The 55,015-nt window shown below is 66.0% G+C and carries 59 protein-coding genes and 1 pseudogene (1 of these 60 cut by a window edge); 21 read left to right on the top strand and 39 right to left on the bottom strand.

Features of this window, described 5'->3' with window-relative positions:
- Positions 1-195: 195 nt before the first annotated feature.
- Positions 196-633: a hypothetical protein gene (locus FVD38_RS08180; RefSeq protein ID WP_147934361.1), complete on the bottom strand. Its 438-nt coding sequence runs from the start codon at positions 631-633 to the stop codon at positions 196-198.
- A gap of 97 nt (positions 634-730) precedes the next feature.
- Complete coding sequence (locus tag FVD38_RS08185; RefSeq protein WP_147934362.1) at positions 731-1,846, bottom strand: NADH:flavin oxidoreductase; 1,116 nt, start codon at positions 1,844-1,846, stop codon at positions 731-733.
- Positions 1,847-1,961: 115 nt separating this feature from the next.
- On the opposite strand from FVD38_RS08185, the gene FVD38_RS08190 reads away from it, so the two are divergent.
- Complete coding sequence (locus FVD38_RS08190; RefSeq protein ID WP_147934363.1) at positions 1,962-2,846, top strand: LysR family transcriptional regulator; 885 nt, start codon at positions 1,962-1,964, stop codon at positions 2,844-2,846.
- A gap of 1 nt (position 2,847) precedes the next feature.
- On the opposite strand, the gene FVD38_RS27135 is transcribed toward FVD38_RS08190, so the two are convergent.
- The 4 genes from FVD38_RS27135 to flgA form a co-directional block, all read right to left on the bottom strand.
- Entirely contained in the window at positions 2,848-4,083 is a 1,236-nt protein-coding gene (locus FVD38_RS27135; protein WP_147934364.1) for a GGDEF domain-containing protein, read from the bottom strand.
- A 226-nt stretch (positions 4,084-4,309) separates the two neighbouring features.
- On the bottom strand, positions 4,310-4,780 hold the full coding sequence (locus FVD38_RS08200; protein ID WP_147934365.1) for a flagella synthesis protein FlgN: 471 nt from the start codon (positions 4,778-4,780) through the stop codon (positions 4,310-4,312).
- A 3-nt stretch (positions 4,781-4,783) separates the two neighbouring features.
- Complete coding sequence (flgM, locus tag FVD38_RS08205; protein WP_147934366.1) at positions 4,784-5,098, bottom strand: flagellar biosynthesis anti-sigma factor FlgM; 315 nt, start codon at positions 5,096-5,098, stop codon at positions 4,784-4,786.
- 117 nt (positions 5,099-5,215) lie between these two features.
- Positions 5,216-5,917 (bottom strand): flagellar basal body P-ring formation chaperone FlgA, encoded by a 702-nt coding sequence (gene flgA / locus FVD38_RS08210; protein ID WP_147934367.1) that lies wholly within the window; start codon positions 5,915-5,917, stop codon positions 5,216-5,218.
- A gap of 166 nt (positions 5,918-6,083) precedes the next feature.
- Between flgA and flgB the strand changes: the two genes are divergently transcribed.
- The 11 genes from flgB to flgL all read left to right on the top strand — a co-directional run bounded on the left by flgB (position 6,084) and on the right by flgL (position 17,022).
- On the top strand, positions 6,084-6,500 hold the full coding sequence (gene flgB / locus FVD38_RS08215) for a flagellar basal body rod protein FlgB (RefSeq protein ID WP_147934368.1): 417 nt from the start codon (positions 6,084-6,086) through the stop codon (positions 6,498-6,500).
- 14 nt (positions 6,501-6,514) lie between these two features.
- Positions 6,515-6,916, top strand: coding sequence for a flagellar basal body rod protein FlgC (gene flgC, locus FVD38_RS08220; RefSeq protein ID WP_147934369.1), 402 nt, complete (start codon positions 6,515-6,517; stop codon positions 6,914-6,916).
- A gap of 13 nt (positions 6,917-6,929) precedes the next feature.
- A complete protein-coding gene (locus FVD38_RS08225; RefSeq protein ID WP_147934370.1) occupies positions 6,930-7,646 on the top strand; it encodes a flagellar hook assembly protein FlgD in 717 nt (238 codons plus the stop codon).
- 41 nt (positions 7,647-7,687) lie between these two features.
- The gene (locus FVD38_RS08230) at positions 7,688-9,238 is read left to right on the top strand and encodes a flagellar hook protein FlgE (RefSeq protein WP_147934371.1); all 1,551 of its coding nucleotides are present in this window, start codon (positions 7,688-7,690) and stop codon (positions 9,236-9,238) included.
- A gap of 65 nt (positions 9,239-9,303) precedes the next feature.
- Entirely contained in the window at positions 9,304-10,044 is a 741-nt protein-coding gene (gene flgF, locus FVD38_RS08235; RefSeq protein ID WP_123067759.1) for a flagellar basal-body rod protein FlgF, read from the top strand.
- A 64-nt stretch (positions 10,045-10,108) separates the two neighbouring features.
- The gene (gene flgG, locus FVD38_RS08240) at positions 10,109-10,891 is read left to right on the top strand and encodes a flagellar basal-body rod protein FlgG (RefSeq protein ID WP_147934372.1); all 783 of its coding nucleotides are present in this window, start codon (positions 10,109-10,111) and stop codon (positions 10,889-10,891) included.
- Between the two features lie 10 nt (positions 10,892-10,901).
- Positions 10,902-11,555 (top strand): flagellar basal body L-ring protein FlgH, encoded by a 654-nt coding sequence (locus tag FVD38_RS08245; protein ID WP_147934373.1) that lies wholly within the window; start codon positions 10,902-10,904, stop codon positions 11,553-11,555.
- 15 nt (positions 11,556-11,570) lie between these two features.
- Positions 11,571-12,683 (top strand): flagellar basal body P-ring protein FlgI, encoded by a 1,113-nt coding sequence (locus tag FVD38_RS08250; RefSeq protein ID WP_147934374.1) that lies wholly within the window; start codon positions 11,571-11,573, stop codon positions 12,681-12,683.
- Positions 12,684-12,699: 16 nt separating this feature from the next.
- Entirely contained in the window at positions 12,700-13,677 is a 978-nt protein-coding gene (gene flgJ / locus FVD38_RS08255; RefSeq protein ID WP_147934375.1) for a flagellar assembly peptidoglycan hydrolase FlgJ, read from the top strand.
- Positions 13,678-13,768: 91 nt separating this feature from the next.
- On the top strand, positions 13,769-15,766 hold the full coding sequence (gene flgK / locus FVD38_RS08260) for a flagellar hook-associated protein FlgK (RefSeq protein WP_147934376.1): 1,998 nt from the start codon (positions 13,769-13,771) through the stop codon (positions 15,764-15,766).
- A gap of 26 nt (positions 15,767-15,792) precedes the next feature.
- Positions 15,793-17,022, top strand: a complete 1,230-nt coding sequence (gene flgL / locus FVD38_RS08265; protein ID WP_147934377.1) for a flagellar hook-associated protein FlgL — start codon at positions 15,793-15,795, stop codon at positions 17,020-17,022.
- Here the strand turns inward: flgL and FVD38_RS08270 are convergent, their stop codons facing one another.
- On the bottom strand, positions 17,023-19,050 hold the full coding sequence (locus FVD38_RS08270; protein ID WP_229493512.1) for an AsmA family protein: 2,028 nt from the start codon (positions 19,048-19,050) through the stop codon (positions 17,023-17,025).
- 196 nt (positions 19,051-19,246) lie between these two features.
- On the opposite strand from FVD38_RS08270, the gene FVD38_RS08275 reads away from it, so the two are divergent.
- Together FVD38_RS08275 and FVD38_RS08280 are read left to right on the top strand one after the other, a co-directional pair.
- Positions 19,247-20,128 carry a CPBP family intramembrane glutamic endopeptidase gene (locus FVD38_RS08275; RefSeq protein ID WP_147934379.1) on the top strand — a complete coding sequence of 294 codons (882 nt, stop codon included), beginning with the start codon at positions 19,247-19,249 and terminating at the stop codon, positions 20,126-20,128.
- A gap of 55 nt (positions 20,129-20,183) precedes the next feature.
- On the top strand, positions 20,184-20,669 hold the full coding sequence (locus FVD38_RS08280) for a GNAT family N-acetyltransferase (protein ID WP_147934380.1): 486 nt from the start codon (positions 20,184-20,186) through the stop codon (positions 20,667-20,669).
- Here FVD38_RS08280 and FVD38_RS08285 read toward each other — a convergent pair.
- The 14 genes from FVD38_RS08285 to fliF all read right to left on the bottom strand — a co-directional run bounded on the left by FVD38_RS08285 (position 20,666) and on the right by fliF (position 33,303).
- Positions 20,666-21,589: an alpha/beta hydrolase gene (locus tag FVD38_RS08285; RefSeq protein ID WP_147934381.1), complete on the bottom strand. Its 924-nt coding sequence runs from the start codon at positions 21,587-21,589 to the stop codon at positions 20,666-20,668. The genes FVD38_RS08280 and FVD38_RS08285 overlap by 4 nt on opposite strands.
- Before the next feature lie 50 nt (positions 21,590-21,639).
- The gene (gene fliR, locus FVD38_RS08290; protein WP_147934382.1) at positions 21,640-22,485 is read right to left on the bottom strand and encodes a flagellar biosynthetic protein FliR; all 846 of its coding nucleotides are present in this window, start codon (positions 22,483-22,485) and stop codon (positions 21,640-21,642) included.
- A gap of 9 nt (positions 22,486-22,494) precedes the next feature.
- Positions 22,495-22,764 (bottom strand): flagellar biosynthesis protein FliQ, encoded by a 270-nt coding sequence (gene fliQ / locus FVD38_RS08295; RefSeq protein ID WP_005665867.1) that lies wholly within the window; start codon positions 22,762-22,764, stop codon positions 22,495-22,497.
- Positions 22,765-22,774: 10 nt separating this feature from the next.
- On the bottom strand, positions 22,775-23,512 hold the full coding sequence (gene fliP / locus FVD38_RS08300; RefSeq protein ID WP_147934383.1) for a flagellar type III secretion system pore protein FliP: 738 nt from the start codon (positions 23,510-23,512) through the stop codon (positions 22,775-22,777).
- Positions 23,502-24,215 (bottom strand): flagellar biosynthetic protein FliO, encoded by a 714-nt coding sequence (fliO, locus tag FVD38_RS26805; protein WP_229493514.1) that lies wholly within the window; start codon positions 24,213-24,215, stop codon positions 23,502-23,504. Before fliO ends, fliP begins: the two co-directional genes overlap by 11 nt.
- Positions 24,216-24,268: 53 nt before the next feature.
- Positions 24,269-24,709, bottom strand: a complete 441-nt coding sequence (gene fliN / locus FVD38_RS08310; protein ID WP_123067746.1) for a flagellar motor switch protein FliN — start codon at positions 24,707-24,709, stop codon at positions 24,269-24,271.
- 65 nt (positions 24,710-24,774) lie between these two features.
- A complete protein-coding gene (fliM, locus tag FVD38_RS08315; protein ID WP_147934384.1) occupies positions 24,775-25,758 on the bottom strand; it encodes a flagellar motor switch protein FliM in 984 nt (327 codons plus the stop codon).
- A 12-nt stretch (positions 25,759-25,770) separates the two neighbouring features.
- Complete coding sequence (fliL, locus tag FVD38_RS08320) at positions 25,771-26,292, bottom strand: flagellar basal body-associated protein FliL (RefSeq protein WP_147934385.1); 522 nt, start codon at positions 26,290-26,292, stop codon at positions 25,771-25,773.
- A gap of 348 nt (positions 26,293-26,640) precedes the next feature.
- Complete coding sequence (locus tag FVD38_RS08325; protein WP_147934386.1) at positions 26,641-27,963, bottom strand: flagellar hook-length control protein FliK; 1,323 nt, start codon at positions 27,961-27,963, stop codon at positions 26,641-26,643.
- A 7-nt stretch (positions 27,964-27,970) separates the two neighbouring features.
- Positions 27,971-28,414, bottom strand: a complete 444-nt coding sequence (fliJ, locus tag FVD38_RS08330; protein ID WP_123070708.1) for a flagellar export protein FliJ — start codon at positions 28,412-28,414, stop codon at positions 27,971-27,973.
- A gap of 36 nt (positions 28,415-28,450) precedes the next feature.
- Complete coding sequence (fliI, locus tag FVD38_RS08335; RefSeq protein WP_370660631.1) at positions 28,451-29,890, bottom strand: flagellar protein export ATPase FliI; 1,440 nt, start codon at positions 29,888-29,890, stop codon at positions 28,451-28,453.
- Positions 29,875-30,606, bottom strand: coding sequence for a flagellar assembly protein FliH (fliH, locus tag FVD38_RS08340; protein WP_147934388.1), 732 nt, complete (start codon positions 30,604-30,606; stop codon positions 29,875-29,877). Before fliH ends, fliI begins: the two co-directional genes overlap by 16 nt.
- Positions 30,606-31,610 (bottom strand): flagellar motor switch protein FliG, encoded by a 1,005-nt coding sequence (gene fliG / locus FVD38_RS08345; RefSeq protein ID WP_147934389.1) that lies wholly within the window; start codon positions 31,608-31,610, stop codon positions 30,606-30,608. The genes fliH and fliG overlap by 1 nt, the downstream gene beginning before the upstream one ends.
- Entirely contained in the window at positions 31,603-33,303 is a 1,701-nt protein-coding gene (gene fliF / locus FVD38_RS08350) for a flagellar basal-body MS-ring/collar protein FliF (protein WP_147934390.1), read from the bottom strand. Before fliF ends, fliG begins: the two co-directional genes overlap by 8 nt.
- A gap of 189 nt (positions 33,304-33,492) precedes the next feature.
- Here fliF and fliE point away from each other — a divergent pair, with 189 nt between their 5' ends.
- Positions 33,493-33,870, top strand: coding sequence for a flagellar hook-basal body complex protein FliE (fliE, locus tag FVD38_RS08355; protein ID WP_147934391.1), 378 nt, complete (start codon positions 33,493-33,495; stop codon positions 33,868-33,870).
- 110 nt (positions 33,871-33,980) lie between these two features.
- Here the strand turns inward: fliE and sugE are convergent, their stop codons facing one another.
- Positions 33,981-34,301 (bottom strand): quaternary ammonium compound efflux SMR transporter SugE, encoded by a 321-nt coding sequence (gene sugE / locus FVD38_RS08360; RefSeq protein ID WP_147934392.1) that lies wholly within the window; start codon positions 34,299-34,301, stop codon positions 33,981-33,983.
- A 106-nt stretch (positions 34,302-34,407) separates the two neighbouring features.
- Here sugE and FVD38_RS08365 point away from each other — a divergent pair, with 106 nt between their 5' ends.
- A complete protein-coding gene (locus tag FVD38_RS08365) occupies positions 34,408-35,310 on the top strand; it encodes a LysR family transcriptional regulator (protein WP_147934393.1) in 903 nt (300 codons plus the stop codon).
- Positions 35,311-35,446: 136 nt separating this feature from the next.
- Positions 35,447-35,866 carry a hemerythrin domain-containing protein gene (locus FVD38_RS08370; protein WP_123070716.1) on the top strand — a complete coding sequence of 140 codons (420 nt, stop codon included), beginning with the start codon at positions 35,447-35,449 and terminating at the stop codon, positions 35,864-35,866.
- A 27-nt stretch (positions 35,867-35,893) separates the two neighbouring features.
- Here FVD38_RS08370 and FVD38_RS08375 read toward each other — a convergent pair whose 3' ends face one another.
- Positions 35,894-36,343 (bottom strand): RrF2 family transcriptional regulator, encoded by a 450-nt coding sequence (locus FVD38_RS08375; protein WP_147934394.1) that lies wholly within the window; start codon positions 36,341-36,343, stop codon positions 35,894-35,896.
- Positions 36,344-36,491: 148 nt separating this feature from the next.
- On the opposite strand from FVD38_RS08375, the gene FVD38_RS08380 reads away from it, so the two are divergent.
- Positions 36,492-37,118, top strand: coding sequence for a response regulator transcription factor (locus FVD38_RS08380; protein ID WP_123070717.1), 627 nt, complete (start codon positions 36,492-36,494; stop codon positions 37,116-37,118).
- A 171-nt stretch (positions 37,119-37,289) separates the two neighbouring features.
- On the opposite strand, the gene FVD38_RS08385 is transcribed toward FVD38_RS08380, so the two are convergent.
- From FVD38_RS08385 to pdxR, 6 genes are all read right to left on the bottom strand, one after another.
- On the bottom strand, positions 37,290-37,847 hold the full coding sequence (locus FVD38_RS08385; protein WP_147934395.1) for a hypothetical protein: 558 nt from the start codon (positions 37,845-37,847) through the stop codon (positions 37,290-37,292).
- Between the two features lie 3 nt (positions 37,848-37,850).
- Positions 37,851-38,504 carry an SCO family protein gene (locus FVD38_RS08390; protein WP_187271519.1) on the bottom strand — a complete coding sequence of 218 codons (654 nt, stop codon included), beginning with the start codon at positions 38,502-38,504 and terminating at the stop codon, positions 37,851-37,853.
- A complete protein-coding gene (locus FVD38_RS08395) occupies positions 38,482-39,087 on the bottom strand; it encodes a c-type cytochrome (RefSeq protein WP_147934495.1) in 606 nt (201 codons plus the stop codon). The genes FVD38_RS08390 and FVD38_RS08395 overlap by 23 nt, the downstream gene beginning before the upstream one ends.
- Before the next feature lie 8 nt (positions 39,088-39,095).
- Positions 39,096-39,698 carry a cbb3-type cytochrome c oxidase subunit II gene (locus tag FVD38_RS08400; protein WP_147934397.1) on the bottom strand — a complete coding sequence of 201 codons (603 nt, stop codon included), beginning with the start codon at positions 39,696-39,698 and terminating at the stop codon, positions 39,096-39,098.
- A 10-nt stretch (positions 39,699-39,708) separates the two neighbouring features.
- Positions 39,709-41,367, bottom strand: a complete 1,659-nt coding sequence (locus FVD38_RS08405) for a cbb3-type cytochrome c oxidase subunit I (protein ID WP_147934398.1) — start codon at positions 41,365-41,367, stop codon at positions 39,709-39,711.
- A 140-nt stretch (positions 41,368-41,507) separates the two neighbouring features.
- Complete coding sequence (pdxR, locus tag FVD38_RS08410) at positions 41,508-42,944, bottom strand: MocR-like pyridoxine biosynthesis transcription factor PdxR (RefSeq protein ID WP_147934399.1); 1,437 nt, start codon at positions 42,942-42,944, stop codon at positions 41,508-41,510.
- A gap of 241 nt (positions 42,945-43,185) precedes the next feature.
- Between pdxR and FVD38_RS08415 the strand changes: the two genes are divergently transcribed.
- Both FVD38_RS08415 and FVD38_RS26810 read left to right on the top strand, forming a co-directional pair.
- Positions 43,186-43,746, top strand: coding sequence for an EF-hand domain-containing protein (locus tag FVD38_RS08415; protein ID WP_147934400.1), 561 nt, complete (start codon positions 43,186-43,188; stop codon positions 43,744-43,746).
- 188 nt (positions 43,747-43,934) lie between these two features.
- A pseudogene (locus FVD38_RS26810) lies at positions 43,935-44,063 on the top strand (winged helix-turn-helix domain-containing protein); the annotation flags it as partial.
- 96 nt (positions 44,064-44,159) lie between these two features.
- Here the strand turns inward: FVD38_RS26810 and FVD38_RS08425 are convergent.
- Positions 44,160-45,674 carry an HD domain-containing phosphohydrolase gene (locus FVD38_RS08425; protein WP_147934401.1) on the bottom strand — a complete coding sequence of 505 codons (1,515 nt, stop codon included), beginning with the start codon at positions 45,672-45,674 and terminating at the stop codon, positions 44,160-44,162.
- Between the two features lie 10 nt (positions 45,675-45,684).
- Positions 45,685-46,143, bottom strand: coding sequence for a carboxymuconolactone decarboxylase family protein (locus FVD38_RS08430; protein WP_147934402.1), 459 nt, complete (start codon positions 46,141-46,143; stop codon positions 45,685-45,687).
- Positions 46,144-46,388: 245 nt separating this feature from the next.
- Here FVD38_RS08430 and FVD38_RS08435 point away from each other — a divergent pair, with 245 nt between their 5' ends.
- Entirely contained in the window at positions 46,389-47,201 is an 813-nt protein-coding gene (locus FVD38_RS08435) for an SDR family NAD(P)-dependent oxidoreductase (protein WP_147934403.1), read from the top strand.
- A gap of 4 nt (positions 47,202-47,205) precedes the next feature.
- On the opposite strand, the gene FVD38_RS08440 is transcribed toward FVD38_RS08435, so the two are convergent.
- The 8 genes from FVD38_RS08440 to FVD38_RS08475 all read right to left on the bottom strand — a co-directional run.
- Positions 47,206-47,955: a flagellar brake protein gene (locus FVD38_RS08440; RefSeq protein WP_147934404.1), complete on the bottom strand. Its 750-nt coding sequence runs from the start codon at positions 47,953-47,955 to the stop codon at positions 47,206-47,208.
- On the bottom strand, positions 47,948-48,307 hold the full coding sequence (locus FVD38_RS08445) for an EscU/YscU/HrcU family type III secretion system export apparatus switch protein (RefSeq protein WP_147934405.1): 360 nt from the start codon (positions 48,305-48,307) through the stop codon (positions 47,948-47,950). Before FVD38_RS08445 ends, FVD38_RS08440 begins: the two co-directional genes overlap by 8 nt.
- Positions 48,300-49,442, bottom strand: coding sequence for a flagellar hook-length control protein FliK (gene fliK / locus FVD38_RS08450; RefSeq protein ID WP_147934406.1), 1,143 nt, complete (start codon positions 49,440-49,442; stop codon positions 48,300-48,302). Before fliK ends, FVD38_RS08445 begins: the two co-directional genes overlap by 8 nt.
- Before the next feature lie 15 nt (positions 49,443-49,457).
- Positions 49,458-49,796 carry a flagellar protein FliT gene (locus FVD38_RS08455; RefSeq protein WP_370660632.1) on the bottom strand — a complete coding sequence of 113 codons (339 nt, stop codon included), beginning with the start codon at positions 49,794-49,796 and terminating at the stop codon, positions 49,458-49,460.
- A gap of 5 nt (positions 49,797-49,801) precedes the next feature.
- Positions 49,802-50,254, bottom strand: a complete 453-nt coding sequence (fliS, locus tag FVD38_RS08460; RefSeq protein WP_147934408.1) for a flagellar export chaperone FliS — start codon at positions 50,252-50,254, stop codon at positions 49,802-49,804.
- A 56-nt stretch (positions 50,255-50,310) separates the two neighbouring features.
- On the bottom strand, positions 50,311-52,938 hold the full coding sequence (fliD, locus tag FVD38_RS08465; protein WP_229493516.1) for a flagellar filament capping protein FliD: 2,628 nt from the start codon (positions 52,936-52,938) through the stop codon (positions 50,311-50,313).
- A gap of 179 nt (positions 52,939-53,117) precedes the next feature.
- A complete protein-coding gene (locus FVD38_RS08470) occupies positions 53,118-53,465 on the bottom strand; it encodes a flagellar protein FlaG (protein ID WP_147934409.1) in 348 nt (115 codons plus the stop codon).
- A gap of 84 nt (positions 53,466-53,549) precedes the next feature.
- Positions 53,550-55,015: the 3' portion of a flagellin N-terminal helical domain-containing protein gene (locus FVD38_RS08475; RefSeq protein WP_147934410.1), read on the bottom strand. Its footprint extends 136 nt past the window's final position; 1,466 of the gene's 1,602 nt are visible here — the last part of the coding sequence; the start codon falls outside the window, past its right edge; the stop codon is at positions 53,550-53,552.

A 55,015-nucleotide genomic window follows, 5' to 3' on the forward strand; every position in this document is an offset into this window, starting at 1 on the left:
GTATACGCCGGTAAACCAGTCCCTGCAACCCTTCCAGCAATTTCCCCTCAAATTATCCCGGACAGCAGTGCGCGAAGGCGGGAACCTAAGTCCGTTGCGCAGTGGAGCTGTTCAAATACTTCCTCAGCGCGAGCAAGCTTAGGTTCCCGCCTGCGCGGGAACGACGTGCAGAGGCAGCGATTGAGCCTACCGCCCCTACCTTAGCCCATCCCCCGGTGACCCCGAACTCTCGGCCCCATCCGCCAGCCGCTCGCTGATCTTGTCATCGCTGGTCCGCCCCACGTAATCCTGCGCCGCGCGGTCAAAATGGGTGCCGGGCGAGCCGCCGGTTGCCGCCCCGCCGATCGCCGACTGGCTGTTCTGCCCATCTTCCGCCTTGCCCAGCACGCCGCCGGGAATCGGCCCCGACGCATTGCCATGGCTGCTCTGCGCCGCGCCCGCCGGGCCGACATTGCTTTCAGGCGAGGCCTTGGCGAAGTTGCTGTTGACGCCGGACTGCTGGTTGCCCGAGCCGATGCTCGACGTGCCGTCCTGGTCGTCGGTCACGAAGCCCGCATAGGAATCGGCGCGGCTCTGGCGCAGGCCCTGGTCCGGATTGTCTTGCTGGGTGTCCTTCGGTTTCTTATCTTCCATGATGCTCTCCTTGGCACAGCTGAGAAAATAATCATCTGGGTCCACTGGCCATCGTTCCCAATAGGAGGGCAGAGCGCCCGCGCGTAGGACTTTCCGTTCAATCGGTCGCAGCCAATGCCAGCTCACTTTCCTTGATGTCGGCGATCGGTCCCAGGATGCCGCTGTCGAAGACGCGCGGCGCCAGTCCACGCTGCCATAACTCCGGCATATCGGGGTTGGCCAGGGCGCCGCGCCCCAGCGCCAGCACATCGGCGCCGGCGGCGCGCACTTGGCTGGCGCGTCGCGCGTCATGCAAGCCGCCATTGGCGATGATGGACACGCCCGGTGCATGCTTGCGCGCCAGCGCGACCAGGCTGTCGCCGCCATCGGTGAAGGCCGGTTGCCATGCCTCGAACTCGGTAACGTGGATGAAGTCAGCGCCGGCCCGCGCCAGTGCGCCGAAGATCGCCTGCGCGTCATGCTCGCCGCTGGGCCATTTATTGGTGAAATCGTTCACCTTGCCTTGCGAGATCCGGATGCCGACCGGCACTTGTTCGCCCACGGCCGCCTTGACCGCCGTCAGCACCTCGACCAGCAGGCTGACACGTTGCTCGACCGGCCCGCCCCAGCGGTCGGCGCGCAGATTGGTGTGCGCGGTCAGGAACTGGTCCAGCAGATATCCGTTGGCGCCGTGGATCTCGATGCCGTCGAAGCCGGCAATGCCTACCGCGCGCACGGCGCTGTCGACGAAGCCCTGCACGACCTGCGCGATCTCTTCCTCGCCGATCTCGTGAGGCACGGCATACTCGCCCTTGCCATAGTAAAAGGTCATCTGCTGGCCCTTCGGCTGGACGGCCGACGGCGCCACGCCGTGGCTGCGGAAGTGATTGCCCTGGCTTAGCGCGCCGGCATGCATCAGCTGGGCGAAGGCGAGGGCGCCCTGTTCGTGCAGCGCCGCCGTGATCGGCGCCCAGCCGCGCGCCTGTTCGTCGTCGGCCAGGCCGGGCTGGTTCAGGTAGCCCTGCGAAAACGCCCCGTCGGTGTACAGGCCTTCGGTGATCACGAGGCCGAAGCCGCCGCGGGCGAAGCGCAGATAGTAGTCATGCATGGCCTGGGTCGGGGCGCCTTCCGGCGTCGCGGAAACGCGGGTCATCGGCGCCACCGCCAGCCGGTTGCGCAGCTTGGCGCCTTTTATATCGGTTGCGGATAAAATCTGGTTCAGGGAATCGTTCATGCCGGTCCTCGCTCGGTTGATGTCGCTGGGCGACGATGAAGCCATGGTAAGTGAGGGCCGGTGGACGATAAAGACGGGCTGGCGTGCAACCGCTTTAACGTATTTGGTTATAAACATGCAGATTTCGGATGTGCGCATCTTTCTTGCGGTGGCGGCCGGCGGCACCCTGTCGGCGGCCGCGCGCCGGCTCGATATCGGGCCGATGCAGGCCTCGCGCCGTATCGCCGCGCTCGAAGCCGAGCTTGGCGTGCGGCTGTTTCACCGCACCACGCGGTCGCTGGCGCTGACCGCCGAGGGCGAGGCCTTTGCGCCGTATGCGGCCACCCTGGCCGAGGCCGAGGAAAGCGCGCGCGGCGCGCTGCGGCCCAGCGGGGCCCGCGCCTCTGGCCTGCTGCGCCTGACGGCGCCCAGCGTGTTCGGCCAGGCCATCGTGCTGCCGCTGCTGCCGTCCCTGCTCGAGCGCCATCCCGACCTACGCGTCGACCTCGACCTGTCCGACCGGGTGCAGGACATCGTCGGCCAGGGCCTCGACCTGGCGCTGCGGGTGGCCACCCTGGGCGATTCGGAACTGGTGGCGCGGCGCCTGGCCGCCAATCCGCGCCTGCTGTGCGCGGCGCCGCGCTACCTGCGCGCGCACGGCACGCCCGCCACCCTGGCCGATCTCGAACGCCACCAGTGCATCGGCCTGCACGCGGTGGCGCGCTGGCCCTTCGTGGTGGGTGCAAGCCTGCAGCGCAGGCGGGTCGATGCCCGCGTGCTCACCAGCAGCGTCGATGCCGCGCGCACCGCCGCCGTGCAGGGGCTGGGCCTGGCGATGTTGACCTTCTGGGATGTGCATGAACACCTGCGTGCGGGCAGCCTGGTGCGCGTCGAACTGGAGGATGCGGCGATGGAAGAGCTGTCGGTGTGGGCCGTGACGCCGACCCGGCGCTACGTGCCGGAACGGGTCAAGGTGTTCCTCGATGCGCTGGAGGACGAGCTGGTCCGCCTGGGCGGCTGAATCAGCCAGCCTGGCGCGGGCGCACCGGCTGCAGCTGCGGCGCCAGTGCGATCACCTTGTCGCGGCCGGCCGACTTGGCGGCGTACAGCGCGGCGTCGGCGCGCGCCAGGGTCGCCTTGAACGGCTCGTCGGCCTGGGTCGCCGTCACGCCGATGCTCAGGGTCAGCGGCGGTTGTCCGGCATGGCGCTGCAGGGCGGCGGCCAGCTGGCGCAGCTCGGCCTGCAGCTTGTCGCCGACCGTGCAGGCCTGGGCCAGGGTGGTGTCCGGCAGCAGCACCGCGAACTCGTCGCCGCCCAGGCGCGCCATGCAGTCGACCGCGCGCAGCGAGGCGCGGGCGCGTTCGGCCACCAGTTGCAGGGCGACGTCGCCGGCTTCGTGGCCGCCGCTGTCGTTGATCGCCTTGAAATGGTCGAGGTCGATCAGCATCAGGGCCAGCGGCTGGCCGTTGCGCCGGCTGCGCGCCAGCTCGCGCTCGGCGATGTCGAAGAAGGCCTTGCGCGACCAGGCGCCGGTCAGGTGGTCGTGGTTGGCGATGTACTCGGCCTGGTGCAGGATGTAGCGGTGCATGGTCAACAGGCCGCCGAGGGTCAGGGCCGGCAGCGCCAGCGCGGCGGCGGTCAGGATCGCCAGGCTGGCGATGCTCGGCTGCAGCAGCGAGCCGGGCGGTTCGGTCGCCAGCAGCAGCCAGGCCATGCGCACCGCGTGGCCCGTTACAATCAGGCCGCACATGAGCAGCACGAAGCGCTGCACCTTGTCGAGGGTGGCCGGCGCCTGCCGCGCCGGCGGTCCGCCCAAGGGCTGCGCCAGGCTGGCGCCGCGGCGCACCAGCACGCTGCGCGCGATGTCGGCGCAGACGGCGGCCTGGAACAGCGACGCCACGGCGCTGCGCGCGGCGAAGGAATCGATACGGTAATGGAATAGCGCGATCAGCAGGCCGACGGCGCCGACCAGCAGGGCCAATGGCTTGATGCGGGCCGGCAGGCCGGCCAGCTGGCGGTAGCCGGCCGCCAGCGCCGCGCCGGCGCCGGCATAGGCCATATTCGCCACTTCATAGGCCAGCAGCGGCGGCAGTTCACGGCCGAAGGCGTACAGCAGGTTGCCGGCCAGGCCCAGCACGGTGGACGCCAGCATCGCGCGCATGCCCCGCACGTTCTCCGATCCGGCCGCCAGCAGGGCCAGGAAGACGAGAAAGCAGAGCAGGGCGGCGATCAGGAAGATCTGCTGGGTGGCGAGCATGGGAAACAGCCTATGGATCGGGCCGCTCAGATAGCAAAAGAATTTTCACAGTTAGCGGCAGCACGTCGTTCCCGCGCAGGCGGGAACCTAAGTTTTTGCGTTACCAGGACGCCGGCAAGCTTAGGTTCCCGCCTGCGCGGGAACGACGCTTTACTGTTCGTTGCCGCAGCATAAGCGATTATTATGCCGCCAATGTTTTGCCAGCAGGAATGTTTATTGTGACTCTTCAGCCGACCACATACCGCTTCGACACCCCCAGCCCAACAGTCTGGCCGCTGGCGCCGTAGATCGCGCCGGTCGGCGCATTGGTCGGGGTGCGCAGGGCGTTGAGCACGCCCTGGTTGTGCGCCAGTTGCTTGCTGATCAACATGCCGTTGACGCGGTTGAGTTCCTTGGCTTCGCGGGCCACGTGCAGCATGCGTTGCCATTGTTCCCGCACTTCGCCATCGTCGCTGGCGGACAGCCATGGCTCCATGCCCGCTTCCGATCCTTCGCATCCGGCTGCCTGCAGCGCCGCGTGGCGCTGTTGCGACAGGCTCGACAGGCTGGCCAGCAGGGCGTTCTTCTGCGTGGTCAGGCTGGACAGCTCGTCGGCGTCGAGCGCGACCAGGGATTGCTGTTCCTGTTTCATCAATGCCACGAGGGCATCGAGGTGCTGGTGTTCTGCGGCAATAGTCTGGATCGGGCTCGGAGTCATGGTTTAGCGTTGTCTTGAATGGAGCAAGTCACGTACGGTTTCTAGCAAGCCGTCCGCCACTTTCTCGGAGTTGACTTGGAACTGGCCATCGGCGATGGCCATCTTGATGCGTTCGACCTTCTTCGCGTCGAACACCTGCGCGCCGCCGCCCACCGCATTGGCCATGGCCTGGCCTTGCGAGGACAGCCGCACGCTGTCGGTCTGCGCCTGGGTCGTCGGCGCCGTCGTTGCGGCCTTGTCGGCGCCACGCGCGGTATTCGTCTGCGTGGCCGCCGGCTGGAGGCCAGGGTTGCCCTTGAGCGTATCGTTGATTTTCACAGCATCATCCTTCTCGGTTCGAAGCTACAAGCTCCGGGATCTGCTTGTTGTAACGGCTGCGCCTTTACAAACTTTAGCGATCAATCACGAAATAGACGCGTCAAAATCACAATTTCTTTACAGCACTATCTCCACCATCCCGCCGTTGCGCGCCAGGCCGCTGACGACGGTGCCGGACTGGGTGCGCACCTGCACCACCTGGCCGTCGCTGGCGTTGTTGATCGCCTTGGCTTCGCTCGATACCGAGAAGTTCGAACCGCGCGATACCAGTCGTACCGCCTGGCCCTGCTTGATCACCTGCTGGCTGCGCAGGGTGTCGGTGCGCAGCGCGGTGCCGGCCGGCAGCGAGATGGTCGGGGTGCGGCCGATCGCCTGCGCCACATCGGTGATGATGCCGTTCGGCATGGCGGCGATGTCGGCCTTCACCAGCACCAGCTGGCTCGCATCGAGCGGCTGGCCCTGGGCCAGCGGCACGGCCGCGGCGACGTAGTCGGCCACCACGCTCACCTGCGCCTGCAGGTAGAGCGACCAGGCCGGGGCGCTGCAGCGCACGCCCACCGTGGTCTTGCCCCAGGGACGGGCGCCCGGTTGCAGGAAGGCTTCCGGCGCCGGGCAGGCTGGCAGGGAGAGGCGTGGGTCGACGCCGCCCACCTTGACCGTCACCTGGCCCGGCAGGCCGGCGCTCTGGGTCTTCAGGAACTGTTCGGCGACCGCGCGCACGCTCTCCGGCTTCTGGCGTGCGGCGGCGGTCGTCTGTTGCGCCTGGGCGCCGCCGACCAGCAGGGCCAGCAGCGAAAAAGCGACAAATTGCTGTTTCATAGTGATTCCAGTTGAAGGGACATCGGGAATGCTGCAATCTTAGGTCCAATGATTCCGTAGCGAAACATTGAATAGCGGGGGATTTCCACCTCCTTATCCGTCGATTGGCCGGCAGGCAGGGTCCGTATCATCGCTTCTGTCCAAACAAGCCACCATCGGAGGCAGCATGATCGGCAATCTCGACAACTACCTGCGTTTCAATGAAACCGCACTGTCCCTGCGCTCGCAGCGCCAGGAACTGCTGGCGTCGAACATCGCCAACGCCGACACGCCCAACTACAAGGCACGCGACATCGACTTCGCCAGCGCCCTGCAGAACGCGATGGCGGGCGGCAAGAACGCGGGCGCGATGAACACCACCAGCAATAACCATATGCCGCGCGGCGCCGCCACCGGCGACACCCTGGCCAATGGCACGCCGGTGCTGTACCGCGGCGTGGTGCAGGGCAGCGTCGACGGCAATACCGTCGACATGGACGTCGAGCGCAACCAGTTTGCCGACAACGCGCTGCGCTACGAGGCCGGGGTCATGATGATCAACAGCCAGCTCAAGGGCCTGATGACGGCGCTGCAGAGCCAATAAGGAGCTGACTGATTATGTCGCTATTTAATATCTTCAATGTGTCGGGCTCGGCGATGAGCGCCCAGGCCCAGCGCCTGAACGCCACCGCCAGCAACCTGGCCAACGCCGACAGCGCCACGTCGCCCAACGGCGAAGCCTACCGCGCCAAGGCGGTCGTGTTCGAGTCGGTGCCAACCGCCTCGGGCGCCACCGGCGTGCGGGTGCGCGAAGTGGTCGAAGACCCGTCGCCGCTCAAGCAGGTCTACGATCCCAAGCATCCGATGGCCGACGACAAGGGCTATGTATCGATGCCCAACGTGAACGTGGTCGACGAGATGGTGAACATGCTGTCGGCCTCGCGCTCCTACCAGACCAACGTCGAAACCATGAATGCAGCCAAGACCATGCTGCTCAAGACCCTGACCATCGGACAATAAACTTCTACTCACCATGACCAGCCCGATCAGCACCCAGAGCCCGACCTCGAATATCGCCGACCTGCAATCGGCCATGAACGCCAAGGCCAAGACCGAGACCGACAGCGTCCAGGCCGATACCGACAAGTTCATGACCATGCTGGTAACCCAGCTCAAGAACCAGGATCCACTCAGCCCGATGGACAACGCGCAGATGACCAGCCAGCTGGCCCAGCTGCAGACCGTGACCGGCGTGAACAAACTGAACACCACCCTGGAATCGCTCAAGACCAGCTACCAGTCGACCGAGTCGCTGCAGGCGACCCAGCTGATCGGCAACGGCGTGCTGGTCGAGGGCGAGGGCATCCTGCTGCACAAGAGCCAGGCGATCCTGGGTGTGGAGCTGGAAACCCCGGCCGACAAGGTACAGATCGTGGTCGTCGACCCCAAGACCGGCAAGGACGTGGCGTCGCTGGAATTGGGCGCACAGGATGCCGGCATCATTCCGATCGCCTGGGATGGCGTGCCGGACGCCACCAAGGTCGATGCCGACGGCAAGCCGATCGTGCTGCCCGACGGCGCCTATACCTTCCGCGTGATCGCCAGCCGCGGTGGCGAAGTCATCAAGGATGCCAAGACCCTGTCCTTCGACAGTGTCGCCAGCGTGACCACCGGTGGCAAGGACGGCGTCAAGTTGAACCTGCCGGGCAAGGGTGCGGTTTCCCTGTCCGATATTAAACAAGTCATGTAAGCCAAGCCGCTTACTCTCTACCCTTATTCAGGAGTACTACCATGTCTTTCCAACAAGGCTTGAGCGGCTTGAATGCTGCAGCTAAATCGCTTGACGTCATCGGCAACAATATCGCCAACGCCAGCACCGTGGGTTTCAAAGGGTCCACCACCCAGTTCGCCGACGTCTATGCGAGCGCGCTCAACGGCGCGGGCGGCACCCAGGCCGGTATCGGCGTCAAGGTGGCTGGCATCGCCCAGCAATTCACCCAAGGTAATATCGAATCCTCGAACAATCCGCTCGACATCGCCATCAACGGTTCCGGTTTCTTCCGTGTCGAGCAGGCCGGTGTGGTGCAGTATTCGCGCAACGGCCAGTTCTCGCTCGACAAACAGGGCTATATCGTCAATGCCCAGGGCGCCAAGCTGACCGGTTACGGTCTCGGCGCCAACGGCCAGCTTGCCGCCGGCGCCCCGGTGCCGTTGCGGATCGATACCTCGGACCAGCCGCCGAAGGTCACCACCACCGGCCTGATCCAGCTGCAGCTCGACTCGCGCTCCACCACGCCGACCAAGTCGCCGTTCGACCCGAGCGATCCGGAGACCTATAACAAGCAGGTCCCGATGGCCGTGTATGACACGCTGGGCAATGCGCACACGCTGTCGACCTATTACGTGCGCGACAAGGACAATCCAGAAGTCTGGAATCTGTATGCGGCGAAGGATGGCACCGAGCTCGGCGCACTGGACGCCGTCGGCGTGACCCAGACCGACACCGCGTCGGTCAACGCCAACACCGCCTGGACCACGGCAAACAACGCAGTGCCGAAAGTCCCCGCCACCGTGACCGCCGCGGCGGGAGCGTATGCGACGGCCGCCGCCGCCGCGATCACGGCCAAGGCCGGCACGGCCGATCCGAAATATGCGGCGTCGGGCAACGCGGCCGAAGTCAGCGCCGCCGCCGCCGCCGCGGCCCTGGTGCCGGGCGCCACCCCGAGCGACATCGATGCCGCGATCGCCAAGGTGCTCAAGATGGAAGGCAAGCCCATCGGCGCCCTGAAGTTCGACACCAACGGCGCGCTGAACCTGGCGTCGACCGGCAACACGGAGGGAATGAACGGCAAGTTCGATTTTTCCATCCCGGTGGTGCCGTCGACCGGCGCCGAGCCGGTGCTGAAGGTGACGATCGATTTCGCCGGCACCACCCAGTACGGCACCGCCACCAGCGAGAAGCGCATCGAGCAGAATGGCTACAAGCCGGGCGCGCTGCAGCGCTTCACCACTGGCGCCGACGGCACCATCTTGGGTCAGTACAGCAACGGCCAGACCAAGGCGCTGGGCCAGGTCGTGCTGGCCAATTTCACCAATCCGAATGGACTGGAACCGCTGGGTAACAATGCCTGGGCCGAATCCTCCAATTCGGGCGTGCCGCTGATCGGCATCGCCGGCACCGGCGGGATGGGCGTGATGCAGTCGAATGCGACCGAAGCGTCGAGCGTCGACCTGACGGCCGAGCTGGTCAACATGATCACCGCACAGCGCGTGTACCAGGCCAACTCGCAGACCATCAAGACGCAGGATTCGGTGATGCAGACGCTGGTCAATCTGCGTTAATGACTGGATATGTCGGCGGTGCCTGAACCACCGCCGCACTACCGCAACAAGCAAAGGACCACACCATGGACCGCCTGATCTACACCGCCGCCTCCGGCGCCAAGCACATCCTCGAGCAGCAGGCCACGACCTCGAACAACCTGGCCAACGTCAGCACCACGGGCTTTCGGGCCCAGATGGACGTGTTCCGCGCTGCGCCGGTGCAGGGCCCGGGCCTGCCGACGCGCGCCTTCGTGGTCGACTCGACCGCCGGCAACGATTTTTCGTCGGGCGCGCTGCAGGTCACGGGCCGCGACCTGGACGTGGCGGTGAAAGGGCAGGGCTGGCTGGCGGTGCAGATGCCGGACGGTACCGAGGCATACACCCGCAACGGTTCGCTGCAGATGAGCCCGAACGGCGTGCTGACCACGGCATCGGGCCAGACCATCGCCGGCGAGGGCGGTCCGATTACGCTTCCGCCCGACGCCACCGTGACGGTCGGCGGCGACGGCACCGTCTCGACCATCTCCAACGTCGATTCGCCGGCCGCGCCGGCCGTGCTGGGGCGCCTGAAGCTGGTCAACCCGCCGGAAGGCGACCTGGTGCGCGGCGACGATGGATTGTTCCGCCTGAAGGATGGCGGCAATGCCCAGCCCGACCCCAATGTGCGGGTGGCGGGCGGCGCGCTGGAGGGCAGCAACGTCAATCCGGTCGATTGCATGGTCGACATGATTTCCCTGGCAAGATCGTTCGACACGCAAATGAGCCTGTTGAAGAACGCCGAGAATAACGCCGCAAAAGCGACCCAGATCCTCGCTTTGAATTGATAGTTGCCCCGGCATAATTCTATTGTGCGTGGCGGTGTTCGCCTGCCACCAATAGGAGAATGCCATGATTCGTTCGCTGTATATCGCCAAGACCGGTCTGGAAGCCCAGCAGACCAATCTGGACGTCATTTCGAACAACCTCGCCAACGTCAGCACCAACGGCTTCAAGAAGTCGCGCGCCGTGTTCGAGGACCTGCTGTACCAGAACGTGCGCCAGCCAGGCGCCCAGTCGTCGCAGCAGACCAACCTGCCATCTGGCCTGCAGATCGGTACCGGCGTGCGCACCGTCGCCACCGAGCGCATCCACACCCAGGGCAATCCCCAGCTGACCGGCAATGACAAGGACGTCATGGTCAACGGTCCTGGCTATTTCCCGGTCATGATGCCGGACGGCACCCAGGCATATACCCGCGACGGCTCCTTCCAGAAAGACCAGAACGGCCAGCTCGTCACCTCGAGCGGCTTCGTGGTCCAGCCCGCCATCACCGTGCCGGTGAATGCCGAATCGATCAGCGTCGGCCGTGACGGCACCGTGTCGGTCAAGATCGCCGGCGAAACCGCGATGACCCAGATCGGCGCCCTGCAGCTGGCCACCTTCATCAATCCCGCCGGCCTCGAGTCGCGCGGCGAAAACCTGTACGTCGAAACCACCGCCTCCGGCGCGCCGAACCTGAACGTGCCTGGCACCAATGGCGCCGGCAACCTGATGCAGGGTTACGTCGAGTCCTCGAACGTGAATGTGGTCGAAGAGATGGTCGCCATGATCCAGACCCAGCGCGCCTACGAGATCAACAGCAAGGCGATCACGACGTCCGACCAGATGCTCCAGAAACTGTCGCAGCTCTAATCCAGTCCCCATGAAAATCCTGTCCCTGTCCTTCGTTGCAGCCGTGGTCCTGCTTGCCGGTTGCAATACCGCGCCGACCACCATCGTGCAAGGCCCGACCAGCGCCCGTCCGATGATGGTCGACAACGCCCCGGCCACCGATGGCGCCATCTTCAACGTCAACAGCTACCGCCCGATGTTCGAAGACCGCCGTGCACGCCACATTGGCGACCTGCTGACCGTCAACATCAGCGAGCGCACCAGTGCCACCAAGACCGGCGCCAGTTCGGGCAACAAGACCGGCAGCGCCAGCTTCACCGCGCCTGGCCTGCTGGCTGGCGTCATCGGCGCCGGCGTCGACCTCGAGTCGGGCACCAAGTTTGCCGACGGCGACAACCAGAGCGCCTCGAACAACTTCACCGGCACCATCGGCGTGACCGTCACCGAAGTGCTGCCAAACGGTAACCTGATCGTGGCCGGCGAAAAACAGGTCGCGATGAACAAGGGCACCGAGTTCATCCGCTTCTCGGGCATGGTCAGCCCGGACACGATCCAGGCCGGCAATACGGTCTCGTCGGCGCTGATCGCCGATGCGCGGGTCGAATACCGCACCAACAGCCGTCTCGACCGCGCCGAGGTGACCTCGATGCTGTCGCGTTTCTTCCTGTCGATGCTGCCGTTCTGATTGTTAGAGAATCCCATGCGTAAAATCACCGTCTTCATGCTGCTCGCCGCCGTGCTCGGGGGAACTGCACCAGTGGCCCAGGCCGAGCGCCTGAAGGACCTGGCGACCATCGCCGGCGTGCGCCAGAACCAGTTGTCCGGCTACGGCATCGTCGTGGGCCTGGACGGCACCGGCGACCAGACCACGCAGACCCCGTTCACCGTGCAGTCGATCAAGGCGATGCTGCAGCAGAAGGGCGTCAACCTGCCGCCCGGCGTCCAGCTCCAGCTGAAGAACGTGGCGGCCGTCATGGTCACGACCTCGCTGCCGGCCTTCGCCCAGCCGGGCCAGACGCTGGACATCACCGTGTCGTCGATCGGCAACGCGAAAAGCCTGCGCGGCGGCACCTTGCTGATGGCGCCGCTGCATGGCGCCGACGGCCAGGTGTACGCGATGGCCCAGGGCAGCCTGGTGGTCGGCGGCGTCGGCGCGCAAGCCCCGGGCGGCGGCGCGCAGGTGCAGGTGAACCACCTGTCGGTGGGCCGCATCTCGGGCGGCGCGACCGTCGAGCGCGCGGTGGCCTCGAACCTCGGCGCGGACAACCAGATCCGCCTGGAACTGAAAGAGACCGATTTCGCCACCGCCGCGCGCGTCGTGGAGGCTGTCAACGACCAGTTCGGTCCTGGCGTCGCCACCGCCCTGGACGGCCGCGTGGTGCGCGTGCGCACCCCGTCGTCGAGCGACCAGCGCGTGGCCTTCCTGGGCCAGCTGGAACAGATCGACGTCAAGCAGCCGCTGGCCTCGGCCAAGGTGATCATGAATGCGCGCACCGGTTCGGTCGTGATGAACCAGGCCGTGATGCTGGACGACTGCGCGATCTCGCACGGCAACCTGTCGATCACGATCGGCAACGACACGCAAGTGAGCCAGCCGAATCCGGGCACCCTGGGCGCCACCGTCGTGACCCAGAACCCGAGCGTCGAGATCCGGAAGGAACCCGGCCAGGTGCTCAACGTGAAGGGCGGCGCCTCGCTGGCCGAAGTGGTGAAGGCGATGAATTCGATCGGCGCCACCCCGCAAGACCTGCTGGCCATCCTGCAGGCGCTGAAGGCGTCCGGTTCGCTGCGCGCCGAACTCGAAATCATTTAATTTCACAGAGACCCGCATGATCGCCTCGACCACTTCCGCCGACCAGACCGCCAAACTCGCGCTCGACACCAACAGCCTCAACGGCTTGCGGCAGAGCGCGAAGGACGGCTCGCCGGCCGCCATGAAGGAAGCGGCGACCCAGTTCGAGGCGATGTTCATCAATATGATGATGAAGAGCATGCGCGACGCGACGCCGCAGGAAGGCCTGATGGACAACCAGCAGACCAAGACCTTCACCACCATGCTCGACCAGCAGACCAGCCAGAACCTGGCCAAGCGCGGCGTCGGCCTGGCCGACGTGCTGGTGCGTCAGCTGAGCTCGCAGCAGATGGGGCAGCAGGCGCTGGCGATCGGCGCCGATGGTGTGAATGGGGGAGCAGCGGCGGGCGCCGGTGTTGGTGCCACCGCGCCTGGCATGAGGGGCCTGCCGACGGCGATGAACGCCGCCGCCATGTACCAGAATGGCGCGATGGCCGGCTCGGCCGCCAGCAAGGCGCCGCCGCTGGCCGCCACCACCGAGAGTGGCCGGGTGCAGGCGCCGCACGTGCGCGCCTTCCAGGAAAGGATGCACGAGCACGCCCACGCGGCCGAGCAGACCACCGGCGTGCCGGCCAAGTTCATGCTGGGCCAGGCTGCGCTCGAGACCGGCTGGGGCAAGCGCATGATCAAGAATGCCGACGGCACCAGCAGCAACAACCTGTTCGGCATCAAGGCTGGGGCTAGCTGGAAGGGCAAGGTTGCCCTTGCTACCACGACCGAATATGTGAACGGCAAGCCGCAGACCCGCGTCGAGAAATTCCGCGCCTACGACACGCCAGCCGATTCGTTCCGCGACTATGCCAAGCTGATCGCAAACAATCCGCGTTACGAAAAAGTCATCGCCAGCGGCGGCGACGCCGAGTCCTTCGCCAAGGGCCTGCAGCGCGCCGGCTACGCGACCGACCCGAACTACGCGGCCAAGCTGACCCGCCTGATCAAGAACTCGCTGGCCTGAGACCCTGGCCCAAGAAAAATGTCCTTACAAATTACCGTCAAGTTTTTCCAGAAACTGCCGTAGACGGAATTGTTAAAGAGAGAAAAAAGTCATGAGTAGCCTCCTCGCCATCGGTAAGACCGGCCTCTACGCAGCCCAGGCGGCCCTGTCCACGACCGGCCACAACATCACCAATTCGAACGTGGCCGGCTATAGCCGCCAGGTGGTGGTGCAGCAGACCGCGGCCGCCCTGAATACCGGCGCCGGCTTCATGGGGACCGGCACCCAGATCGCGCAGATCAAGCGCTACAGCGACGAGTTCATGAATGCCCAGGTGCGCAGCGCCCAGTCCAGCACCAGCGGCCTGGAGTCGTATCTGGGACAGATCAAGCAGATCGATAACCTGCTGGCCGACACCACGTCCGGCCTGACTCCGGCGATGCAGGGTTTCTTCAAGGGCATCCAGGACATGGCGGCGAATCGCGCCTCGGTGCCGTCACGCCAGGCGATGCTGTCGAATGCCGAATCGCTGGCAACGCGCCTGAACGGCCTGGACGCGCGCCTGGGCGAAATCCGCGACGGCGTCAATTCGGAGATCGAGTCGAGCGTCACGGCAATCAATACCTACGCCAAGCAGATCGCCAAGCTCAATGAGCAGATCAGCACCTTTGCCTCGTCGCCCCAGCGTCCGCCGAACGACTTGCTGGACCAGCGCGACCAGCTGGTGCTGGAACTGAACAAGTACGTGAAAGCTACCGTGCTGCCTGGCGATAACAGCAGCCTGACGATATCGATCGGCAATGGCCAGCCGCTGGTCGTGGGCCAGGATTCCTACCAGCTGGCAACGATGCAGTCGCCGACCGACCTGACGCGCCTGGAAGTCGGTTACCAGGTCGGCAACAAGGTGTCGGTGCTGTCCGACGGCGCCCTGCCGGGCGGCAAGCTGGGCGGCGTGCTCGAGTTCCGCAGCACGACCCTGGACAAGGCCCAGAGCCAGCTGGGCAAGATCGCGGTTGGCCTGGCCTTCGAATTCAACCAGCAGCACGAGCTGGGCCTGGACCAGAATGGCCAGCCGGGCAAGCCCTTCTTCAACATCGCGCCGGGATTTGTCGGCGCGAGCATCAATAACGCCAAGGGCACCGTCGATGATCCCGCCGCTGTGGTGAAATCCAAGATCGTCGATCCGAGCAAGCTGAGCGACAACGACTACGAGGTCAAGTTCAACGATGGCAAATACCAGGTGGTCAGCCTGCCGGGCCGGCAAGCGGTCGGTTCGGTCGAGCCCGATGCCGACGGCAATGCCACGCTGGTCGTGAATGGCGTCGAACTCTCGTTCTCGGAGCGTCCCCGCCAGGGCGATACCTTCCTGGTGCGCCCGACCATCAATGGCGCCGCCGATTTCAAGGTGTTGATCAACGATGTGTCGCAGATCGCGGCCGCGGCCCCGATCCTGGGCGGCGACCTGCCGAGCAACACCGGCACCGGCAAGATCTCCGAGACCAAGGTCGACAGCGACTTCCTGGACACGCCGCCGGCGCTGCCGATCACGCTCACCTTCAACAAGGGCACGCCCGCCGCGCCCCCGGCGCCCGCCACGCCCGACACGCTGACCGGTTTCCCGGCCGGCGAGACCATCTACAAGGTGGACGCCAAGGGCAACAAGACCGAAATCACCGCCCCCGTCGAATTCGAGAACGGCGCCACCTACAGCTTCGGCGGCATCAGCGTGACCATGACCGGCGCGCCGAACGGCGGCGACCGGTTCACCATCAGCGACAACAGCAGCGGCGTCGGCGACACCCGCAATATCGCGGCGCTGGGTGAGTTGCAGACCAAGAACATCTTCAACGGCGGCACCGCGACCCTGCAGTCGTCGTATGCCCAGATGGTGAGCGAAGTCGGCAACAAGACGCGCGAAGTCCAGATCAACGCCGCGGCCGGCAATGCCCAGTTGGCGCAGGCCCAGGGCGCGCAGGCCGACGTCTCGGGTGTCAACCTGGACGAGGAAGCCACCAACCTGATCAAGTACCAGCAGGCCTACCAGGCGGCCAGCAAGGTGATGCAGATCGCCGGCACGATCTTCGACTCGCTGCTGTCGATCAGCCGCTAACGCCCGGGCCCACGCGAAAGATAATCATGCGCATCAGCACCCAGAGTTTCTACAACACCTCGACCAACCAGCTCAACAACCTGCAGTCGGCGCTCTCGCGCACGCAGATGCAGCTGTCGACCGACCGCCGCCTGCTGACCCCGGCCGACGATCCGGTGGCGTCGGCGCGCGCGCTCGAGGTGACCCAGTCGCAGAACATCAACGCCCAGTTCGCGACCAACCGCAGCAGTGCGAAGTCGTCGATGGGCCACGTGGAATCGGCGCTCCAGAGTGCCGGCGACCTGCTCCAGGAAATCCAGGAGCTGGCGGTGGAGGCCGGCAACGGCATCATGCTGCCAGCCGACCGCGAGAAGCTGGCGACCGAACTCGAAGGACGCCTGACCGACCTGCTGGGCGTGGCCAATACCTCCGATGGTGTGGGGGGCTACCTGTTCTCGGGTTTCAAGACCACCACCCAGCCATTCACGGCGACCGCGAACGGCGCCGCCTACCAGGGCGACTCCGGCGTGCGCCAGCTGCAGGTGAGCGACTCGCGCAAGGTGCCGCTGTCGGCCTCCGGCAGCACCGTGTTCGAATCTATCCCGACCGGCAACGGCGTGTTCACGACCAAGGCCGACGCCACCAACAAGGGCGCCGCGATCATCTCGTCGGGCTCGGTGGTCAACCGCCCGGGCCTGGACAATACGAAGTACGAGATCGAGTTCGGCATGAGCGCGGACACGCCGCCGGTGCCGACTTATTCGGTTTACAACACCAGCAACGATCCGCGCACCGTCCTGCCCGACCAGCAGGACCTGCCCTACAAGGAAGGCCAGCAGATCGCCTTCGGCGGCATGGCGATGGACATCAAGGGCGTGCCGACCGCCGGCGACAAGTTCAGCGTCGAGCCGAGCCAGAAGCAATCGGTGTTCACCACCGTGACCGACCTGATCAAGACGCTGCGCTCGCCCACCGATGGCTCCACCGGCAAGGCGGCCCTGACCAACCAGCTCAATTCGGCGCTCGACAACCTCAAGAACGCCCACGACAACGTGCTGACGGTGCAGGCCTCGGTCGGCGCGCACATGAACGAGCTCGATTACCTGGACATGGCCGGCCTCGACCTCGACATCCAGTATGCGGGCACGCTGGACGACCTGCAGGGACTGGACACGGTCAAGGCGATCTCGGACTTCTCGCAGCAACAGCTGACCTTGCAGGCGGCGCAGATGTCGTTCAAGACGATGTCGGGGCTGTCGCTGTTCAACGTCATTTGATTAGCGCGCCGCCACCGGCTTCGGCGGCGTCTTTGCATTTACTTTCGGCGGCTTGGTCGCTTCCTTGATCTCGGCGCCGCAGTTGGTGTCCGGCGCCTTGTCGATGTTTACCAGCGGCAGCAGGGCAGCCAGGGGATTCACGGCGGCCAGGGCCACGGCGGCGCCCGCCTTCAGCGCCAGTGGCCCCGCCTGCGGCCCGACCTTAGGCTCGGTGAAAGTGCCGCGCGCATACAGCGGCGTACGCAGCGACAGTACGCGCGCGCCCTTGGTCTTGGGTCGCACGTCCAGGTCCAGGCGTTCGCTGGCCAGGTCGACGTAGCCCGACATGTTGACTACCGCGTCCTCGCTGTCGAGCACGAAGCGGTCGATGTTGGCGCGGCCGTTGCGCACTGTGGTCTGGGCCGCCACGCAGTTGAGCATCATCTGCTTGTCGCCGAAGATCTTCACGAAGATGGCGTTGGCCACGTTCAGGCCGGCCAGTTCGAGCATGAACTGGCTGACCGAGCCTTCGGTGACGACGGCATTGATCTCGCCGTGCGAGGTGCCGAGCATGGCGGCCACCGAATTACCCTTGCCGGCCAGCACGCCATCACCGTTGACCTCACCGAAGCTGGCCTGCATCGATTGCAGCTTGGGGAACAGTTCGCGGATCTTGAGACCGCGCGCCGCCAGGCGCGCCCCGGCGTCCAGGGTCTTGCCGTTGCCGTCGAGTCGAATGTTCGACGTGATGCGCCCGCCAGCCATGCCGAAGCTGAGCGGGGTGAGCGTGAGCACCTTGTCCTTCATGCGGATGGTGGCCTCGAGGTCTTCCAGCGGAATGTCGTTGGTGCGCACGATGCGCTTGCCCGAGAACTTGACGTCGGCATCCAGCGCACCCCATTTCTCGGTATTGAAGCCCTCCACCGGCAAGGCCTTGCCGGCCGGCGGCGCCTTGACGCGGCCCGCTGCCTTGGTGCCGGCGCCGGTATCGGCGCCGATGGTCGGACCCAGGTCGGCCAGGCGCAGCTGTTTCGAGGTCAGGCTGCCGCTCAGGAAGGGACGCGGCTTGCGCTGGGCAAAGCTCAGGGTGCCGGCCAGGTCGCTGGCGCCGACCTTGCCCGTGAAGTCTTTGTACGTGAACGTCCAGAATTCGCCGTCCTTCTTGCCCAGCAGATCGCCGCGCGTGGAGTAGGGCGGCGTTTCGGGCAGCAGCACGCCGGTCAGCCCGTACAGGTCGGCCATGCTGGCGCCGGCCAGTTCCATCTTGAGGGCGAAGCCGGAGGGCGAGCGCGGATCGCGGACCACGCCGCGCAGGCCGAGCTTGTTTTCACCGGCGCTGGCCTTGGCCTCGATCGGGAAGGTGATGTCTTCGCCGGTCAGCGACAGCACGGCGCCGGCCTTGCCGCCGCCAACGATCTTCGCCTTGTTGTAGGTGCCGGATAGCGTGAAGGCCAGGCCATACGGCGGCACGCCCTCGGTCGGCGCGGTCTGCTGGCCGTCGATCGAGCGTGCGTCGGCGCGCAGGTCCAGGCGCAGCGGCTCGTCCTGGTAGCGCAGCTTGCCGCTGTCGAAGGACAGGCGCTGGATGTCGACCTCCCATTGCGACGGACCGTTGTCCTTGAAGGTCCAGGAATTGCGGCCGTCCTCGAGGCGCTGCACGGCGATGTCCGGCCCCGCCAGGCGCAGGTCGGTGATGACGACGTCCTTGCGCAGCAGCGGCAGCACGTGCAGGCCCACCTCGACGCGCTGGGCCGCGGCCATCTGCGGGCCGACGGTGCTCCAGGTCGGGTTGCTCATGGTGACGTCGTTGGCGCTGACGTACGGGCGCGGCACGTAGCGCCGCCAGCCGCGTTCGCTATCGAGGCCACGCTGGAACTTCACGTCCAGGTCGCCCCGGATCGCGAATTCACGGCCGGTGGTCTCCGACACCTTGCGGTTGATATACGGCCGCAACATATTCCAGTCGAACAGGAGGAAGAACAGGATCACGATGACCGTGATTCCGAGCAGGATCCAGCCGACGATCTTGAGAGGTCTTGATGTTTTCATGTCGATAGCGGCCACATGCATGGCTTGGTGGAGGCGCTTCGCCCTGGGATGTTCAGGCTACCCCTGCCATGCGGGTTTGTTTGTTGGCTAAGTAGCATTGCGGCTCAAAAGATGGAATTTCAGCATCCGGGGTCTGGCCAATGGCGTAAGTACGAGTTGCTGCCATTCAACCTTGCTCGGAATATAATCACGCTCCATGACCATTCCTGCCCACGTCCTGCTCACTTTCGGCCTGCTGGCCCTGACCGTCCTGTTGCTGTGGGCGCCGCTGCCCGCCATCCGCGGCAACCGCGCCTGGCCCTGGTCCGGCGGCTTGGTGCTGGCCATACTCGCTGGCTTGCACGGCGGCATCCTCGACTGGCGCGCACCGCTGTCGATCGCGGCCTTTGGCGCGCTGGCCTGGGGCGCGCGTGCGGCGTGGGGCAAGACCGCGCGCGCGCTGCTGCTGGTGCTGACCGCAGTCGCCGCCCTGGCGCTGGCGCTGCACAAGGCGCCGGGTTTCCACAATCCGATGCTGGCCGACGGCATCCGCTTTTCCAGCGACGGCGCCCTGTTCGCGCTGTGGGCCAACTTCGACAAGGCGGTCGTGGGCATCGTGCTGGTGGGCGTGTTCTGTGAACGGATCGGCAGCGCGGCCGAATGGCGCGCGATGCTGCGCCGGATCGCGCCGGTGGTGGCGTCAACCCTGGTGGTCGTGCTGGGACTGGGGTGGCTGCTGGGGCAGATCCGGCCGGACGTCAAATGGACGCCTTGGTCGGCCTGGTTCCTCGCCTCCAACCTGTTGATCACCTGCGTGGCGGAGGAGGCGTTCTTTCGTGGCTTCCTGCTCGAGAAGATGGCCTCGGCCATGCGCGGCTGGCGCGGCGGCGTGCTCGTCGCCACGCTCGTGACGTCGGTCCTGTTCGGCCTGGCGCACCTGGGCGGCGGGAGCCTGCTGGCGCTGCTGGCCACGATCGCGGGCCTGCACTACGCGGCGGCCTACCTGCTGTCGAAGCGGGTGGAGGGAGCGATCCTGGCGCATTTTGCCCTCAATGCGGTGCACTTCGTGGCGTTTACCTATCCGGCGCTGGCAGCTTGAGCACTGGCGCGGCGAAGCCGTTACACTGCTATCTATTGCCATATGGAGATTGCAGATGCCGGGCCTCAGGATCCACGAGTTCAGCGACGCGCTTGCGCACCACTTTTACGACATCAACGCGGAGTGGATCAACGCCATGTTCAAGCTTGAAGCGACTGACCGCGAGGTGCTGGAAAACCCGCGCGCGAAGATCGTCGACCCGGGCGGCGTGATCCTGTTCGTGGATGCGCGCGGCCTCGGCATCGTCGGCACCTGCGCGCTGCAAAAGACGGGTGAGCGCAGTTTCGAGCTGACCAAGATGGGCGTGCGCGAAAGCGCGCGTGGGCTGAAGGCCGGCGAGTTCCTGCTGGAGGCGATGATCGCGCGCGCCATGCAGCTCGGGGCCGAACCGCTCTACCTGCTCAGCAACGCCAGGTGCGCCGCCGCCATCCATCTGTACGAGAAGCTGGGCTTCGAGCACGACGCCGGGATTATGGCGGATTATGGCGCGCGCTATGCGCGCTGCGACGTCGCGATGCGCTACCGCGCTCCTGCAAGCTAAGCCAGGAAGAACTCCAGCCCGCGCGCCATGGCCGGGAACATCGCCGAGCCATGGTTTTCTTGGGCCAGCAGGTGGAACTGGACCCGCGCCAGTGTCTGCTCCGCCTGCAGCCGGCCGGCGAGCTCGCGCGCCTCGTCGACCATGCGCCGCCTGGCCGCGATCGCCTCGCGGCCTTCCAGCACGGCGCCATTCGCCGCCGGCTGTTCCAGCTCGCCCACGGTCAGCATCAGCGAAGGTTTCGCGGGCAGGGCGGCAAGTCGCTTGGCGAATCCATCCATGCCGGACAATATCGCGCGCTCGCCGTACCAGATCGACGGGCTGGCCGCGACCCAGGTCTGGAACATGGCGGGGCGGGTGAACAGCGCGTGCAGGGTGCACAGGCCGCCATACGAGTGCCCATACAGCGCCTGGCGCGCCGGGTCGAGCTGCGCCAGCGTCGCCACCAGCGGCTTGAGTTCCTTCTCGATGAAGTCGAGGAAGAGGTCGGCGCCGCCTTCGTTTGCCGGGCCCGCGGCGCCGGTCGGTGGCGTATAGTCGCGCCCGCGCGCGACGTTCCAGGGCTGGTCGCCGGGATAGCCGATGCCGACGATGACGGGCGGCGTCTGGCCGCCCGCACGGCCGCGCCCACCGGCAAAGCGGCTCATCAGCGCCAGGGTCGGAAAGGTGGCGTTGCCGTCCAGCGCGTACAGCACCGGGTAACCGGCGGCGGGCGCCGGGCCTGATGGCACGGCCACGAAGATGCGGTAATGCTGGCCGGTGATGGCGGACTTGATGTCACGCTGCAGGCCCGCCGGCAGCGTGGCCGCTTGCCATCCTTCGGCGGCGTGGGCCAGCGGCGCGGCAAGGCCGGCCAGGGTGGTGACGGCGGCGACCCCGAGCAGGCGGCGGCGATCGGGACGGCAAGGCAAACTGTCGGACATAAAAAACAAGATGAACGAGAACGATTCTCATTTTAACTTGTTTCTTGGGATCAGCCAGGCGCCGGCACCACCGGCGCCGGCTGCGCCGGCGCCTCCCCGGGTGTGCCCGGCTGCGGATTACCGGCGCGCGGCAGCGAACGGGTGGTCTCGATGCCCTGGTTGAACAGGTTGACGATCGGCGCGCTCAGGTAGGGCAGGGCCAGGCTCAGGGTTAGGAAGCCCACGCCCAGCGTGATCGGGAAGCCGATGCCGAAGATGTTCAGCTGCGGCGCGGCGCGCGTCAGGATGCCGAGGGCGACTTGCGTGATCAGGAGGGCGGCGATGATCGGCATCGCGATCTGCAGCCCGGCCGAGAAGATCCGCCCGCCCCAGCGCGCCAGCTCCAGCGCCGCGTTCGAGGAAAACGGCGTTTCGGTGATCGGCATGGTGATGAAACTCTCGGCCAGCGCCTCGAGCAGCACCAGGTGGCCGTTCACGGCCAGGAAGGCCATGGTCGCGACCAGGGCCATGAACTGGCTGATGGCCGACGAGCGGCCGCGCGTGCTGGGATCGAAGAACATGGCGAAGCCCAGGCCCATGGTCTGGCTGGCGACTTCGCCCGCATACTCGACGGCAGCGAACACGAGGCGCATGGCGAAGCCCATCGCCAGCCCGATGATCATTTCCTTGACCAGGATGAGCAGGCCCGCCCACGAGGTCGGATCGACGGCCGGCACCGCCGGCACCAGCGGCGCGATCACGAGCGCCAGGAACACGCCCAGCAAGACCTTGACGCGCAGCGGCACGGCGGCGTTGCCGAACAGCGGCGCGGCCGCGATCAGGCCCAGGATGCGCGACAGCGGCCACAGCAGCGCAGCGATCCAGGTATTGATCTCCGCCGAAGTCAATGTCAGCACGAAGTGCCTTTACCCGATCAACCCCGGAATCCCGGTGAACACCTGCCGCATATAATCGAGCATCACCGACAGCATCCACGGTCCGGCCACCACCAGGGCGACGAACACGCCGACCAGTTTCGGAATGAAGGACAGGGTCGCCTCGTTGATCTGGGTCGCGGCCTGGAAGATGCTGATGATCAGGCCGATGATCAGCGCTACCAGCAGCAGCGGCGCCGAGATCATCAGGGTCACCTCCATGGCCGTGCGGCCCATCGTCATCACGCTTTCGGGTGTCATGGCCGCGTCCTCAGTAGAAACTCTGGGACAGCGAGCCCAGCAGTAACTGCCAGCCGTCGACCAGCACGAACAGCATCAGCTTGAACGGCAGGGCGATGACGGCGGGAGACATCATCATCATACCCATCGCCATCAGAACCGACGCCACCACCATGTCGATGATCAGGAACGGTATGAAGATGGCGAAGCCGATCTGGAACGCCGTCTTGAGTTCGCTGGTGACGAAGGCCGGGATCAGGACCCGCAGCGGAATGTCCTCCGGTCCCTGCAGCGCCTCCGAGCGCGAGATCTTGACGAACAGCGCCAGGTCGGACTGGCGCGTTTGCTTGACCATGAATTCCTTGAGCGGCACCGCGCCGCGGTTCATCGCGTCGGTCATCTGGATCTCGTTGCGCTGCAGCGGCAGATAGGCCTCGCTGTAGATGCGGTCGAAGGTCGGCCCCATCACGAAGAAGGTCAGGAACAGCGCCAGTCCCACCATCACCTGGTTCGGCGGCGCGGTTTGCGTGCCCAGCGCCTGGCGCAGCAGCGACAGCACGATGATGATGCGGGTGAACGCCGTCATCATCAGCAGCGCGGCTGGCAGGAAGGTGAGGGAGGTCAGCAGCAGCAGGGTCTGGACCGGCAGCGAGTACGAGGTGCCGCCGCCCGCCGCCGGGCTGCTCTGGAATGCCGGGATGCCGGGCTGGGCCGCCGCGATCAGCGGCAGGGCCAGTGCGCCGGCCAACAGGAAGTATTTAACTCGCATTGCGTTTGTCGATCGTCTTCTTGAGCCATTCGGAGAAGTTATTCGCCGGGATGGCGCCGTGGGCGGCGGCCGGCGTCAGGTCCGCTTCCTGGCGCGGCATGGTGTGCAGGGCGTTGACGCGGCCCGGCGCGGCGCCGACCACGATCCACTGGTCGCCGACTTCGACGACCATGATGCGTTCGCGTCCGCCCAGGTTCAGGGCGCCGACCACGCGCAGGTTGGCGCTGCCGCCGCTCATCTTGGGGCCGTAGCGCTTCATCAGCCAGGCCAGGCCGGCCAGCAGGCCGAGCACCAGCATCAGGGCCATGATGGTCTTGAGCAGGCCTCCGGCGCCGGGGCTGGCGGTGGACGAGGTGGGCATCGACGTGGGCATGGAAACGCGCGGCGCTTCGCTCAGCGGTGCGGTGGAGGTCGGCGACACGGGCGCGGTAGAGACCGGCGGGGTGGTGTCAATCGTCGCGGCGCCATCGCCGGGGAGCGGGGCGGTCGGCGGGGCTTTCGCGGCGGGTGTGGTGGCCGGGGCCGGGACCGCCGGCGCCGGTGGGCGGCCGGTGGTGGTTTCGCCGGGCCGGCGAGGGGTTTCGGCATCCTCGTGGGCGGCCGGGGCCGGTGCGGTCGAGGTGCCGGCCATGCTGGCCGGCGTCGCTGGCTTTGATGTGGTGTCGGTGGCTTGCTGGGCGAAGGCCAGGCAAGGTGCGAGCAATAACGAGGCGGTGATGACTCGTATGCAATCAAAGACAGGGGCGCGGCGCGGGGTCATTTATTCAGTTTGCGAATCCGTTCAGATGGCGTGATGATATCAGTGAGTCGGATCCCGAACTTGTCATTCACGACCACCACCTCGCCCTGGGCGATCAGGCAGCCGTTGACCAGCACGTCCATCGGCTCGCCGGCCAGGCCGTCCAGCTCGACCACCGAGCCCTGCGCCAGTTGCAGCAGGTTCTTGATGGCGATCTTGGTGCGGCCCAGTTCCACCGTCAGTTGCACCGGGATGTCGAGGATGAAGTCGATGTCGTTCGGCGTCTCGTTGCGCGCGCCCTTGTTCGAGAAATCCTTGAACACGGCGGCAGCCGCGGCCGGGGCGGTCGCCTGCTGTTGCTGGCGTTCGAGCGCCGCGGCTTCGGCCGCGGCCTGCTCGGCGATCGCCGCGCCCCAATCGTCGTCGATGTGGTCCTGGTCTTCCTGGTTGTCCGACATGGTGTTCTCCTGTATTGCTTCTATCTTGCCCCGGCCGGCGCCCTGCGCCTGGCCAATCATATCGATTACTTGCTGAAGGTGTCGCTGTTCGCGAGCAGCTTCTCGACCTTCAGCGCATATTGCCCGTTGTGCACGCCGTAGCTGCAATCCATCACCGGCACGCCGTCGACCGTGGCCTGCAGCATTTCCGGCACCACGATCGGGATCACGTCGCCGATCTTCATGTTCAGGATCTCATCGAAGTTCGCCTTGCCGTTGCCCAGCACCGCAACCAGCTCGACCTCGGCGACCTGGATCTGCTGCGTCAGCAGGCGCACCCAGCGCTTGTCGACTTCCAGCGCCTCGCCCTGGATGCTCGAGGTCAGCGCATCGCGGATCGGCTCGATCATCGAGTAGGGCATGCAGAAGTGGATCTGGCCCGACACCGAGCCCAGCTCGACCGTGAAGGTGCAGGACACCACGACTTCGTTCGGGGTCGCGATGTTGGCGAACTGCGTGTTCATCTCGGAGCGGATGTACTCGAACTCGATCGGGTACACCGGCTCCCACGACTTGCCGTAGGCCTCGAACACGATGTCGAGGATGCGCATGATGATGCGTTGCTCGGTCTGGGTAAAGTCGCGGCCCTCGACGCGGGTGTGGAAGCGCCCGTCGCCGCCGAACAGGTTGTCCACCAGCAGGAACACCAGGCCCGGATCGAACACCATCAGGGCGGTGCCGCGCAGCGGCTTCATGTGGATCAGGTTGAGGTTGGTCGGGACCACCAGGTTGCGGATGAATTCGCTGTACTTGGAGACCCGCACCGAGCCCACCGAGACTTCGGCGCTGCGGCGCAGGAAGTTGAACAGGCCGACCCGCAGATACCTGGCGAAACGCTCGTTGATGATCTCGAGCGTCGGCATGCGGCCGCGCACGATGCGCTCCTGCGTTGCCAGGTTATAGGTGCGTACCCCCGAGGTGTCTTCAGGCGCCGCAATGTCGTCCTGATCGCCGTTGACCCCTTTTAAGAGGGCATCGACTTCTTCCTGTGAGAGGAAATTATCGGCCATGTTTCTTCGAAATTACTGAATGATGAACGAGGTGAATAATACGTCGGACACTTCCTGTTCGTCGCCCTGTTTTTCAAACGGTTCGGTGATCGCCGCCTGGATTTCGGACGCCAATTGCTGCTTGCCCTCCACCGTATTGATTTCGGACGCTTTTTTGCTCGACAACAGGAGCAGCACGCGATTGCGCACGATCGCCATATTATCCTTCACCAGGGTCGACTGTTCCGCGCCCTCGACTTGCAGGGTGAACTGTACCTGCAAATACTGCTCGCCGTTTTCCGGCTGCAGATTGACGGTGAATGCCTCGATCGGCACATATTCCGGTTTAACGGCAGGGTCTTTCTTTTTCTTTTTCTTGGTTTCCTTGGCCGGGGCTTCTTCTTCGCCATGGGCGGCCGAGGACTGGCTGAAATACCAGCCGCCGCCGACGCCCGCGCCAAGCATGAGAACAGCGGCGAGGATCATGATGATGAGCTTTTTCTTCGAGCCGGCCGGCGCCGCTGCTGCCGTGTCCGCTTTCGGATCAGCCTTCATTTTCGGATTCGCTTTCAAAATAGGTCTTCAGTGCTGGTTAAAGGGATTCAACATTATGGCATTGTCGCGGAAAGATGCACCCGGGCAAGCCTAGAAAAGAGGGGGGAAGAGGCAGTAAATCCGGAATTGTTGCAGACGCGCGATGACGGAAAGTAAAAGGGCGGGTGATTTATGGTCGGGCTTATTCGAATGTTACCCTTAAGACCGTCGTTCCCGCGGAGGCGGGAACCCAAGTGTGCATGCGAACCGACTGTGGTGAATGGTGCGGCGGTGCTGAGGAACTTAGGTTCCCGCCTGCGCGGGAACGACGTGCTTAAGCTAACGACGTGTTTGAGTAGGTGGCCGGGATCAGGCGAACAGATCGACCATCCCACGCTCGCCCAGCCCAACGGTGCGGGTACGCGGCGCAACTTCGTTCAACGCTGCCTCGCCCTCGTCGCCAGTGCCGGCGCCGGCCAGGTTGCCATTGCCGCCCGCGCCGCCCGGCGTACGGCGTTGCTCATCCTGCTGCTGGCGTGCGCCGGCGTCGACCGTCGCGTTATTCAGGGCGATGCCGCTTTCACTCATCATCTCGCGCAGGCGCGGGAGGGCGTTTTCCAGGGCCTGGCGCACTTCCAGCTGCTCGGCCGAGAACGCCACGGTGGCCTGGTCGTTGCTCACATTGAGCACGATCTGGACCGGACCCAGATCGGGCGGATTCAGCGTCAGGGTGGCGGCCTGTTCCTTGCCGACCATGTAGACGATGCGCTGGCTGACCTGGTTGTCCCAGGCCTGGCTGCCCACCCGGGCCGGGATGCGGTCGCCCGGCACTGCGGCCGGGTTGCCGACCGCATCCGCCATCTTGGCGGCCTGGGCCTGCAGCTGGGCCAGCGGGGCCGGGGCTTCCTCGACGCTTGTCGCCAGCTGCTGCTGGCTGTCGCGCAACTGGGTCTGGAACTGGGCGGCATCTTGCTGGCCTTCCGGCAGGGCGCCGGCCTGGGCCTGGGGCGCGTTCGGGTCGACCGGGGCGCGCTGCACGCCGGTGGCCAGCGTGACGCCCTTGCCGAGCTCGTCGGTGACGGCGGCGGCGCCGGCGCCGGCCGCGGCGTCATCGCCCGCGGCGGTAGCTGCGCCGGTCATGTTCTCCAGCGCGCTTGCCAAAGCCTTCAATTGCTGGTCGCCGGCGTCGGCCGCCGCAGCATCGGTTGGCACGGCTGCGGCGTCGGCCGCAGCGGGCCTGGTCAGGCTGGCCATGAAGGCCAGCATGTCGGTGACCGGCGTCGTGGCCGCAGCGGCTGCCTCGGCGGCCTCGGCCGCACCTTCGGCTGCCCCGGATTCTTCCTTGCCCTCGGCGGACGCGGTCTTCGCGGTCTTCGCATCGCCTTCGTGGCTGGCCGGCCTGGCGCCGGCCCTGGCCTGCTCGCGCACCGGCTCGCGGTTGGCGGGCTTGTCGGCGGCGTTCGGTTTCGACTGCTGCTGCGCGGCCGGCCTGGACTGCTGGGCCGCCGGAGTCGGTGCCTGTGGCTGCGGCGCCTGCTGGCGCGCCGCCAGTTCGCGCGACAGGGTGGCGCCGAAGGCGCCGGCGCCATTGTTGCGTGCGCTGTCGGCCAGCCGGTCCTGACTCGGGTTGCGTGGCGCGGCGGCATTGGCGCCCGTGGTCTGGAACAGGAGATTCGTGGTCTGCGTCGTCATGTTTGGCTCAGCGTTGTTTGTAGCGGGCGCCACGCGCCGCGTGGTCGTCCATCTGTTTCTGGTCGCGCTTGTTCTGCACCTTGAGCGCCTCGCTCGCGGCACGTTCGTTCAGCGTGCGATACGACAAGCGCTTGCGTTCGCTTTCCTGCAAGGTCTTGCGCTCGGTGTCTGCCTTGAATATTGCATGCTTCAACACGTCGCGCTGGCCATTCAAGGCATTGTCCAGCTTGCCAATAAAGGCAACGAAGTTGTGGTACGCGAACGGCGTGATGCCGGCCACCTGGGCCGCATCCAGCTTGCGCGCATATTCGTCGCGGTAGCCGACCAGCATTTCCAGCTTCTGTTCGGCTTCCTCGACCAGTTTATTGGCCGCGCCCAGGCGCTTGGCGGCAGCATCGGAATCCTTCTGCGCCAGGTCGATCAGTGTTTCAAGTGCGGATAGTTGGGCCATGGTGCTGCGATTCTACCGCTGAGCAATTCTCGCCAATCAGTTGAATAGCGAGGAAAGTTGCCCCAAGCTCTGGGGAAGCGTGGCGTTGTCGTGGATTTCCTGGCACAGGAATTCCTCGATGACCCCATTCTTCGCGATGGCCTGGTCGAGCACCGGATCGCTGCCGGCGGCATAGGCGCCGACATTGATCAGGTCGCGCGAGCGTTGATAGCGTGAATACAGTTGTTTGAGCTTGCGCGCCGCCAACTGGTGTTCGTGGGTCGTGATCGAGTGCATCGCCCGCGAAATCGACTGCTCGATGTCGATCGCCGGATAATGCCCGGCCTCGGCCAGGTGGCGATTGAGCACGATGTGGCCGTCGAGAATACCGCGCGCCGCATCGGCGATCGGATCTTGTTGATCGTCGCCCTCGGACAGCACGGTATAGAAGGCCGTGATCGAACCGCCACCTTCCAGGCCGTTGCCGGCGCGCTCGACCAGCACCGGCAATTTTGCAAACACCGATGGTGGATAACCCTTGGTGGCCGGCGGCTCGCCGATCGCCAGCGCGATCTCGCGCTGCGCCATGGCGTAACGGGTCAGCGAATCCATGATCAGCATCACGTTCTTGCCCTGGTCGCGGAAGTGCTCGGCGATCGCCGTGGCGTAGGCCGCCCCTTGCAGGCGCAACAATGGCGGCGAGTCGGCCGGGGCCGCCACGACGGCCGAGCGCGCGCGGCCTTCGGGGCCCAGGATCTGGTCGATGAATTCCTTGACCTCGCGGCCACGTTCGCCGATGAGGCCGACCACGATGACGTCGGCTTCGGTATAGCGCGCGATCATCCCCAGCAGCACCGATTTGCCGACGCCGGTGCCCGCGAACAGGCCCAGGCGCTGGCCACGGCCGACGGTGAGCATCGCATTGATGGCGCGCACGCCGACGTCGAGCGTGTCCTTGATCGGCGCGCGGTCGAGCGGATTGACCGGCCGCGCATTGAGCGGGCCCACCTCGGTCGTGTTGAGCGGGCCGAGGCCGTCGAGCGGCCGGCCGGCGCCATCGACCACGCGGCCCAGCAGCTGCATGCCGACCGGCAGGTGGCGCGCGCGGTCTTGCGGACGCCGGCGTCCGTGCGGCACGGTGCCCGGCGGCGGCAGCACGCTCTCGACCGGGAACACGCGCGAACCGGGCACCACGCCCTCGGTATCGCTTTGCGGCATCAGGAACAGGCGCTCGCCCTCGAAACCGACCACTTCGGCCTCGATGAAGCCGCTGGCGGTGGGGATCGTGGCGGCGGCGCCCACCGCGAGGCGCAGCCCGACGCATTCCATCACCAGTCCGGCCACGCGCGTGACGCGGCCCGACACCTGCATCGGATCGGCGAAGCTGACCAGGGTGTCGCAATCGCGCAGGAAGGACTTCCAGCGCCCCGTGTGCGGGTCGCTGCTGCCCGTGCCTTCCTGGTGATGCTGGTGCTCGTCCATCAGTCGCCCAGCCATTCGACGTTGGCGCCCAGCGCATGGGTCAGGCGATTCCAGCGGGCCATGGCCTGCGCGTCGATCTGATTGGTGGCGGTCTCGACCTTGCAACCGCCGCGTGCGATGGAACCGTTCTCGACGATGCGCCAGCCGCCTTTCGTCAATTCCTCGGCCATGCCATGGCGCACCAGTTCGGCGTCCTGCGGGTTCAGGGTGAGCACGGCCGGCTGTTGCAGCACGGGCAGCTGGTCGATGGCGTCGCGCACCACCGACAGGATGAGTTCGGGACGCACGTCGAAACCGGTGCGCACCATGCCGCGCGCCAGGCGCAGGGCCAGTTCGAGCACGTCGCGGGCGATGGTCTCGTCGGCCTGGGCGATGGCGTCGCTGAAGCCGGCGGCCACCTGGCGCAGCTGCTCCAGCTCGGTCGCGGCTTCGCGCTGGCCGGCCTCGGCGCCTTCGGCATAACCCTGCGCATGGCCCTCCTGATGGCCCTGGGCGCGGCCTTCTTCCAGCCCTTGCGCGTAACCTTCCTGGCGCGCCGCTTCGCGCATCGCTTCCAGTTCCTCGACGCTCGGCAGGTTGAATCCGGGCGGCAGGGCGGGGCTGCTGTCAGCAGGGGGCGTGGCCACGGCGGCTTCGGCCGCGCGGCGTGCGAGCGTGCTGGGGCGATCGTCGCCGAACGACGCCATTTCCCAGCGCTGGTAGGCGCTCTGCTGTTCTTTCGGTAGTGCCATCAGACGAACGAATCCTCACCTTTACCGCCCAGCACGATCTGGCCTTCGTCGGACAGACGACGCACGATCTGCAGGATCTGTTTCTGCTGCGATTCTACTTCGGACAGGCGCACGGGACCCTTCGATTCCAGGTCTTCGCGCATCATCTCGCTGGCACGCTGCGACATATTCTTGAACACCTTCTCGCGCAGATCCTGCGAAGCGCCCTTGAGGGCGATGATCAGCATCTCGGACTGCACTTCACGCAACAGCAACTGGATGCCGCGATCGTCGATGTCGATGATGTTGTCGAACACGAACATCTCGTCCATGATCTTCTGCGCCATGTCGTTGTCGTAGTTCTTGATATTGTCCATCACGGCCGACTCTTGTTCGCCGCTCATGAAGTTCAGGATCTCGGCCGCGGTGCGCACGCCGCCCAGCGAGGACTTCTTGATGTGTTCGTTACCCGACAACAGCTTGGTCAGCACGTCGTTCAGCTCGCGCAGTGCGGCCGGCTGCACGCCGTCCAGCGTGGCGATGCGCAGCACGACGTCGTTACGCAGTCGTTCGGTAAAGTTTGCCAGAATTTCGCAAGCCTGGTCGCGCTCGAGGTGGACCAGGATGGTGGCGATGATCTGCGGGTGCTCGTTGCGGATCAGCTCGGCCACCGAGACCGAGTCCATCCACTTCAGGCTCTCGATGCCCGACGCGTCCTTGCCACCGAGAATACGGTTCAGCAAGACGGCTGCCTTGTCGTCGCCCAGGGCCTTGGTCAGCACCTGGCGGATGTACTCGTCCGAATCGAGGCCGACGGTCGAGTGGAGGTTGGTCTCTTCGACGAACTCTTCGAGCACCGTGACCACCTGGCCGTGCTGCACCGCCTTCATCTGCGCCATCGCGGCGCCCAGCTTGAGCACTTCGCGCGGGCCGAGGAATTTCATCACCTCGGCCGCTTCGGCTTCACCCAGGGCCAGCATCAGGATTGCCGCCTTGTTCGTGCCGTCCTTGTCTTTATCACTCATTTGAACCCAACCATGCTTTGATCACGTTTGCGACGATGCGCGGATCCTGGTTTGCCAGGTCTTTCGCCAGTTTCAGGTTGGCGCGGTAACCCATGTCACGGCGAATCTTTTCTTCTTCCTCGAGCTCTTCTTCGTCAGCCTCGGCTTCCTGTTCGCCTTCCTCGCCTTCGACCTTGTCTTCTTCCTTCGGCTCTTCGGGCACGGCGGTCGCTTCGTCGAACTTCTTGATCGCCGGGCGCAGCAGCGGGCGCAGGAAGCGGAAGTACAGGAAGGCGATCACTGCGGCCACGAAAGCGTAGCGGGCCAGGTCCTTGAACAGCGGCATATTTGCCGGGTCACGCCACCAGTCCGGTTCTACCACTGCTTCGGCCGGCTTGTCCACACCGTCGAACGGTGCGTTGGTCACGTTCAGGGTGTCGCCGCGTGCCTGGCTGTAACCCATTGCCTGCTTGACCAACTCATTGATCTGGGCCACTTCGTTGGCCGCCAGCGGACGCACGGTGACCTTGCCGGTGGCCGGGTCGACGATGCGGCGGTAGTTGACCACCACGCCGACCGTCAGGCGCTTGACGCCGCCCATCGGACGCTGTTCGTAGCGGATGGTCTTGTCGACTTCGAAATTGGTGGTCGAATTCTTGGTGCTCGGACCGGTAGGGGCAGGCGCTTCGGCCGGGGCTTCGCCATCGATCGGCGCGGTGTTCACGCCCGGCGGCTGGTTCGACAGCGCGCCCGGGATGCCGGATGCGCCGGCGCCGGCGCCTTGCGTTTCCGAGGTCTGCTGGCTGCGGATTGCCTGTGGCTCGGGCGGCGAGTTCGGCTTGTAGATCTCGGCCGCGGTATCTACCTGGGCGAAGTCGATCTCGGCGGTGGCCTGGGCGCGCACATTGCCTTCGCCGACCAGCGGCTTGATCATCGCTTCGACCTGCTTGATGATGTTTTCCTGGACCTGGTCCACGTATTTCAGCTGAGTGGCGTCGAGCATCTTGTTGCCCGCGCCTTTGCCGGCCTGTTCCGACAGCAGGGCGCCGGTCTGGTCGACCACGGTCACGTTGCCGAAGGTCAGCTCAGGCACGCTGGAGGCGACCAGGTGGACGATGGCGCTGACCTGGCCCTGGTCGAGGGCGCGGCCCGGCTGCAGGTTGAGCAGCACCGAAGCGGTCGGTTTTTGCTGGTCGCGCACGAACACGGACGGCTTCGGCAGCGCCAGGTGGACGCGCGCGGCGCTCACCGAACCCAGCGACTGGATCGAACGCGCCAGCTCGCCTTCGAGCGAACGCTGGTAGTTGACCTGTTCCAGGAACTGGGACACGCCCAGCTTCTGGTTTTCCATCAGCTCGAAGCCGACGTTGCCGCCCTTCGGCAGGCCTTGCGCGGCCAGCTTCAGGCGCAGGTCGTGGATCTGCTCGGCCGGCACCAGGATCGCGGTGCCGCCTTCGGAAAACTTGTATTGCACCCCCATCTGGTCGAGCGATGCGGTGATCGCCCCACCGTCGCGGTCGCTGTAGTTCGAGAACAGCACGCGATATTCAGGCGCCTGGCTCCACATCCAGACAGCGATCATCAGCGCCAGGATGAGCGCGATGCCACCGCCGATGGCGACGCGCTTGCCCATGGTCGTCTGGAAAAACGACTGGGGCGCTGCCGGAGGCTGGCCCTGGGTGGTGTCGAGAAGGTCTTCCGCAGTTGCAGCCATGTTGGATGGATTCAGGTGAATGTGTGGGAACAGGCAGCATTATGGAGCCAGGGGGCAACATTCAAACCCCGAAATAGGGGGCGTTTACCGCCCTAACTCACGGGTGAAATTGGCGCCTGCACTGATATTCTGCTTTCCTGAGTGCATTTGTAGATGATTCTACAAGGCAATAACATGCAGGAGGGTAACATGAGTATTGGCGGTATCGGCGGCATCGACAGCAGCCGCATCCAGGCCATGATGGAGCAGCTCAAGGCGGCGGCCACCAAGCCGGAGTCGGCGGGGCCGGTTGCGCCCGCTGGCCTTGGCAGTGCCAGCGCGGTGGGCGGCAAGTCCGCGGTCAAGCTGGACTTTGCGGAGGCCTTGCACAATTCCTTGCAGGGCGTGAGCGACCGCTCGGCCGAGGCGCAGGCGCTCAGCAAGCGCTTTACCATGGGCGACGACACGGTCAGCCTGTCGGACACCATGGTCGCGATGCAGAAATCGAGCATCGCCTTCCAGGCGACGGTGCAGGTGCGTAATAAACTGGTGTCGGCTTATCACGACATCATGAATATGCAGGTGTGAGGTCGGTGGGGGCCTATCGTTTTCCTTGTGTGGGGAGCGCCGAGGCGCGATGCCTGGCGTGCCCCTGCGATGAATCGGATGTCGTGAAATCGACACGCCCCAAGAATATATCAAGCCGGCGTCGCCAGCTTCAGGCCGACGATGCCCGCCGCGATCAGGCCGATGCAGACCAGGCGCGCCGGATTGGCCGATTCGCCGAACAGGACGATGCCGACCAGGGCCGTGCCGACCGCGCCGATGCCGGTCCAGATCGCATATGCCGTACCCAGCGGCAGCGTCTTCATGGCCTGGGACAGCAGGCCGAAGCTGACCGCCATCGCCGCCACGGTGCCGACCGTCGGCCACAGGCGGGTGAAACCTTCCGTGTACTTCAGGCCGACGGCCCAGCATATCTCAAACAAACCGGCCAGAAACAAGACCAACCACACCATGATGCTCTCCTTGGATGAATACGGCAGACCTTACCGCTGACAATGAGTACATCTTATGTGAATTGAGATGATGGAAAAAGTCAGCAGCTATCAGTATGATTGATAGATGGCTTTCGATCTCGACCACTTGCGCATCCTGCTCGCCGCCGTCGACCACGGCTCTTTCTCCGCCGCTGCGCGCGCATTGGGGCGCGTGCCGTCCGCCGTCAGCATGGCCATCGCCAACCTGGAGGCCGAACTCGGACTGGAACTGTTCGATCGCAGCGGCCGCGAACCGCGTCCCACCGCGCACGCGCTGGCCTTGCTGCCGCAGGCGCGCCTGCTGGTCGAACAGTTGCGGCTGCTGAACCAGCACGCGCTGTCGCTGAGTCAGGACCTCGAACCTTCGCTGACCCTGGTGCTGGTGCCCGAGCTAATGGCCGCGGCACCCTGGCATGATGCCTTGCGCGCGCTGTCCGACGCGTTCCCCTTGCTGGAAGTGAACGTCCTGAGCGCGGCGCAAGCCGATGCGCTGGCGATGTTGCAGAATGGCCGCGCCGACCTGGCGCTGGTGTTCGAACGCTATGGCATGGACCCGCGCGAGGGCTTCCAGGAAGTGGCCCACGAAACCCTGGTGGCGGTGCTGGCGCCCGATCACCCCTTGCTGGCGCGGGTGCCGGCCGGCGCGATCCGCGACCAGCACCTGCTGGGCGAGCGCCAGATCGTGATGGCTGGCCGCCACGCCGACCAGGTCGACAAGCGCATCGCCATGTCGCGCCTGCAGTGGAAGACCGACAACCCGGTCGCGGCGCTCAGCCTCGTCACCGCCGGCCTCGGCTGGGCCTGGCTACCCGCCGGCTTCGTGCGTGCACCGCTGGCGGATGGTCAGCTGGTGCAAATCCCTTCGGCCAATTTCACCAACATCATGAAGCTGTTCGTCGACGTGGTCTGGGCCAACAACCGTCCGCAAGGATTGGCGGCGCGGCGCTTCGTGGCCTTGTTGAACGAACGCCGCATCCATTCGGCCTGAGGCCAGGGCAGGCCGCAAGGCTGGCCGGACGCAGTGCGGGCCAAAAGAAGCATAGAGTTTGCATCTTTACGGAAATCGCATTACACTTGGTTAACTGCTGAGCACAAGCCTCGGTAGACAGACGAAGGAAGCGATCATGAACATCGATAAATTCAAGCACCAGCATCTCGACATCCTCGACGGCATCGACCGCCTGCGCGCCAGCAGCCAGCAGGGCGTGGCCGAGCACGCGGAAGAGATCGCCGCGCAGATCCTGGCGATGAGCGGCGTGGTGCGGCTGCACCTGGCGGTCGAGAACGACACGCTGTATCCGGCGCTGGCGAAAGGCGACCTGCGCCTGGCGCGCATGAGCCAGTCTTACCAGAACGAGATGGGTGACATCGCCGCCGACTACCTGGCATTCGCCGGGCGCTGGAACCTGGCCAGCCGGCTGGTCAAGGCGCCGGAGCAGTTCAGGCAAGAGGCGAACCGGGTGCTGCGCAAGCTGTACCAGCGCATCCGGCGCGAAGACCGGGAATTCTATCCGGCGATCGAGGCCGGGGCGGTCGCCGCCTAAGAACCTACCGGGATAGGTTCTAAGGGTTCAGGCGGCCTTGCGCCGGTGCACCGTGACCGGCACTTCGCGCGGACGCGGCTCGGGCAGCAGGGAAGCGAGGGTGTGGCGGTCGAGTTCGGCCAGATAGGCCGCGGTGGCATTGCCCAGCACGCTCTTCAGGCCGCAAGCCTTGACCAGGCCGCAAGGCGTGCCGTTGGGGTCAAAGCACTCGGCCATGTAGAAGTCGCTCTCGCTCATGCGCACGATGGCGCCGACGTTGATGTCCTTCGGTTCGTGTGCCAGGCGGAAACCACCGTTGCGGCCGCGAATGGTTTCGATGGTGCCGTTGCGTGCGAGTTCATTCACCACCTTCATGAGGTGGTTTTTAGAAATGCTGTGCAGGTCAGCGATCTCCTGGATCGTCACCAGGCGACCGGGGTTGCTGCCCAGATGCAGCAGCGTGCGCAACGTGTAATCGGTGAAGGAGGTCAGACGCATGATCGGCCAAGTATAACGCATTCGACCCGACGCCGACCGGGGACCTGCCGGCGCAATTTTTACATGTATTAACTTGCCGGACTTAACTTGTCGTTCCAATATGAACGAACGGGTAGCGAGCCCGACGCAGCTAAATCAGGAGTACACCATGCCTACCATTCCATCCGCCGTTCATATCATCCACAACGATCCGGTGATGACCGCCGGCCTGCACGCCATCCTCGCCGACCGCCCCGAATGGCGCGTCAGCACCCACCTGAGCCAGCCCGAGGCGCGGCAGGTGGCGCGGGTGCTGGTCGCCGACTACGACACGGGCCTCGCGCTGGCGCGCCAGCCCGAGCACGCGGGGCTGCGCCGACCCAGTGTCCTGATCGTTACCCAGCTCGACAAGGAATGGGAAGTGCGCCTCGCGATGGACGCGGGCGTGCATGGCTATGTGCTGCAGTCGTGCAGCCAGGACGAGCTGCTCAAGGCGGTCACGTCGCTGGCCCAGGGCCAGCGCTACCTGAGCGAATCGGTGACGCGCAGCGTGGCCGATAGCCTCAGCCGCGAGAACCTGACCGGCCGCGAGACCGATGTGCTGCAACTGCTGGCCGAAGGCTGCTGCAACAAGTCGATCGCGCGCAAGCTGGGCATCGGCGTCGGCACCGTCAAGACCCATGTGAAGGGCGTGATGAGCAAGCTCGACGCCACCGCGCGCACCCATGCGGTGGTGGTCGCCACCCAGCGCGGCCTGATCCGTCCCGGCAGCGGCATCCGCAGCGCGTATAACTGAGCCGCAGCACGTCATCGGGTAGCCCGCAGCCCAAGCACGTCATTCCCGCGCAGGCGGGAATCCAAGTGTGCGTGCTTGACCACATAATTTGGCGCTTGCCACTGCTCGGAAGCCTTGGATTCCCGCCTGCGCGGGAATGACGTGCTGAGGCTGCGGGTCACTGAGTGGCCGCTACGACTTTTCCGGCGGGTCGGCGAAATGGCGGGCGTTGACGATGCACCAGGCCACGCCCAGCGCCAGCGCCAGTGCGACGAGGGCGGTGCCGGTGACGGTCTGGTCGTCGAGCAAATAGGCGTTGCACAGGCGTTGCGGCAGTTCGCGGTACAGCATGCCGGCGATCGCCATCATGGCGCAGATATTGGCGACATAAAACAGCTGGACCACCACGTGGGCCCGGCGCAGGGCGCCCGGCAGGGCGGCGCCGAGCAGCAGCAGGCTGGCGAACTTGGCGCCGGCCGCGAGCGGTTCGAACAGCGCCTGTTCCAGCGCGCGCGGAATCATCCAGTAGGTGGTGACGAAGGCCGTCGCGGTGAAGGTCGCCAGGCCATGGAGGTCGCAGCGCGCCAGGCCCGGCGGCAGGCGCAGCGAGGGGCCCAGCAGCGCGCCGCACAGCACCAGCAACGGCAGCTGCACCAGCATATGACGCAGCATCGATGCTTCCAGCGGCGCGCGGGTGGCCAGCAACACCCCCAGCAGCGCGGGGCCGCTCCAGCGCATCAGGCGCGTCATCGCCTACGTCCTTTCCGCGGCGCGCGCCAGCGCGTCGTCGAGCGCGGCGCCGGGCTCGGTGTAGTCGAGGATGCGCACCAGGCGCCCGTCGCGGCCGACCACGTGGAAGGCCGCATTGTGTTCGAACTCGCCCAGCGGCGCCGGCACCACGATCACGCCGAAGGCGTCGAGCAGGCGGCGCCGTTCGGCATCGTTCGGTATTCCGTACAGGCGCCACACGTCCGGATCGCTTTTCATCATGCGGCCGTACTGGGTCAGCGCGCGCGCATCGTCGCGCGGATCGAAGCTGATCGTCACCAGGCGCACCTTGTCCGCCGCGCCGCGCGCGCGGATCTCGTCCTGCATCTGCTGCAGCTCGGTGCCGACCACGCGGCAGATCGACTGGCAGCGCGCATAGATGAAGGTGACCAGGGTGATGCGGCCGTCGCGCGCCAGCTCGTCGGCGAGCAGGCGCGCCGCGCCGTCGGCGCCGCCCAGCGTCGCCGGCGGCAAGCGCAGCGGACGTTCGGCCACCTCGATGCGGCGCGCGGCCTCGGTCGAGATCGCGCGAAAGCCGCTGCTGCCGTAGTACAGGGCGGCGCTGCCGGCCAGGGAGATGGCCAGCACGGCCAGCAGGGTGGCGCGGCTACCGGTGCTATTTGAACGAGGCGAGTTCATCGTCGCCCTTCCATGGCGCCGTGCGATCGGCGCTGGCGCTGCGCGCCTCGGCGACCAGTTTCGCATCGACCGCATCGGCGCGGTTGCCGAACTGGCTGCGGATATGGGTCAGCAGGGCCGCCATCTCGGCGTCCTCCAGCTTGTCCTTGAAGGGCGGCATCATGCCGTTGTAGGCGGCGCCTTTCACCGTCAGGGTGCCGGAGACCCCGTGCAGCACGATCTGCGCCAGGCGCTTCGGATCGCCCGTCACCCATTCCGATTCCGCCAGCGGCGGGAACACGCCGGCCAGGCCCAGGCCGCTGGCCTGGTGGCAGGCCACGCACTGGGCGTTGTAGATCTGGGCGCCGTCGACCTTGGCGCCCGGCGCCGGTCCCTGCAGGGTGGCCAGGGTGCGGTGGTCGCCGAAGGCGGCGTCGTCGTTGCTCTGGGTGACGTAGATATAGCCGATGCCCCAGGCCACCAGGCCGATCACTACCGCCATCAGCGGTTTCGGGAACGGGCGCTCGCCTTCGGTCGGATCGGGGTTCTCGCGGCGCTGGGCGCGTTCGTGCTTACGCTCGTGTTCAGGCTGTCCATCATTCATCTGCTCACTCATTTGCGTTCCCTCTGCGTGCCGATGGTCTCGACCGCCGGATAGGTATGATCCAGGCCCACCAGGTAGGCCACCAGGTCGAGCGCCTCCTGGCGCGCCACCACCACCTTGCCGGCCGGCGTGTAGCCGCGCGGCAGCGTCACCACGCGGTCGCCTTCGTCCGCCTTGTCCTTGACCTCGAACAGGTAGGGATAGGCTGGCATGATCGAGCCGGCGACGTAGGCGCGCGGCTGGTACATATGGCCCAGGTGCCAGTCGACGCTGGGCTGGCGCGCGCCGATGTTGAACAGGTCGGGCCCGGTGCGCATGGTGCCCAGCAGGTGCGGCTTGTCGTAGTGGTAGTCGGCCGCCACCGAGGCGCGGCCCCAGCCGCGCTTGTCGTCCGGCGCCTGTACGGAATCGCGCGGCTGCTGCGAGTGGCAATAGATGCAGCCGTTGGCGATGTACACCTGGCGTCCGCGCAGCTCGGCCGAGCTATACGGCCTGAGTCCCGGCGGCGGCTCGCCGTCCTTGAGCTGCATGTGCGGCACCACCACCAGCGCCGATGTCGCCAGCGCCAGCGTCACCATCGCGCCGCCCAGCAGTTTGAGTTCGTCTTGCATGATCTTCCTTTCAGGCCGCGGTTGGGACCGAGGTGGCCTTCAGCGGTTCGTTCAGCAGCGCCGCGCTTTCGCGCGCCACGCCGCGGCGGGTCGCCATCAGCACGAAGTGGCTCGCGAACACCAGGTGGCCGAGGGCCATGATGGCGCCGCCCACCGAGCGGCTCTTGAGCCAGGGGATGGTCACGTTGACCGAATCCATGAACGGCCTGGCCGCATCCAGCATGGCCAGGCCCTGCAACCAGCCGCCGATCGACAGGCCGACGAAATAGATGCTAAAACCCAGCACCACCAGCCAGAAGTGCATTGAGATCAGGTTCGGATACGGCCACTCCCAATCCATCACGCGCGGCATCACGAAGTACACAGCGCCAAACATCACGAGGGTGAAGAAGCCGTACAGGCCGAGGTGGGCGTGGGCCACCGTAAAGTGGGTGAAGTGCGCCACCGTGTTCACGCTGCGCAGCGCTTCGATGGAACCCTGGACGGAGCTCAGGGTGTACATCATCCCGCCCAGCACGATGAAGCGCAGCGTGGGCGAATCCCACAGGCGCCTGAAGTGGCCCTTCATGGTCAGGTGCTGGTTGATCGAGAACGCCAGCACCGGCACGATCATCATCACGCTCTGCACGATCGACAGCGTGATCAGCCAGCCGGGCACCGGGCCGCCGATCAGGTGGTGGCCGCCGACCTGGCCGTAGAAGAAGGCCAGCGACCAGAAGCCGACCAGCGACAGGTTGTACGACTGGATCGGGCGGCCGATGATCTTTGGCAGGAAGTAATACACGCAGGCCAGCGCCATCGGCGTGTAGAACAGGCCCAGCACGTTGTGGCCGAACCACCAGTTCATGGCCGCCTGCTGCACGCCGAAGTGCATCGCCGGCAGGTTACCGACCAGGAACAGGGTGGGGAACCAGAACAGCGCCGCGCCCATGTACCAGACCGACACGTACAGGTGGCGCACCGTGCGCGCCTGCAGCGTGTACACCAGCGGCAGGCCGACCAGGGCGCCGCCGACCACGAACAGGATGTCGACCTGCCACGGGATCTCGAGCCACTCCATGCCGTCGGACAGGCCTACCGCGATGCAGCCCAGGCCCGCGATCAGGCCCGCATTCCACACCATGGCGCCGGCGATCGCGTAGCGCGCGCCGACCAGCGGCGTCTTGAGCAGGCGTGGCAGCAGCCACATGGCCAGCCCCAGTGCCGCCATCGGCGCCCAGCCATAGGCCACCGCGTTCAGGTGGATGGTGCGCATGCGTCCGAAGGTGAGCCAGGCCTGGTTCACCAGCAGGTCGGGCTCGTGCAATTTGATGGAGCTGAGCAGGCCCGCGGCGGTCGCCACCAGCAGCCAGACGACGGCGCAGGCCAGGAACAGGAAGGTCACGAGCGAGCTCGAACGGTCGGCCTCGACCCGCGCCTGCAGTTCCGCGCCCAATTGCCGCGCCTCGTCCTCGGTGAGAGGCGGCGCGGCGTCGCGCGCGGCCTGGGCGGCGGCCTGGCTGGGCGTGGCGGCGGGGTCGTCGCTGCGGCCGATCTCGCCTTCCGAGAAGATGGTGCGGGCCGCGGCGGGGCTGGCCTCGAACAGGCGGTTGCGCAGCGACCAGATGAAGATCGCCAATCCCGTCACCGAGAGGATGAACGAGGACAGCAGGATGGTCATGGTATTCATGGCGGGTCCAGGCGAAAGAAGGTCGGCCCGGGCGCGGGTGCGCAGGCCGTAAAAAGATGCCTCAAAGATACGGAGTTGGAGCGGGGCGCGACAATACGCCTTTGGGTAGAGCGGCGCTTGCCGTCCTCTGTGCCAATCGCCTAAGGGAGAGGCGTTTCCATCGCCTGCGCCACGCGCCGCGCCAGTTCTTCTGCCTGGACTTCGCTGGCCACGTTGGTGAAGTTCATCAGGAGCGCGCTGCGCGTGGGCGTGCCGGCATGGAAATCGGCCAGCGCCAGCGCCGCCAGGCCGTGTTCGCGCAGGCGTGCGGCCAGCAGACGGTCGGCGCCCGGCGCGACTTCGGCCACCAGATGCAGGCCGCCCACCTGGGGCAGGATCGTGGCCCGGTTGCCGAAGGCCGGGGCCAGCGCGCGGGCCGTATGCTCGCGGCGCTCGGCGTACAGGCGGCGCATGGCCTGGATGTGGCGCACGAAATGACCGCCCTGCATGAACTCGTACAGGATGGCCTGGGTCAGCGCCGGGCAGCCGTTGCTGAGCAGGCTGGCGGCATCCTCGAAGCGCTCGACCAGCTCGGGCGGCACCACCACGTAGGACAGGCGCAGTCCCGGGAACATCACCTTGCTGAAGCTGCCGCTATAGATCACGCGGCCGGCGCGGTCCATGCTGGCCAGGGCCGGCAGCGGCCGCCCGCTGTAGCGGAACTCGCCGTCGTTGTCGTCCTCGACGATCCAGGCATCGTGGGCGCTGGCCCAGTCCAGCAAGGCCTGGCGCCGCGCCGGCGGCATGCTGACCGTGAGCGGGCACTGGTGGCCCGGCGTGACCACCGCCATGCGCGCGCCCGGCGCCAGCAACGCGGCGCGCGCCACGTCCAGGCCATGCTCGTCGACCGGTGCCGGCCGCGGCACATAGCCCAGGCCGGCCAGCAGGTGGCGCGTGGGCGGAAAGCCCAGCTCCTCGGCCCACACCATATCGCCCGGCGCGAGCAGGGCGTGCGCGACCAGGCCCAGGACCTCGCGGTAGCCGGCGCTGACGAATACCTGGCATGGCGTGCAGTCGATTCCGCGCGAGAGCTTGAGGTAGCTGGCGATGGCGGTGCGCAGGGCGGGCGCGCCGAAGCTCGATTCCTTCAGCAGGTGGCGCGTCTGCAGCGAACGCGCGGTGCGCGCCGCCATGCGCGCCCATACCTTGCGCGGAAAGGCGTCCAGCGCCGGCAATCCCATCTGGAACGGTAGCGGCGCCACGGCGCCGCCGACGTCCAGTGGCAGCGGGCGCGCGCGGGGCGCCACCTTGGCGCGCGCCGGCGGCCGCTGCACGGGATCGCGGCGCGCGATCACCGAGCCGGCCGCGCCGCGCACTTCGAGATAGCCCTCGGCCGCCAGCTGCGCATAGGCCGCGGCCACCGTGCCGCGCGCCAGGCCGAGTTCCTCGGCCAGCACGCGGGTGGCGGGGATGCGGTCGCCCGCCTTGAGGACGCCCGTGTCGACCGCCTCGCGCACGCGGGCGTGGATCTGGCGGTACAGCGGAACCGGGCTGCCGGCGTCGAATCTCAGGTAGTCGCTGACGGACAGGTCTTGCATTGGAAACGTTACCTCCTTGGCAGTAGATTATGCACTTGGACCGGTAGTTACGAAAGAGCGGATTGGGCCAAGAACGGCTTGGCTCATCCTTAAATCCAGATCTTGGTACAGGGCGCGGGTAGCGCCCCATGCGACTTCGCATCGGCGGCGCGATGGCCCCAGTCATTGACCCGATCTTGGCTCTTTATCCAGCACGCATTCGGCGCGACGATGACAGTCCCTCATCCACGATGGAGCAGCCATGCAAATCTCATCGAGTCTGTCCTCGGCGCTGTCGTCGGCACTGCCCCGCATCGCCAGTGCGAAGCCGTCGGCCGGCCAGGTCCCGTTCGTGATCGCCCAGGCGCGCGCCGATTCGGCCGAAGACAGGCGCCGTCTCGAAGAAAACGCGGCGCGCCATGCCGATGCGATCGCCGGTTTCGCCGCCAAGGGCATGACCATGACCCAGGGCTCGTACACCATGCTGTACAAGCAGGAGGTGGCGAAGTCGATCGATACCGACGGCGACGGCATCATCGGCGTCGACGAGCTGGCGACCGGGCTTGGTGGCGACGAAGGCATGGAGCGCGCCAGGCAACTTCACTCGATGCTCGACGTCGATGGCGATGACCGCCTGGGACTGGAAGAATTCGGCGACAGCGTGCGCGACCCCTTCCGCGATGCGGATTTCCGCCGCCAGCTCGAACAGCGCGGCGCCATGGACCCGGCCGCGATGGGCGCGCTGCACCGGCGCCATGCGGCGCAGTACGACGCCGCGGCGGTGCTGGGGGCGATGGTGCGCGCGATCGATACCGCGGCGTAGGGTGGGCGGCTCCGCCGCCCACGCGTCCAGCTTATGGATGCATTGTGGCGGCGCACGCCGAGTTATGCAGGAGAACGATAGTGAAGACAGGTTGGCGCATCGGACCATGCGTGCTGTTCCCGCGCCGGCGCCGGCTGGAAGCCTGCGGGCGCGAAGTGGCGCTGGGCTCGCGCGCCTTCGACCTGCTGGTGTGCCTGGTACGGCGCGCCGGCGAGGTGGTGGGCAAGGATGAACTGCTGCGCCAGGTGTGGCCTGGCCTGGTGGTGGAAGAAGCGAACGTGCGCGTGCACGTCTCGAATTTGCGCAAGGCGCTGGGTGCGGTGGCGCCCGATGCCGGCGCCTGGATCGTCAACGTGCCGCTGCGCGGCTATATGTTCCGCGGCCCGCTCGAGCCCATCGGCCTCGAAGGGCTGCTAGATCAGGCCGAGAGTCAGGGCCTTGAGGGTGGCGGCGGCGCGGGTCGAGCAGTCGAGCTTGCGGAAGATGCTCTCGACGTGGGTGCGCACGGTGCTGGGGCTGATGCGCATGGCGCGCGCGGCCTCCTTGTTGCTCTCTCCGAGGCTGATGCGCTGCAAGACTTCGGCTTCGCGCGCCGACAGCGTGGCGCGCACCGGCGCGCCTCCCGCACCATTCGCACCATTGCCGGGCGTGGGACGAACGCCCGTCGCCGCGGCCATGACGGCGTCCACCATGACGCGGTCGAAGCGGCCGCCCGTGACCTGGGCCGCGAGCAGGGCGCCGGCCGCCGCCGGCTCGTGGGCCGCGCGCCATGGCCGCGGCGAGCGCAGCGCCACCCAGGCGGCGGCCACGCCCAGCAGGCGCTGCGGCGCGCCGAGGGCGCTCGCGTCCAGGCTGCGAAAGTAGCCGCTGCCGTCGAGCCGTTCGTAGACGTGCGAGGCCAGTTGCGCGTCCGGCCCCAGGCCGTCGATGCGGCTGCCGGCGCGCGCGGTCCAGTAGGGCACCAGGCGCACCGCTTCCCAGTCGGCGGCGCTCAGTTTGCCGCTGCGTTCCCACACCGTGTTGGTCACCGCCGCGCGCCCGATCCCGTGCAGCAGGGCGGCGCGCGCCAGGCTGCGCTGCTGCGCCTCGGGCAGGCCGGCCAGCTGCGCCGCCTCCTGCGCCAGCAGCGCGACGCGGCGCGAATAGCCGGCCAGCCAGGGCAGCTTCAGTTCGATCATGTCGGCCACCAGCGTGAGCGGCACCGATACCGGAAGAAAATCCGCCTGCGACGATGGCGCTTCGTCGGCCTCCAGTTCGTCGAGCCAGGCGCGCGCGTGCGGCGCCACGAGCGCCACCAGGCGTGCCGGATACTTGACGTCGCCCAGCTGCGCGATCATTTCCAGCGCGCGCTCGATGCCATGCACGCGCGCCAGGATCTCGAGGTCGCCACCCAGCGCCGCGTGGTACACCACGGTCGGCACTTCGTCGCCACGCAGGTGGAATGGAAGGCCGCTGCCGTCGTAATGCTCCCACACGTGGCGCAAGCCGCTTTCGACCACGGCCGGCAAGCCCATCATGGCGGCGATGTCGCCCGCGATTTCGCAGTGCACTTCAGCCAGCTCGGTGGTGTCGGAGAGGCGCGCCACCTGCTGGGCATTGAGGGTGTGGCTGACCAGCGCATGGCGCGCGCCGACGTCGTCGCCCATCATCGCGGCGAAACCGGCGGCGTTGGCGGTGCAGCCCGACCAGCGCAGCAGCGCCACCATGCGCGCGTGCTCGCAGGCGGCGGCATTGGCGCCGGCCGCCGCGGCCACGCGCGCGGCCAGGCGCGCGGAGCGCTCCGAACCGTCGATCGGCTGGCCCATGCTCAGGTCGCCGACGATGGCGAGCAGTCCCATCGCCTGGGACAGGGTCGCGGTGTCGTGGCCGTGCAGCGATGCTGTGGGAAGCGACAGGGAAGAAGAAAGTTCGCGCGCGGCCGTGTCCATCGATCGTCGGTTACATGCCCGGGGCGGGATGCACCGGGATCTGGTTGCGCAGACTCAGGTTGAGGACGTTCCAACCACGAATCGCCGCGATAGTATAGCCAAGTTCGGCGATCTCGTTCTCGCTGAAATGCTCGCGCAGGGTCGGCCACGCGGCGTCGGTGTCGTCGCGGTGCGGCAGCGCGTTGACGGCGTCGGCCCAGGCCAGGGCGGCGCGTTCGCGCTCGCTGAAGAACGGCGATTCACGCCATGCGGCCAGGGAGTTCAGGTGGCGTGGATCGGCGCCCTGCTTGATCAGGTCGCGCCAGTGCATGTCAATGCAGACGCCGCAGCCATTCTGCTGCGAGACGCGCAGCTGCACCAGTTCGAACAGGCGCTCGCCGATCGAGCTCTGGCGGTTGGTCATCGACAGGTTGACCATGGCTTTCAGGTTGGCGGGGGCCAGGGTGAACAGGTTCAGACGTGCGGACATGATGTGTTCCTTTCAGGGGGGGCGAGGACGCACTGTGCGGCCTTCTTGCATATAAGACGAGCGGGCGCGCCCGGCTGTGACATGCGGCGCGATTTTTTCTCGAAACTCTCCCGAAAGGAGGAGCGCGCCGTCCCGGGCCTGCCGATGCGCGATGCCGGCCTCCCTCCGATTAAAGAGGCATCAAGATTGCACCTTTATTGGCGGCTCGCTACACTGGTCCCGCCAATTTCTGAAAGGGACATCCAATGACGCAAACGAACAAGGGAACCGCGGTCATCACCGGCGCATCGACCGGCATGGGCGCGGTGTATGCCGACCGCCTGGCGCGCCAGGGCTACGACCTGGTGCTGATCGCGCGCGACGAAGAGCGCCTGGCGCGCGTGGCGAGCCTGGTGCGCGCCGCCACCGACCGCAAGGTCGAGGTGCTGGCCGCCGACCTGGTCGATCCGCAGGCGCTGCGCCGCGTCGAAGCGCTGCTGCGCGTGCGCGGCGACGTCACGCTGCTGGTGAACAACGCGGGCATCGGCTCGGTCGCGCCGCTGCATGGCGACGACGTCGATGCGATGGACCGGATGATCGCGCTGAACGTCACCGCGCTGACCCGCCTGACCTATGCGGTGGCGCCGGGCATGGCGGCGCGCGGCGCCGGCACCATCGTCAACGTGTCGTCGATCGTCGCCGTCGCGACCGAGATGATGAATGGTGTGTATGGCGCCAGCAAATCCTATGTGCTGGCGTTTACCCAGGCGCTGCAGCACGAGTTCGGAGCGAAGGGGCTGCGCGTGCAGGCGGTGCTGCCGGGCGTGACCGCCACCGGTTTCTGGGACACGCTGGGCCATCCCCTGGAGCGTTTGCCGGCCGGGGTCATCATGAGCGTGGACGACCTGGTCGACGCCGCGCTGGCGGGCCTGGCGCAGGGCGAGCAGGTCACCATTCCGGGCCTGCACGATGGAGAGAAGTGGGCCGCCTTCGATACGGCGCGGCGCGAGCTGGCCGGGATGTTCGGCAATGCGGCGCCGGCGCCGCGCTACGCCGTGCCGGCGCGGCAGGCCACCTGAAGGTTCAGGCCAAACCGGCCAGCTTGGCGTTACGCTCGCGTTCGAGCTTGGTGATGTAGCGCTGCACGGCCGCCAGGCCGCCGCGCGAGATGTCGACGAACTGGCAGCCCAGGCGGCGGCTGGTCTTGTGGTTCAGCAGGGTGAGGTCGAGCGAGTTGCGGATCTCGAGCGAGGTCGCGATGGGACCGATCTCGGGCAGCTCGATGCGGCAGCCCTCGATCACGCGGCCGATGCCCGCGCCCAGCTGGAGCTTGTTGTCGAGCAGGGCGATGCCGCCGACGCTGATGTCGTGCAGCGGAAACACGCCCATGCCGCCGCCGGCGTCGATCGGCACCGGAATCAATGCGCGCACCGGATTGCTGACCGGCGTCGGCATGCGGTAGTACTCGCGCCGCTGCAGGCGGATCAGGGTGGGCGGGATGTCGGCGCGCAGCGCGGGCTCGCCGCGCCAGGTGGTGGCGGCCAGGCCATCGGCGCCGAACAGGATGCGGATCTTGTCGAGCGTGGTTTCGCACTTGACGCGGCCGGCGGTCACGATGCGCTCGTTCTGGGCGCGGTCGACCGAGCGGTCGAGCACCACGGTGCCGCTGTCTTCGTCGACCGCCAGGATCGAGGTCACGCAAACGTCGGCCTCGCCCTTGATCAGCATGCGAATCAGCTGGTTCTTTTCTCCGATCTGGCGCAGCAGCGCCACGATCTCGCGGCGCGATCCGACTTCGTAGTCGTGCCAGTCTTCCAGTTCTGCTTCAATCATTGCTTGCTTCTGTCCTTGCCGCTAATTCCGTTGGGAGGTGGGGCGTCGGATCGGGCGCGGGAGGCAAGAGCTCACCATGTTGTCGAGCCGACTCTATATGATATAGCCATGCCAACAGTTCCGCAATTGCCCGATACAGGGCCGGCGGAATCTCGCGGTCGAGATCGACCTGCATCAGCAGCGACACCAGCTCCTTCGATTCGTGCACGAACACCCCGGCGTCCTGGGCGCGCCGGATGATCTGTTCGGCCACCATGCCGGAACCCTTGGCCACCACGGTCGGCGCGCGCTCGCCGGCGCCATAGGCCAGCGCCACGGCGTTCTGGCGCCGCTTGTCGGCCGGTTCAGTCATCGCCCGCATCCCTCGCTTCTGGCCGGGCGGCCCGCGCGCGCGCGTCGAAGCCGGCCAGCGGCGTACCCACCGCATCGAGGGCGCTCGCCAGTTCCGGCATGTGCTCGCGCAGCAGGCCGGCGGTGGCGTCGTCGGCCGCCGCGAACTGCACCTGCAAGGCGCCGTTCACCATGCGCAGCTGCGCCTCGAGTTCGCCCAGCTGCGGAAAGCGCAGGCGCAGGCGCGAATGCCAGATCGCCTGCTCGCCCTCGCCATCCTTGCCGCCATGGGCCTCGCGCTGCACGTCCCATTCCATCGGCTGGCCCGGCCACAGCTGGCCTTTCCAGGCCAGGTGCGACTGTTCCTGGGCCGCCAGCTGCATGCTGATGAACTGGGCGGTGGCCGGATCCTGCGGATTGGGGCGTACGCCGCCCTGCGCGGCCTGCTGCTGCGGCTCGCCGGCCAGTTCGGACAGCGGCAGGGCCCCGCGCGCCCATTCCGCCACGTGCGATTCGTAGAACAGGCCGCTTTTGCCGAAGGCCTGCTGCAGGCCGGCGGCAAGCAGAGCCGGATCGGCCCCGGGGCCGCCCACCAGCGGCGCGCGGCCGACGATGGAGGACAGCTGGCTGTCGGCCTTCTGCGCCGCGGCCAGCACGCCGGCCAGGGCCTGGGCGGTGGGACTGAGGGTAGTGTTCTTCGCTTCGGTGCCGCCGGCGAAGGCCTGCGCGGCCATCGCGCCGCTGGAAGCCAGCAGGGCGCTGGCGCGGCCGACGGCGGCGCCTTCGCGGTACGACAGCGGCGCATGCGCACCATCGGCGTCCTCTTGCGGCGCGGGGCCGGCTTCGGCGAAGGCGGTGGTGGTGGTTGTTTGCGAGCCGACCTGGAAGGTGGGGCGCGGATGCAGGCCGACCAGGGTCATTGGCACGTCGGCGCCGACCTGGGCGCCGGGCGGCAGCTGCATGCGGGCCTGGGTGTCGGCGAACCTGACGACGAAGCTACCGTCGGTCAGGCGGGCCTGGATCGCGCCGTGGATGGCCTTGCCCAGCAATGGCGCCATCTCGCGCGCAAAGGCTTGCTGGCGCGGATCGGCGGCCTGCTCGGCCGGCCGCGCCGGGGTGACAGGCGCGACGCTGCCGACGAGTTCACGCGGCAGCATCGGGCCCTCCCATTATCAGACGCCGTAGGCGCGCACGACGCGGCGTTCGGTCGAGGTGCTCTTCATCAGCGACGACAGGTGGGCCATCCATGGCATGGTGAGGTCGCGGATCTGGCGGTCGAAGTCGAGCATGCGGCGGATCGCGTTGACCTTGCGCAGGCGCTCCTGGCCGCCCAGCGCCGCGCCGCCTTCATTCGCTTTCAAGCGATTCGCGTGGCGCGCGCATTCCTGCTCCAGCTCGGCCAGGCGGTCCCACTCGTTGGCGCTGGCCGCATCGAGCATGCGCTCGGTGATGCCGACCATGGTTTCGTAGGTGGTCACGACTTCCTGTCCGCTCATCGTCATTGTCGTCATCTTCCTCAAACGCTCATCAGGGTGGGGGCTTTCTGGATCGCGGGCGGCATCGGCTCGGGCGCTTCCTGCTGCTCGCCGATCTGCACCCAGGCGCCGCGCAGGTCGGCCATCAGGCCGTGGATTTCTTCGACGATGGTGGCGTCGTTCCTGATGTTCGCTTCCAGAAGGCGGCGGCTCATGTAGTCGTACAGCGCGTCCAGGTTGGCGGCGATCTCGCCGCCGGCCTTCTTGTCGAGCGAGGCGCGCAGGCCGTTGTCGATGATCGTGATGGCCTTCGAGATCGAGGCGCCCTTGATGGCGATGTTCGACGACTTGATGCCGTTGATCGCGCTGAGCAGGGCGACGATGACGCCGTCGTACAGCATGACCACCAGCTTGTGCGGCGAGGCCGAGGCGACGCCGGTTTCGAGGCCGACCGTGGCATAGGCGCCAACACCGCGTTTAGGGGTTCCAAACATGTGTTTCTCCAAAAATCCTGAATAAATGTTTCTGTGAACTTGCGGTAATGCGTTCATCAACCCCAGTTCGCCGACAGCGACGCCAGTTGCTGGGTGAGATAGCTAGAAGTGTTCTGCATCGACGCCAGCGCGGTGTCGAGTGCTACGAATTGAGCGCGATAGCGCTTCTCGATGCCTTCCAGACGGGCCTCGAAGCGCGAGCGCTGGTCGGCAATCGACTTGATCGACGCATTCAGGCCGGTAGTCTTGCTGGTGAGCAGGCTGTCCTTGCCGATGAAGCTGGCGGCCAGGTTGGTCAGCTGAAAAGCGTAACCCTGCGAGAACGTCACGGTGCCGCGGTCACCTGTCTTGCCGCCTGTGATCGTGATCTGGATGCCGGCCGCGCCCGAGCCGTCGCTGGCGGTCAGGGCCTGTCCGTTACCCTTGGCTGCCACACCCCCAATGGTGCCAACCACATCCGTGCCTTTCTTTGGCGCGGCGCCGCCGAAGATGCTGTCCACCGAACTCCCGCTAACGCCTTCGATCGAGATATTTGACATCGACCCGTACTTGCTGGATGACAGCGACAGAATGCCATCCTCGAGCGAGGTTTCGACCGTGTCGCCAGCGCCAGCGAATGTCGCGTTGCCGTTGATCGCCGAGCGCAGCATGGCGGCCAGGTCGGCGTTGCTGTAGGTGCCAGCGGTGAGCTTGATTTCCTGTGTTTTGCTTTCTGTAACTGGGTCGGTCTGGTTCAGCGTGACACGCCAGGTGGTGTTCGGTGCGATTGTGGTCGAGCCACTCAGAGCTGCGCTGCTGGCCAGCGTACCGCGGGTAGCCAGTTCTGTGACGTTCACCGCGTAGGTACCGGGCTTGGTGGTCGCGGTCGACTTGTCGAATTTGATCATGCCGTCAGTGGTCGTGCCCATGGCGGCGAACAGGCTGCCGATATCGTCGGCGTTGGTGCTCATTGCCTTGCTCAGCTTGGTGGAATCGAGCTTGAGCGACCCGTCTTGCTGGAACGAGATGCCGATCTGGCTCAGGGAGTTAAGTTTGCCCCCAGTGCCTTCCATCACGCTGCCGATTTGGCGCCGCAACTGGCTTTGGATCGAGCGCACGCTGGCGTCGCCCTGCAGTACGCCACCGGTCCTGGTTTCGGCGTTGTAGCTGGTCAGGCTGCTGATCGTCTTGTTCAGGTCATTGTAAGCCTTGACGAAATCGTTCACTGCAGTCGTGATTGCGCCGGTGTTCTTCGACACCGTTACTGTCGAGCTGCCGAGCCCAGTCACGTCCAGCGACACACCTTCGACGACGCCGGTGACGGTGCTGCTGTCGCTCTTGATGTCGATGCCGTTCATGTTCAGCACCGTGCTTTGGGCGCCAACGGTCTGGGTCATGTTCTGCACGCCAGCCGGATCGTAGCCGAGCAAGGCAGCGATGGCCGGGTCGCCTGCTTCCCCGTTGGGGCCGCCGACGGTAATCTTCATGGTGGTCGCTTCACCGGTCTTGTTTGACGTCAGTACCAGGTGATAAGGATTGGCGCTGCCGTCCGAGACGATAGTGGCGGTCACGCCCATGTCGCCTTTGTTGATCGCATCGCGGATGCCCTGCAGCGACTGGCTACCGGCGTCGAGCGTGATGGTCTTGCTGGCCATGGCGCCGTTCAGCGCGAACTCCGAGTCAATGTGACTGCCCACGCTTCCGGCGCTGAAGCCTGCCGCGCCTGGATTGGCACCGCCGACGACGATCTGCTTGCCGTCGTTCGAACGCAGGGTGACACCGGCAGTGGCGGTCACGCTCGACCCGTTGTTGGCTTCGTTCGCGGCGCGGCCAATGCCGCCGCTCACCGCGCCGCTCACGGTTTCGGTGACGGCAATGCTGGCGCCGTCGGCCGCGGTGAACTTGAGCGACTCGTTGTCGGCGCGACCGCTGACCGTGATGTTGGCTGCGGCCAGCGCATTGCGCACGCTGGCGTTGCCCAGCGCCGTGTCGAGGTCGGCGGCGCTCATGCTGCCGCCGCTGTTCAGGGCAGCGATCTGTACGCCGCCAACCGAGAGTGCGTAGCTGGAATTGGCGCCAGCGCTGACAGTGTTAAAGCCGGCGAACAGGTCGGCCGCCGTGCTGGCCGCGCCGGCGGTGGCGGTCACGCCGGTCTTTTCGCTTTGGGAATTGATCGCCTCGGCCAACGCGCGGGCGCTGTTGGTTGACGAACTGGTGGAAATCGCGGTGCCGTTCAGGGTGAGCGAGCCATTCGAGATGCCGCCTGCGGCAGCCGCCGCGCCCAGGACGCTGCCTGTGGCGCCGAACTTGCCTCCGCTGGCCGTACCGAACTGGACGGTGATAGTAGTCGGGACGCCGCTGCCGATGGTCGAGGTATTGCTGGCCATCCCGCCGGTCTTCAGGCTCTGCGCCTGAGCCAGCTGGGTGACGTTGATGTTGTACTTGCCAGGAACGGCGCCCGCACTCGCGCTGGCGCTCAGGACATCCTTGCTCGACGAGGCGGCCGAGAGGCCCTGGAAAGTGGCAGAGGAATTCAGAGAGGTCAAGGCTGCCTGGAAAGTGCCGACGGCGGCACTTACCTTGCCCAGCGCAGCGTTACGCGACTGCAGCGCGGCGGTCTTCTTGTCGAAGTTGGCAAGCGGGGCTGCTTCTGCCTGCATCAGCTGGCTGACGATGCTGTTAATGTCGAGTGCGCTGGTAGCCACTGGTTTCTCCCGTGAAAGCGATAATGTAAGTGGTTATCGGCAGAAACAAACGGTACTTAAGAGCGGTAAAGGCAGCTTTGTTTTTCTTTTGCTGCTCAGTTAAGAGGAGCTTCCCCATGATTACGAAAAAAGCGCCGCCCTTTGTGGGGACGGCGCCTGGTACGCTTCAAGAATGGCTGTCAGGCGGTCTGTCGGATCAGCAATCCCTGCATCTTGTCGATCGACTTGGCCATCTGCAGCGCCTCCTCTGTGGGCATCTGGCGCACGACTTCTTGCGTGCTCTGGTCGATGATCTTGACGACGATGTGTTTGGTATCGTCGTCGATCTCGAACTTCAGGCTCTGGGCCGACGTTACCATTGCCTCGTTGAGCTTGTCGACCGCCGCCGACACTTCTTCCTTGCTCGGCGGCGTGTTGGTCGCGTCCAGGCGCACTTGGCGTCCTGCGACCGCGCCGCTGTCAGCCACGGCGTCCAGACGTTCGTCCAGGCGCTGGCTGAGCGGCAAACCGGTGGACTGGATTTGCATGTCGATTTCCCTAATAAAAATTCCTCGGCTGAATTTCTCCAGCCGAGGAATCGCTTACAGCGCGTTGTTACCTTGTGCTAGCGATTAGCCACGCAACAGAGACAGGACGCCGTTCGGCAGCGAATTCGCCTGGGCCAGCATCGAGGTGCCGGCCTGCTGCAGGATCTGACCGCGGGTCATCTTCGCGGTTTCAGCAGCAAAGTCGGTGTCAACGATGCGGCTGCGCGATGCCGACAGGTTCTCGGTCGACGACGACAGGTTCGAGATCGCCGATTCGAAGCGTGACTGCAGAGCACCGTACTGGGCGCGTTGGCCGTTCACCTTCGCCAGCGCGGCGTCGGCGATCTTGATGGCTGCCTGGGCGCCTTCGAAGCTCGTGATGTCCAACGAAGCGACCGACTTCAGTTTCGACGACGAGCCGTCTGCGGCCAGGTTGAAGCCGGAGCCGCTGGTTGCTGGGGTAGCGCTGCCTGCAGCATCGGTCACCGAGAAGCTGTTTTCCGAATCGAACGCGACGCGACCGTTCGCAACGGCGGTAGCGTTCGACGTTGCCAGGCTGATGTCCGGCGCTGCGCCAGCGGTGCCGTCGTCATTGTCGCTCGTCAGGTTACCGTCGGTCTTGTAGTTGCTGACGGAGAAGACGGTATTGTCGGTAGCCTTCGTATTGACGAGGTTAATGTTCTCGCCGCTGGCATTGGTCAGCTTCAGGCCGCCGTTTTCCTGATCGTACTGGGCGGTCACGCCGGTATTGGCCGATTGGGCGTTGATGGCGTTGATCGCCGATGCATAGTCAGTCGCGTTGGAGGCCGTACCGCCAACGGTGAACGAGATCGTCAGCGGCTTCTCGTTGTCCGAGGCCAGCGTGAACTGGTAGGATTCGCCGCCGCCGAACTTGACGTTGACATCGGTGCGCGCGGTGGCGGTCACGCCGGTTTTCGCGGTCTGGTTGTTGATGTCGCTAGCGATCGACTTGGCGGTCGACCCCTTGACGGCGTCTGTTGCAGGGGTGTCGTCAGTGGTGTCGCCTGGCGTGCCATTATCATCCGCTGGCGCGCCTGCGACATGGCCCGTGGTCTGGATCGTTTGCGAACCCAGTGCGCCATTGATGGTGAACGAACCTTCTGACGCATTACTGGCGGCGGCCGCCGCCACACCGTTCGACGCGATGTTGTTGTTGCCGTAGGTATTGGTCTGGAAATTCGAGCCGGTCATCGAGATCAGCTGACCAGCATTTGCGCCGACCTGGAAGTTGGCCGTACCCATGGTGCCGTCCAATAGCTTCTGGCCGTTGAATTCGGTGGTGTTCGAGATACGGTTCAGTTCCGAGCTAAGCTGGGTTACCTCGGTTTGCAGGGCCTGGCGGTCGCTTGCCGAGTTCGACGAATTCGACGATTGCACTGCCAGTTCACGGATACGCTGCAGGATATCGCCCGAGCTCGACAGGGCGCCTTCAGCGGTTTGGGCCATCGACACGCCATCATTGGCGTTGCGAGTGGCTTGGGTCATGCCCTTGATTTGGGACTGCATGCGATCGGAGATCGCGAGGCCAG

Origin of the sequence: Massilia arenae (genome assembly GCF_008014745.1) — a bacterium.
Classification (GTDB): domain Bacteria; phylum Pseudomonadota; class Gammaproteobacteria; order Burkholderiales; family Burkholderiaceae_D; genus Telluria; species Telluria arenae.

Coding starts and splice junctions, on each gene's coding strand:
- FVD38_RS08380 (WP_123070717.1), top strand. CDS start 36,492: ATGCCTACCATTCCATCCGCCGTTCATATCATCCACAACGATCCGGTG.
- fliH (WP_147934388.1), bottom strand. CDS start 30,606: ATGGCACTACCGAAAGAACAGCAGAGCGCCTACCAGCGCTGGGAAATG.
- flgK (WP_147934376.1), top strand. CDS start 13,769: ATGAGTAGCCTCCTCGCCATCGGTAAGACCGGCCTCTACGCAGCCCAG.
- fliQ (WP_005665867.1), bottom strand. CDS start 22,764: ATGACACCCGAAAGCGTGATGACGATGGGCCGCACGGCCATGGAGGTG.
- fliG (WP_147934389.1), bottom strand. CDS start 31,610: ATGAGTGATAAAGACAAGGACGGCACGAACAAGGCGGCAATCCTGATG.
- FVD38_RS08230 (WP_147934371.1), top strand. CDS start 7,688: ATGTCTTTCCAACAAGGCTTGAGCGGCTTGAATGCTGCAGCTAAATCG.
- fliP (WP_147934383.1), bottom strand. CDS start 23,512: ATGCGAGTTAAATACTTCCTGTTGGCCGGCGCACTGGCCCTGCCGCTG.
- FVD38_RS08375 (WP_147934394.1), bottom strand. CDS start 36,343: ATGCGTCTGACCTCCTTCACCGATTACACGTTGCGCACGCTGCTGCAT.
- FVD38_RS08415 (WP_147934400.1), top strand. CDS start 43,186: ATGCAAATCTCATCGAGTCTGTCCTCGGCGCTGTCGTCGGCACTGCCC.
- FVD38_RS08445 (WP_147934405.1), bottom strand. CDS start 48,307: ATGACTGAACCGGCCGACAAGCGGCGCCAGAACGCCGTGGCGCTGGCC.
- flgF (WP_123067759.1), top strand. CDS start 9,304: ATGGACCGCCTGATCTACACCGCCGCCTCCGGCGCCAAGCACATCCTC.
- FVD38_RS08425 (WP_147934401.1), bottom strand. CDS start 45,674: ATGGACACGGCCGCGCGCGAACTTTCTTCTTCCCTGTCGCTTCCCACA.
- fliS (WP_147934408.1), bottom strand. CDS start 50,254: ATGTTTGGAACCCCTAAACGCGGTGTTGGCGCCTATGCCACGGTCGGC.
- FVD38_RS08435 (WP_147934403.1), top strand. CDS start 46,389: ATGACGCAAACGAACAAGGGAACCGCGGTCATCACCGGCGCATCGACC.
- FVD38_RS08275 (WP_147934379.1), top strand. CDS start 19,247: ATGACCATTCCTGCCCACGTCCTGCTCACTTTCGGCCTGCTGGCCCTG.
- sugE (WP_147934392.1), bottom strand. CDS start 34,301: ATGGTGTGGTTGGTCTTGTTTCTGGCCGGTTTGTTTGAGATATGCTGG.
- FVD38_RS08455 (WP_370660632.1), bottom strand. CDS start 49,796: ATGACGACAATGACGATGAGCGGACAGGAAGTCGTGACCACCTACGAA.
- FVD38_RS08440 (WP_147934404.1), bottom strand. CDS start 47,955: ATGATTGAAGCAGAACTGGAAGACTGGCACGACTACGAAGTCGGATCG.
- fliJ (WP_123070708.1), bottom strand. CDS start 28,414: ATGGCCCAACTATCCGCACTTGAAACACTGATCGACCTGGCGCAGAAG.
- fliI (WP_370660631.1), bottom strand. CDS start 29,890: ATGGCTGGGCGACTGATGGACGAGCACCAGCATCACCAGGAAGGCACG.
- FVD38_RS08405 (WP_147934398.1), bottom strand. CDS start 41,367: ATGAATACCATGACCATCCTGCTGTCCTCGTTCATCCTCTCGGTGACG.
- flgA (WP_147934367.1), bottom strand. CDS start 5,917: ATGAAACAGCAATTTGTCGCTTTTTCGCTGCTGGCCCTGCTGGTCGGC.
- FVD38_RS08250 (WP_147934374.1), top strand. CDS start 11,571: ATGCGTAAAATCACCGTCTTCATGCTGCTCGCCGCCGTGCTCGGGGGA.
- FVD38_RS08370 (WP_123070716.1), top strand. CDS start 35,447: ATGAACATCGATAAATTCAAGCACCAGCATCTCGACATCCTCGACGGC.
- FVD38_RS08385 (WP_147934395.1), bottom strand. CDS start 37,847: ATGACGCGCCTGATGCGCTGGAGCGGCCCCGCGCTGCTGGGGGTGTTG.
- flgG (WP_147934372.1), top strand. CDS start 10,109: ATGATTCGTTCGCTGTATATCGCCAAGACCGGTCTGGAAGCCCAGCAG.
- FVD38_RS08190 (WP_147934363.1), top strand. CDS start 1,962: ATGCAGATTTCGGATGTGCGCATCTTTCTTGCGGTGGCGGCCGGCGGC.
- FVD38_RS27135 (WP_147934364.1), bottom strand. CDS start 4,083: ATGCTCGCCACCCAGCAGATCTTCCTGATCGCCGCCCTGCTCTGCTTT.
- FVD38_RS08285 (WP_147934381.1), bottom strand. CDS start 21,589: ATGTCCGACAGTTTGCCTTGCCGTCCCGATCGCCGCCGCCTGCTCGGG.
- fliE (WP_147934391.1), top strand. CDS start 33,493: ATGAGTATTGGCGGTATCGGCGGCATCGACAGCAGCCGCATCCAGGCC.
- FVD38_RS08470 (WP_147934409.1), bottom strand. CDS start 53,465: ATGCAAATCCAGTCCACCGGTTTGCCGCTCAGCCAGCGCCTGGACGAA.
- flgC (WP_147934369.1), top strand. CDS start 6,515: ATGTCGCTATTTAATATCTTCAATGTGTCGGGCTCGGCGATGAGCGCC.
- FVD38_RS08245 (WP_147934373.1), top strand. CDS start 10,902: ATGAAAATCCTGTCCCTGTCCTTCGTTGCAGCCGTGGTCCTGCTTGCC.
- flgB (WP_147934368.1), top strand. CDS start 6,084: ATGATCGGCAATCTCGACAACTACCTGCGTTTCAATGAAACCGCACTG.
- FVD38_RS08400 (WP_147934397.1), bottom strand. CDS start 39,698: ATGCAAGACGAACTCAAACTGCTGGGCGGCGCGATGGTGACGCTGGCG.
- FVD38_RS08430 (WP_147934402.1), bottom strand. CDS start 46,143: ATGTCCGCACGTCTGAACCTGTTCACCCTGGCCCCCGCCAACCTGAAA.
- fliL (WP_147934385.1), bottom strand. CDS start 26,292: ATGAAGGCTGATCCGAAAGCGGACACGGCAGCAGCGGCGCCGGCCGGC.
- pdxR (WP_147934399.1), bottom strand. CDS start 42,944: ATGCAAGACCTGTCCGTCAGCGACTACCTGAGATTCGACGCCGGCAGC.
- flgL (WP_147934377.1), top strand. CDS start 15,793: ATGCGCATCAGCACCCAGAGTTTCTACAACACCTCGACCAACCAGCTC.
- FVD38_RS08390 (WP_187271519.1), bottom strand. CDS start 38,504: ATGAACTCGCCTCGTTCAAATAGCACCGGTAGCCGCGCCACCCTGCTG.
- fliF (WP_147934390.1), bottom strand. CDS start 33,303: ATGGCTGCAACTGCGGAAGACCTTCTCGACACCACCCAGGGCCAGCCT.
- FVD38_RS08395 (WP_147934495.1), bottom strand. CDS start 39,087: ATGAATGATGGACAGCCTGAACACGAGCGTAAGCACGAACGCGCCCAG.
- fliN (WP_123067746.1), bottom strand. CDS start 24,709: ATGTCGGACAACCAGGAAGACCAGGACCACATCGACGACGATTGGGGC.
- FVD38_RS08225 (WP_147934370.1), top strand. CDS start 6,930: ATGACCAGCCCGATCAGCACCCAGAGCCCGACCTCGAATATCGCCGAC.
- FVD38_RS08365 (WP_147934393.1), top strand. CDS start 34,408: ATGGCTTTCGATCTCGACCACTTGCGCATCCTGCTCGCCGCCGTCGAC.
- fliM (WP_147934384.1), bottom strand. CDS start 25,758: ATGGCCGATAATTTCCTCTCACAGGAAGAAGTCGATGCCCTCTTAAAA.
- fliK (WP_147934406.1), bottom strand. CDS start 49,442: ATGCTGCCGCGTGAACTCGTCGGCAGCGTCGCGCCTGTCACCCCGGCG.
- FVD38_RS08280 (WP_147934380.1), top strand. CDS start 20,184: ATGCCGGGCCTCAGGATCCACGAGTTCAGCGACGCGCTTGCGCACCAC.
- flgJ (WP_147934375.1), top strand. CDS start 12,700: ATGATCGCCTCGACCACTTCCGCCGACCAGACCGCCAAACTCGCGCTC.
- FVD38_RS08200 (WP_147934365.1), bottom strand. CDS start 4,780: ATGACTCCGAGCCCGATCCAGACTATTGCCGCAGAACACCAGCACCTC.
- FVD38_RS08180 (WP_147934361.1), bottom strand. CDS start 633: ATGGAAGATAAGAAACCGAAGGACACCCAGCAAGACAATCCGGACCAG.
- FVD38_RS08185 (WP_147934362.1), bottom strand. CDS start 1,846: ATGAACGATTCCCTGAACCAGATTTTATCCGCAACCGATATAAAAGGC.
- FVD38_RS08325 (WP_147934386.1), bottom strand. CDS start 27,963: ATGACGACGCAGACCACGAATCTCCTGTTCCAGACCACGGGCGCCAAT.
- FVD38_RS08270 (WP_229493512.1), bottom strand. CDS start 19,050: ATGAAAACATCAAGACCTCTCAAGATCGTCGGCTGGATCCTGCTCGGA.